General features: G+C 62.4%; 60 protein-coding genes and 2 tRNA genes (1 of these 62 cut by a window edge). 46 read left to right on the forward strand and 16 right to left on the reverse strand.

Annotated elements, in window-relative coordinates:
- Positions 1-20 precede the first annotated feature (20 nt).
- On the reverse strand, positions 21-1,109 hold the full coding sequence (locus ACM6UT_RS13870) for a hypothetical protein (protein WP_416797937.1): 1,089 nt from the start codon (positions 1,107-1,109) through the stop codon (positions 21-23).
- Positions 1,110-1,223: 114 nt separating this feature from the next.
- Positions 1,224-1,298: transfer RNA gene (locus ACM6UT_RS13875), tRNA-Thr, on the reverse strand.
- 159 nt (positions 1,299-1,457) lie between these two features.
- On the opposite strand from ACM6UT_RS13875, the gene ACM6UT_RS13880 reads away from it, so the two are divergent.
- From ACM6UT_RS13880 to ACM6UT_RS13925, 10 genes are all read left to right on the forward strand, one after another.
- Complete coding sequence (locus ACM6UT_RS13880) at positions 1,458-1,700, forward strand: hypothetical protein (protein ID WP_416797938.1); 243 nt, start codon at positions 1,458-1,460, stop codon at positions 1,698-1,700.
- Between the two features lie 128 nt (positions 1,701-1,828).
- Positions 1,829-3,121 carry a UDP-N-acetylglucosamine 1-carboxyvinyltransferase gene (gene murA, locus ACM6UT_RS13885; protein WP_416797939.1) on the forward strand — a complete coding sequence of 431 codons (1,293 nt, stop codon included), beginning with the start codon at positions 1,829-1,831 and terminating at the stop codon, positions 3,119-3,121.
- Between the two features lie 128 nt (positions 3,122-3,249).
- A complete protein-coding gene (locus tag ACM6UT_RS13890; protein ID WP_416797940.1) occupies positions 3,250-3,684 on the forward strand; it encodes a DUF2948 family protein in 435 nt (144 codons plus the stop codon).
- Between the two features lie 41 nt (positions 3,685-3,725).
- The gene (gene hisD / locus ACM6UT_RS13895; RefSeq protein ID WP_416797941.1) at positions 3,726-5,024 is read left to right on the forward strand and encodes a histidinol dehydrogenase; all 1,299 of its coding nucleotides are present in this window, start codon (positions 3,726-3,728) and stop codon (positions 5,022-5,024) included.
- 3 nt (positions 5,025-5,027) lie between these two features.
- The gene (locus ACM6UT_RS13900) at positions 5,028-5,501 is read left to right on the forward strand and encodes a UPF0262 family protein (protein WP_182305337.1); all 474 of its coding nucleotides are present in this window, start codon (positions 5,028-5,030) and stop codon (positions 5,499-5,501) included.
- A gap of 5 nt (positions 5,502-5,506) precedes the next feature.
- The gene (locus ACM6UT_RS13905) at positions 5,507-5,971 is read left to right on the forward strand and encodes an arsenate-mycothiol transferase ArsC (protein WP_416797942.1); all 465 of its coding nucleotides are present in this window, start codon (positions 5,507-5,509) and stop codon (positions 5,969-5,971) included.
- Positions 5,972-6,103: 132 nt separating this feature from the next.
- Positions 6,104-6,322, forward strand: a complete 219-nt coding sequence (gene infA / locus ACM6UT_RS13910) for a translation initiation factor IF-1 (protein ID WP_004435948.1) — start codon at positions 6,104-6,106, stop codon at positions 6,320-6,322.
- Positions 6,323-6,358: 36 nt separating this feature from the next.
- Positions 6,359-6,979 (forward strand): Maf-like protein, encoded by a 621-nt coding sequence (locus ACM6UT_RS13915; protein WP_416797943.1) that lies wholly within the window; start codon positions 6,359-6,361, stop codon positions 6,977-6,979.
- A gap of 3 nt (positions 6,980-6,982) precedes the next feature.
- Complete coding sequence (gene yacG / locus ACM6UT_RS13920; protein WP_416797944.1) at positions 6,983-7,195, forward strand: DNA gyrase inhibitor YacG; 213 nt, start codon at positions 6,983-6,985, stop codon at positions 7,193-7,195.
- A 190-nt stretch (positions 7,196-7,385) separates the two neighbouring features.
- A tRNA-Phe gene (locus ACM6UT_RS13925) sits at positions 7,386-7,461 on the forward strand.
- Between the two features lie 113 nt (positions 7,462-7,574).
- On the opposite strand, the gene ACM6UT_RS13930 is transcribed toward ACM6UT_RS13925, so the two are convergent.
- From ACM6UT_RS13930 to ACM6UT_RS13950, 5 genes are all read right to left on the reverse strand, one after another.
- Positions 7,575-8,888 (reverse strand): HlyD family type I secretion periplasmic adaptor subunit, encoded by a 1,314-nt coding sequence (locus ACM6UT_RS13930; RefSeq protein WP_416797945.1) that lies wholly within the window; start codon positions 8,886-8,888, stop codon positions 7,575-7,577.
- The gene (locus ACM6UT_RS13935) at positions 8,885-10,549 is read right to left on the reverse strand and encodes a type I secretion system permease/ATPase (RefSeq protein ID WP_416797946.1); all 1,665 of its coding nucleotides are present in this window, start codon (positions 10,547-10,549) and stop codon (positions 8,885-8,887) included. Before ACM6UT_RS13935 ends, ACM6UT_RS13930 begins: the two co-directional genes overlap by 4 nt.
- A 197-nt stretch (positions 10,550-10,746) precedes the next feature.
- A complete protein-coding gene (locus tag ACM6UT_RS13940) occupies positions 10,747-11,442 on the reverse strand; it encodes a DUF4334 domain-containing protein (RefSeq protein WP_416797947.1) in 696 nt (231 codons plus the stop codon).
- 18 nt (positions 11,443-11,460) lie between these two features.
- Positions 11,461-11,751 carry a BON domain-containing protein gene (locus tag ACM6UT_RS13945; protein ID WP_416797948.1) on the reverse strand — a complete coding sequence of 97 codons (291 nt, stop codon included), beginning with the start codon at positions 11,749-11,751 and terminating at the stop codon, positions 11,461-11,463.
- A 71-nt stretch (positions 11,752-11,822) separates the two neighbouring features.
- A complete protein-coding gene (locus ACM6UT_RS13950) occupies positions 11,823-12,800 on the reverse strand; it encodes an SDR family oxidoreductase (protein ID WP_416797949.1) in 978 nt (325 codons plus the stop codon).
- A gap of 292 nt (positions 12,801-13,092) precedes the next feature.
- On the opposite strand from ACM6UT_RS13950, the gene ACM6UT_RS13955 reads away from it, so the two are divergent.
- The gene (locus ACM6UT_RS13955; protein WP_416797950.1) at positions 13,093-14,721 is read left to right on the forward strand and encodes an HWE histidine kinase domain-containing protein; all 1,629 of its coding nucleotides are present in this window, start codon (positions 13,093-13,095) and stop codon (positions 14,719-14,721) included.
- Between the two features lie 67 nt (positions 14,722-14,788).
- Here ACM6UT_RS13955 and ACM6UT_RS13960 read toward each other — a convergent pair whose 3' ends face one another.
- Positions 14,789-15,046 carry a hypothetical protein gene (locus ACM6UT_RS13960; protein WP_416797951.1) on the reverse strand — a complete coding sequence of 86 codons (258 nt, stop codon included), beginning with the start codon at positions 15,044-15,046 and terminating at the stop codon, positions 14,789-14,791.
- Positions 15,047-15,444: 398 nt separating this feature from the next.
- Between ACM6UT_RS13960 and ku (ACM6UT_RS13965) the strand changes: the two genes are divergently transcribed.
- On the forward strand, positions 15,445-16,254 hold the full coding sequence (gene ku / locus ACM6UT_RS13965; RefSeq protein WP_416797952.1) for a non-homologous end joining protein Ku: 810 nt from the start codon (positions 15,445-15,447) through the stop codon (positions 16,252-16,254).
- A gap of 49 nt (positions 16,255-16,303) precedes the next feature.
- Here ku (ACM6UT_RS13965) and ligD read toward each other — a convergent pair whose 3' ends face one another.
- Positions 16,304-18,808, reverse strand: coding sequence for a DNA ligase D (ligD, locus tag ACM6UT_RS13970; RefSeq protein WP_416797953.1), 2,505 nt, complete (start codon positions 18,806-18,808; stop codon positions 16,304-16,306).
- 4 nt (positions 18,809-18,812) lie between these two features.
- The gene (ku, locus tag ACM6UT_RS13975; protein ID WP_416797954.1) at positions 18,813-19,655 is read right to left on the reverse strand and encodes a non-homologous end joining protein Ku; all 843 of its coding nucleotides are present in this window, start codon (positions 19,653-19,655) and stop codon (positions 18,813-18,815) included.
- A 392-nt stretch (positions 19,656-20,047) separates the two neighbouring features.
- Between ku (ACM6UT_RS13975) and ACM6UT_RS13980 the strand changes: the two genes are divergently transcribed.
- The 13 genes from ACM6UT_RS13980 to visR all read left to right on the forward strand — a co-directional run bounded on the left by ACM6UT_RS13980 (position 20,048) and on the right by visR (position 32,133).
- Entirely contained in the window at positions 20,048-21,685 is a 1,638-nt protein-coding gene (locus ACM6UT_RS13980) for a globin-coupled sensor protein (protein WP_416797955.1), read from the forward strand.
- A 136-nt stretch (positions 21,686-21,821) separates the two neighbouring features.
- On the forward strand, positions 21,822-22,121 hold the full coding sequence (locus tag ACM6UT_RS13985) for an STAS domain-containing protein (RefSeq protein WP_416797956.1): 300 nt from the start codon (positions 21,822-21,824) through the stop codon (positions 22,119-22,121).
- Positions 22,118-22,483 carry a chemotaxis response regulator CheY1 gene (cheY1, locus tag ACM6UT_RS13990; RefSeq protein WP_112688919.1) on the forward strand — a complete coding sequence of 122 codons (366 nt, stop codon included), beginning with the start codon at positions 22,118-22,120 and terminating at the stop codon, positions 22,481-22,483. Before ACM6UT_RS13985 ends, cheY1 begins: the two co-directional genes overlap by 4 nt.
- 15 nt (positions 22,484-22,498) lie before the next feature.
- Complete coding sequence (locus ACM6UT_RS13995) at positions 22,499-24,739, forward strand: chemotaxis protein CheA (protein WP_416797957.1); 2,241 nt, start codon at positions 22,499-22,501, stop codon at positions 24,737-24,739.
- Between the two features lie 4 nt (positions 24,740-24,743).
- A complete protein-coding gene (locus ACM6UT_RS14000) occupies positions 24,744-25,211 on the forward strand; it encodes a chemotaxis protein CheW (RefSeq protein WP_416797958.1) in 468 nt (155 codons plus the stop codon).
- Positions 25,208-26,116 (forward strand): protein-glutamate O-methyltransferase CheR, encoded by a 909-nt coding sequence (gene cheR / locus ACM6UT_RS14005; protein WP_416797959.1) that lies wholly within the window; start codon positions 25,208-25,210, stop codon positions 26,114-26,116. Before ACM6UT_RS14000 ends, cheR begins: the two co-directional genes overlap by 4 nt.
- Positions 26,113-27,177, forward strand: a complete 1,065-nt coding sequence (cheB, locus tag ACM6UT_RS14010) for a protein-glutamate O-methylesterase CheB (protein WP_416797960.1) — start codon at positions 26,113-26,115, stop codon at positions 27,175-27,177. The genes cheR and cheB overlap by 4 nt, the downstream gene beginning before the upstream one ends.
- Positions 27,164-27,553: a response regulator gene (locus tag ACM6UT_RS14015; protein WP_112688929.1), complete on the forward strand. Its 390-nt coding sequence runs from the start codon at positions 27,164-27,166 to the stop codon at positions 27,551-27,553. The genes cheB and ACM6UT_RS14015 overlap by 14 nt, the downstream gene beginning before the upstream one ends.
- A complete protein-coding gene (gene cheD / locus ACM6UT_RS14020) occupies positions 27,550-28,104 on the forward strand; it encodes a chemoreceptor glutamine deamidase CheD (protein ID WP_416797961.1) in 555 nt (184 codons plus the stop codon). The genes ACM6UT_RS14015 and cheD overlap by 4 nt, the downstream gene beginning before the upstream one ends.
- 42 nt (positions 28,105-28,146) lie before the next feature.
- Complete coding sequence (gene cheT, locus ACM6UT_RS14025; RefSeq protein WP_416797962.1) at positions 28,147-28,503, forward strand: chemotaxis protein CheT; 357 nt, start codon at positions 28,147-28,149, stop codon at positions 28,501-28,503.
- A 168-nt stretch (positions 28,504-28,671) separates the two neighbouring features.
- Positions 28,672-30,348: a flagellar basal-body MS-ring/collar protein FliF gene (gene fliF / locus ACM6UT_RS14030; protein ID WP_416797963.1), complete on the forward strand. Its 1,677-nt coding sequence runs from the start codon at positions 28,672-28,674 to the stop codon at positions 30,346-30,348.
- A gap of 284 nt (positions 30,349-30,632) precedes the next feature.
- On the forward strand, positions 30,633-31,379 hold the full coding sequence (visN, locus tag ACM6UT_RS14035) for a transcriptional regulator VisN (RefSeq protein WP_416797964.1): 747 nt from the start codon (positions 30,633-30,635) through the stop codon (positions 31,377-31,379).
- A gap of 10 nt (positions 31,380-31,389) precedes the next feature.
- Complete coding sequence (gene visR / locus ACM6UT_RS14040) at positions 31,390-32,133, forward strand: transcriptional regulator VisR (protein ID WP_416797965.1); 744 nt, start codon at positions 31,390-31,392, stop codon at positions 32,131-32,133.
- A gap of 35 nt (positions 32,134-32,168) precedes the next feature.
- On the opposite strand, the gene ACM6UT_RS14045 is transcribed toward visR, so the two are convergent.
- The 6 genes from ACM6UT_RS14045 to motA form a co-directional block, all read right to left on the reverse strand.
- Positions 32,169-32,609, reverse strand: a complete 441-nt coding sequence (locus ACM6UT_RS14045) for a hypothetical protein (RefSeq protein ID WP_416797966.1) — start codon at positions 32,607-32,609, stop codon at positions 32,169-32,171.
- 5 nt (positions 32,610-32,614) lie between these two features.
- Positions 32,615-33,697 (reverse strand): flagellar biosynthesis protein FlhB, encoded by a 1,083-nt coding sequence (flhB, locus tag ACM6UT_RS14050; RefSeq protein ID WP_416797967.1) that lies wholly within the window; start codon positions 33,695-33,697, stop codon positions 32,615-32,617.
- Between the two features lie 146 nt (positions 33,698-33,843).
- Positions 33,844-34,884 (reverse strand): flagellar motor switch protein FliG, encoded by a 1,041-nt coding sequence (gene fliG / locus ACM6UT_RS14055; protein ID WP_416797968.1) that lies wholly within the window; start codon positions 34,882-34,884, stop codon positions 33,844-33,846.
- A gap of 29 nt (positions 34,885-34,913) precedes the next feature.
- Positions 34,914-35,480: a flagellar motor switch protein FliN gene (gene fliN / locus ACM6UT_RS14060; RefSeq protein ID WP_416797969.1), complete on the reverse strand. Its 567-nt coding sequence runs from the start codon at positions 35,478-35,480 to the stop codon at positions 34,914-34,916.
- 57 nt (positions 35,481-35,537) lie between these two features.
- A complete protein-coding gene (locus ACM6UT_RS14065) occupies positions 35,538-36,491 on the reverse strand; it encodes a FliM/FliN family flagellar motor switch protein (protein ID WP_416797970.1) in 954 nt (317 codons plus the stop codon).
- Positions 36,488-37,363 (reverse strand): flagellar motor stator protein MotA, encoded by an 876-nt coding sequence (motA, locus tag ACM6UT_RS14070; RefSeq protein WP_416797971.1) that lies wholly within the window; start codon positions 37,361-37,363, stop codon positions 36,488-36,490. Before motA ends, ACM6UT_RS14065 begins: the two co-directional genes overlap by 4 nt.
- A 179-nt stretch (positions 37,364-37,542) precedes the next feature.
- Between motA and ACM6UT_RS14075 the strand changes: the two genes are divergently transcribed.
- From ACM6UT_RS14075 to motC, 21 genes are all read left to right on the forward strand, one after another.
- The gene (locus ACM6UT_RS14075; RefSeq protein WP_416797972.1) at positions 37,543-38,322 is read left to right on the forward strand and encodes a DUF1217 domain-containing protein; all 780 of its coding nucleotides are present in this window, start codon (positions 37,543-37,545) and stop codon (positions 38,320-38,322) included.
- On the forward strand, positions 38,323-39,057 hold the full coding sequence (flgF, locus tag ACM6UT_RS14080) for a flagellar basal-body rod protein FlgF (RefSeq protein ID WP_416797973.1): 735 nt from the start codon (positions 38,323-38,325) through the stop codon (positions 39,055-39,057).
- A 12-nt stretch (positions 39,058-39,069) separates the two neighbouring features.
- Complete coding sequence (fliI, locus tag ACM6UT_RS14085) at positions 39,070-40,470, forward strand: flagellar protein export ATPase FliI (protein ID WP_416797974.1); 1,401 nt, start codon at positions 39,070-39,072, stop codon at positions 40,468-40,470.
- Between the two features lie 2 nt (positions 40,471-40,472).
- On the forward strand, positions 40,473-41,033 hold the full coding sequence (locus ACM6UT_RS14090) for a flagellar protein (RefSeq protein WP_416797975.1): 561 nt from the start codon (positions 40,473-40,475) through the stop codon (positions 41,031-41,033).
- Between the two features lie 74 nt (positions 41,034-41,107).
- A complete protein-coding gene (flgB, locus tag ACM6UT_RS14095) occupies positions 41,108-41,494 on the forward strand; it encodes a flagellar basal body rod protein FlgB (protein ID WP_416797976.1) in 387 nt (128 codons plus the stop codon).
- A gap of 3 nt (positions 41,495-41,497) precedes the next feature.
- Positions 41,498-41,917 (forward strand): flagellar basal body rod protein FlgC, encoded by a 420-nt coding sequence (gene flgC / locus ACM6UT_RS14100; protein ID WP_416797977.1) that lies wholly within the window; start codon positions 41,498-41,500, stop codon positions 41,915-41,917.
- On the forward strand, positions 41,914-42,255 hold the full coding sequence (locus tag ACM6UT_RS14105) for a flagellar hook-basal body complex protein FliE (RefSeq protein WP_416797978.1): 342 nt from the start codon (positions 41,914-41,916) through the stop codon (positions 42,253-42,255). Before flgC ends, ACM6UT_RS14105 begins: the two co-directional genes overlap by 4 nt.
- Before the next feature lie 18 nt (positions 42,256-42,273).
- The gene (flgG, locus tag ACM6UT_RS14110; protein ID WP_416797979.1) at positions 42,274-43,062 is read left to right on the forward strand and encodes a flagellar basal-body rod protein FlgG; all 789 of its coding nucleotides are present in this window, start codon (positions 42,274-42,276) and stop codon (positions 43,060-43,062) included.
- Between the two features lie 17 nt (positions 43,063-43,079).
- Positions 43,080-43,565, forward strand: coding sequence for a flagellar basal body P-ring formation chaperone FlgA (flgA, locus tag ACM6UT_RS14115; protein WP_416797980.1), 486 nt, complete (start codon positions 43,080-43,082; stop codon positions 43,563-43,565).
- The gene (locus ACM6UT_RS14120) at positions 43,562-44,686 is read left to right on the forward strand and encodes a flagellar basal body P-ring protein FlgI (RefSeq protein ID WP_416797981.1); all 1,125 of its coding nucleotides are present in this window, start codon (positions 43,562-43,564) and stop codon (positions 44,684-44,686) included. The genes flgA and ACM6UT_RS14120 overlap by 4 nt, the downstream gene beginning before the upstream one ends.
- Positions 44,683-45,228, forward strand: a complete 546-nt coding sequence (locus tag ACM6UT_RS14125) for a MotE family protein (RefSeq protein ID WP_416797982.1) — start codon at positions 44,683-44,685, stop codon at positions 45,226-45,228. The genes ACM6UT_RS14120 and ACM6UT_RS14125 overlap by 4 nt, the downstream gene beginning before the upstream one ends.
- Positions 45,225-45,938 carry a flagellar basal body L-ring protein FlgH gene (flgH, locus tag ACM6UT_RS14130; RefSeq protein ID WP_416797983.1) on the forward strand — a complete coding sequence of 238 codons (714 nt, stop codon included), beginning with the start codon at positions 45,225-45,227 and terminating at the stop codon, positions 45,936-45,938. The genes ACM6UT_RS14125 and flgH overlap by 4 nt, the downstream gene beginning before the upstream one ends.
- Positions 45,939-45,976: 38 nt before the next feature.
- Positions 45,977-46,489, forward strand: coding sequence for a flagellar basal body-associated FliL family protein (locus ACM6UT_RS14135; RefSeq protein WP_416797984.1), 513 nt, complete (start codon positions 45,977-45,979; stop codon positions 46,487-46,489).
- Positions 46,486-47,223, forward strand: coding sequence for a flagellar type III secretion system pore protein FliP (gene fliP / locus ACM6UT_RS14140; RefSeq protein ID WP_416797985.1), 738 nt, complete (start codon positions 46,486-46,488; stop codon positions 47,221-47,223). The genes ACM6UT_RS14135 and fliP overlap by 4 nt, the downstream gene beginning before the upstream one ends.
- 235 nt (positions 47,224-47,458) lie before the next feature.
- Positions 47,459-48,364 carry a flagellin N-terminal helical domain-containing protein gene (locus tag ACM6UT_RS14145; protein ID WP_416797986.1) on the forward strand — a complete coding sequence of 302 codons (906 nt, stop codon included), beginning with the start codon at positions 47,459-47,461 and terminating at the stop codon, positions 48,362-48,364.
- Positions 48,365-48,771: 407 nt separating this feature from the next.
- A complete protein-coding gene (locus ACM6UT_RS14150; RefSeq protein ID WP_416797987.1) occupies positions 48,772-49,767 on the forward strand; it encodes a flagellin N-terminal helical domain-containing protein in 996 nt (331 codons plus the stop codon).
- A gap of 229 nt (positions 49,768-49,996) precedes the next feature.
- Complete coding sequence (locus ACM6UT_RS14155; protein WP_416797988.1) at positions 49,997-50,995, forward strand: flagellin N-terminal helical domain-containing protein; 999 nt, start codon at positions 49,997-49,999, stop codon at positions 50,993-50,995.
- Between the two features lie 308 nt (positions 50,996-51,303).
- Positions 51,304-52,269 carry a flagellin N-terminal helical domain-containing protein gene (locus ACM6UT_RS14160; RefSeq protein ID WP_416797989.1) on the forward strand — a complete coding sequence of 322 codons (966 nt, stop codon included), beginning with the start codon at positions 51,304-51,306 and terminating at the stop codon, positions 52,267-52,269.
- Positions 52,270-52,541: 272 nt separating this feature from the next.
- Entirely contained in the window at positions 52,542-53,183 is a 642-nt protein-coding gene (locus ACM6UT_RS14165) for a GTPase (protein ID WP_416797990.1), read from the forward strand.
- Positions 53,180-54,409 (forward strand): MotB family protein, encoded by a 1,230-nt coding sequence (locus tag ACM6UT_RS14170; RefSeq protein ID WP_416797991.1) that lies wholly within the window; start codon positions 53,180-53,182, stop codon positions 54,407-54,409. The genes ACM6UT_RS14165 and ACM6UT_RS14170 overlap by 4 nt, the downstream gene beginning before the upstream one ends.
- Before the next feature lie 4 nt (positions 54,410-54,413).
- Positions 54,414-55,225 carry the 5' portion of a chemotaxis protein MotC gene (gene motC, locus ACM6UT_RS14175; RefSeq protein WP_416797992.1) on the forward strand. It continues 490 nt past the right edge of the window, so 812 of the gene's 1,302 nt are visible here — the first part of the coding sequence; the start codon lies at positions 54,414-54,416; its stop codon lies beyond the right edge, outside the window.

Raw genomic sequence — 55,225 nt, forward strand, 5'->3', positions numbered from 1 at the left:
TCCAGATTGTCGCGCTGATCTCATCCAGATTGTCGCTCTACAGCGCAGATAAGCGGCGCCCATTTTTTTGCTGCACTTGTCCCAGGCTTCTCGCGTGTTTGAGGATTCTCGGACTGCGGCGGCTCATACGCCAGAGATAGCTTTAAAATCGCTGTCGCCTCGTCCACTGTGAAACCCTTTGGTCGCGTGATAGTCTTGGCGGCGACCTTTATCTTGACCTCTTTTGCCACGTTGCCCTCGAGAAGGTCGTTCGAGACAGCCCAGTTCAAAACTGCACTAACCGCGGTCAAATAGACGTCCTTCACGGTGCGTGGCGAGAGGTTCATTCGAAGTTTCTCGTCTTTCCACTCGAGCAGCACCTTCTTCGTGAGCTTGCGAGCATCTGTTGTCCTGGCAAACGTGATCAGGTCTTCGATGACAGGTCGCCAGCGTTTTTCCGCTCCTTGGCCTCGGCCACTGGCTTTCAGCTCCGCCATGTAGCGAGCGAAAATGTCGAGAAGGGGTACGGGCGGTTGAGGATCAGCAACCGGTTGAGCGTTCGCGATCAACGGATGACCAGGTGTACCCGAGAAATCGCCCTCGTCGCGTTCGGCTACGCGTTCTAGGGCCTCCAATTCGGAAATGCAGAGCGCTCGAGCAATGGCGCGCCAATCGTCGGTGCCGTAGACAGCAGTTGTGTTGCCGAGTCGGCGGTAGCGCTCGATTCTGTCGCCAACGAGGTCCTGCAGCGCCGCGTCTGTCAGCTTGCCAGCAACGCCGGCTCGAAGGTCAGCGACATACATGTCATCAATGCCCAAGTTCGCCCAGGGTGTAGCACTGTTTCTCAGGCGCTCATCGAATTGCAGCCTTTCACTATAGTTGCGCGCGGCGAGCTGTTCCGCCGAGAGTGGGTACCGACCGAGTGCGATCGGTTCGCCTCGGACTTCCTGTGCCTTACGCTCGGCGATACTGATCTGGCTTTGGAGATTGGCGACAGCGCGGTGAAGGCGAGAAAGTGCGATCCGTCGGTCCGGCCCAAGGGCCTCGCGGAGCTCGGTCTTGTTTTCAAGAAAGGGCCGAAGGGATTTCGGGATCACGAGCCGCGCGAAGTAGCGGCCGTTGCGGTCCAAGAGATATCGGGGTCGGCGAGCCATAGATCTTCCGTTTTGTAACGAACGTTGTAACGAAAGAATGTACGGAAGGCCCGGAAAATCAAGAGTATCAATGAAATCAACGGGAAGGAATGGTGCTGCTAGAGAGATTTGAACTCTCGGCCTCTCCCTTACCAAGGGAGTGCTCTACCCCTGAGCTATAGCAGCTTGCAGTGTCGGGCGCGGTGCGCCGTTCGAAGCGTGCGGGCCTATTGCCACAGGTTTTCGATGAGCGCAAGCCGCAAATTCGAACTTCCGTGCAAGATTTCCGGGCGTGCGGCGCGAACCCTTTTGGAACCCCGGGTTTTCCGCTATCAAGCGGCAATGATGAAGGAAACCACCGAGTCGAGGGCGGGGGACGAAGTGCAGGCCGCCGGCGTAGTATCGCAGGGGCATGGCGTACCAAAGGCCTCTTCCGCATTGAGGGCGGAGGAACGCAAGGCGCGTGCTGCCGAAAAGCTCAAGGAAAACCTGCGCCGTCGCAAGCAGCAACTTCGCGCCCGGCGGGCGGGTGCGGCCGACGAGACGGAAGGCTTGCCTGCCGCAAAATCGACCAAAGACGATGTTTAGTGCGTGCCGGACCGCGTCGGCTGCCCGGCCGAATTGAACGCGGTCTTCTTTTCGTCTAAAGAGCGACGCTCTCGCGCAGGCGGGATCGGGGATAACGAGAGAAAGGCGGGCGCCGCCCGTAGGATCATATGGATCGTATCAGGATTGTCGGCGGTAACGCGCTCAATGGGGTCATCCCGATTTCCGGCGCGAAGAACGCCGCACTGCCGCTGATCATTGCCTCGCTGCTGACGAGCGACACGCTGACGCTCGAAAACGTGCCCCATCTGGCCGACGTCGAGCTTCTCCTGCGTATCCTCGGCAATCACGGCGTCGATGTCTCTGTCAACGGCCGTCGTGAACACCAGAACGGCTCCTATTCCCGCACCATCCATTTCACCTGCCGCACGATCGTCGACACGACGGCTCCCTACGAGCTCGTCTCCAAGATGCGTGCGAGCTTCTGGGTCATCGGTCCGCTGCTCGCTCGCGAGGGCCGTGCGCGCGTTTCGCTGCCCGGCGGCTGTGCGATCGGCACGCGCCCCGTCGACCTCTTCATCGAGGGGCTCACGGCGCTCGGGGCGATGATCGAGATCGACGGTGGTTATGTCGAAGCGCGGGCGCCGAAGGGTGGCCTCGTCGGCGGCACCTATACCTTCCCCAAGGTGTCGGTTGGTGCGACGCACGTCATGCTGATGGCCGCATCGCTCGCCCGCGGCAAGACCGTTATCAACAACGCTGCCCGCGAGCCAGAAATCGTCGATCTCGCCGCCTGCCTGAACGCCATGGGAGCGAAGATCTCCGGCGCCGGCACCCCGACGATCGTCATCGAAGGTGTGGAGGCGCTGTCGGGCGCCCGTCACCGCGTGCTCCCCGACCGTATCGAGACCGGAACCTACGCCATGGCGGTTGCCATGACCGGCGGCGATGTCGTTCTGGAAGGCACCGACGCCGCCCTCCTCGACACGGCGCTCGAGGCCATTCGCCGGGCCGGTGCGATTGTTACGCCCGTGGAGAACGGCATCCGCGTGGTGCGCAACGGTAGCGACATCCGCCCGGTCGACATCGTCACCGAACCTTTCCCCGGCTTCCCGACAGACCTGCAGGCGCAGTTCATGGGGCTGATGACACGGGCAAACGGTGTCTCGCACGTCACCGAGACGATCTTCGAAAACCGGTTCATGCACGTCCAGGAACTCGCCCGTCTCGGCGCCAAGATCACGCTCGCCGGTCAGACCGCGAGGATCGAGGGCGTGAGCCGCCTGCGCGGCGCGCCCGTCATGGCGACCGATCTGCGTGCCTCGGTGTCGCTGGTCATCGCCGGCCTCGCCGCCGAAGGCGAGACGCTTGTCTCCCGCGTCTATCACCTCGACCGCGGCTTCGAGCGGCTGGAGGAAAAGCTCGGCCGTTGCGGTGCCATCGTCGAGCGCATCAGCGATTAATACCAAGTCTCGATGATGGACCGCTTTCCGGTGGCGCTTCCGGCGTTGCCTATTGCGTTGCGGCTCCCTATGTCGGAAGGGAAGATGGCAAGGCCGGAGCGTTTCCGGCCTAATCGGGAATCGGTGCTATGACGGACCTCAAGCTTCTCGCTCTCGACAATGACGACCTCGCCGTGATCTCGGCGCACATGCAGGATGCGGTCTTCAAGGTCGGCGATATCGCCTATCTGCCGCGCACGCGCCAGTTCACGCTGGTCGCCAATCGCTTTGTCTGGGAGCAGGCCGAGCGCAAGCGCAGGAGTTTCGAGCGCAGGCGGACGATCCTGACTTTCAAGCGGGTAGAGGCGGTGCGCTCGACCGGCATAGACCGGACGAGGACCGACGATGTCCGTTCGCTTCTTGCCGTTCGCTTCCGGCAGGAAGGCGAGGGGCCGGGCGGGGTTCTGGAGCTGGTGCTCGCCGGCGGCGGCACGATTGCCCTTGAAGTCGAATGTATCGAAGGACAGCTTGCAGATACCGGCGCGGCATGGGAAACCACCCGCATACCCGGTCATCCGGTTTGATGTCGGGCTTGAGGACGGGTCGAGGAAAGGGGTAGCAGGACGTGGCAATCTGGCTTGAACAAGGAGCCGAGGATTTCGAGGAACGCTTCGCCGCCTTCCTCACGACGAAGCGGGAAGTCTCCGCCGACGTCAACGATGTGGTGCACGCCATCATCGAGGACGTCAGGGCACGCGGCGACGCGGCACTCGCGGAATATTCGCTCCGCTTCGACGGCGTCGATTTCTCCCGCATCGGCATGCGCGTCACGGAGGACGAGATCACAGCGGCGATCGCGAAGGTCGAGCCGGAGGTGATGGACGCGCTGAAGCTTGCCGCCGAGCGCATCGAACGCCACCACGCCCGCCAGCTGCCGAAGGACGATATCTACGAGGACACGCTCGGCGTGGGGCTCGGTTCGCGCTGGACGGCGATCGACGCCGTCGGCCTCTATGTCCCGGGCGGTACCGCAAGCTACCCGAGCTCGGTTCTGATGAACGCCCTGCCGGCGAAAGTTGCCGGCGTCGAGCGCATCGTCATCACAGTGCCGGCAACCGGCGGCGACATCAACCCGACGGTGCTTGCCGCAGCACGGATCGCGGGCGTGACGGAGATTTATCGCGTCGGCGGCGCGCAGGCCGTGGCGGCACTTGCCTACGGTACCGAAACGATCGCCCCCGTCGCCAAGATCGTCGGCCCGGGCAATGCCTATGTGGCGGCGGCCAAGCGACAGGTCTTCGGGACCGTCGGCATCGACATGATCGCCGGCCCCTCCGAGGTGCTGGTGATCGCCGATGCCAACAACGATCCGGACTGGCTCGCCGCCGACCTGCTCGCCCAGGCCGAGCACGACCGCGGCGCCCAGTCGATCCTGATCACCGACGATCTGCCGCTTGCCAAGGCCGTCGAGGCGGCCGTCGGGCGGCAGCTGAAATCGCTCTCCCGCTCGGAGACGGCGGCCGCGAGCTGGGCGGATTTCGGTGCCATCATCCTCGTGCCGGACATGAAGGCCGCCCTGCCGCTCGCCAACCGCATCGCGCCGGAGCATCTCGAACTCGCCGTCGACGACCCTGACGCGCTGATGGCCGGCGTGCGCAACGCGGGGGCGATCTTCCTCGGGCGCCACACGCCGGAGGCGATCGGCGACTATGTCGGCGGTTCGAACCACGTTCTGCCGACCGCGCGCTCGGCACGGTTCTCCTCGGGTCTTTCCGTGCTCGATTTCGTCAAGCGCACCTCGATCCTCCGGCTCGGCCCGGGGCAGTTGCGCAGTCTGGCACCGGCGGCAATCGCGCTCGCCCGCAGCGAAGGGCTCGACGCGCACGCGCGATCGGTCGCAATCCGGCTCAATCTCGAAGGCTGAGCGATGGCGAAGGGCGACTACCGGCTCTGCGACGTGATTCTCGACGAAACGATCGGGCGCTCGACGCCCGATGTCGAGCACGAGCGGGCAGTCGCCATCTTCGATCTCATTGAGGAAAATTCTTTCGAGCCGGTCGGCCATCCTGGCGGCCCCTACAAGCTCTATCTATCGCTCGTCGACAGCAAGCTCGTCTTCTCCATCAAGACCGAGAAGGAGGAGGCGGTCGCGACGCACATCCTCTCGCTCACGCCGTTCCGGCGGATCATCCGGGACTACTTCATGATCTGCGAGAGCTATTACGAGGCGATCCGTTCCTCGACCCCGAGCCAGATCGAGGCGATCGACATGGGCCGCCGTGGCGTCCACAATGAGGGATCGCAGACGCTGATGGATCGGCTGTCCGGCAAAATCCGGATCGATTTCGATACGGCCCGCCGGCTCTTCACCCTGGTCTGCGTCCTCTATTGGCGCGGGTAGGCCCAATGACAGGCGCGGAGGAGACGAGCAAAGGGCGCAGGATGCCTGGCGCCATCCTCTTCATCTGCGGCATGAATGCGATCCGTTCGCCGATGGCGGAGCTGATTGCCCGCAAGCTCCTGCCGCAGGGTGTCTACGTCGCCTCCGCCGGCGTGCGGTCGGGGGAGCGTGATCCCTTCGTCGACGTTGTGCTTGAGGAAATCGGCCTATCGCTCGGGAGGCGCCAGCCGCAGACGCTCGACGATCTGGAGGATGATTTCTTCGATCTCGTCGTCACGCTCGCTCCCGAGGCGCATCACGCGGCGCTCGAGCTCACCCGCTCGTCGGCGGTCGAGGTAGTCTACTGGCCGATGCCGGATCCGACGGTTGCGACCGGCACGCGCGAGCAGATTCTCGGCGCCTATCGCGAGGTGCGCGACCGCATCGAGCGGCGAATTCGCGAGGAACTCGTGGCGACCGGATCGCGGTGAGTAAGCACCTATTGAAACAAATTGCGAAAGCGCGATCTACAAGGTTCACAAAACCGTGGTGATTGTGTAGTTTCCGCGCACATTTCAGGGTCGCAGACGGCCTGAAGCAACAGACAGAAAGACAACCCCTCAATGGCAAAAGAAGAAGTCCTCGAATTTCCCGGTGTCGTCACCGAATTGCTGCCCAACGCCACCTTCCGCGTCAAGCTCGAAAACGAGCACGAAATCATCGCCCATACGGCCGGCCGCATGCGCAAGAACCGCATCCGCGTTCTCGCCGGCGACAAGGTGCTCGTCGAGATGACCCCTTACGACCTCACCAAGGGCCGCATCACCTACCGCTTCAAGTAAGCAGTCGACTTTACGCAGGCAGACGCCCGAGGACCCATGGACCCGACACAGAAGCTGATACTGGCCTCAGGTTCCCCGCGCCGCGTCGACCTCCTGATGCAGGCCGGCATCGAGCCCGCGCGGCTGATGCCGATGGACCTCGACGAAACGCCGAAGAAGGCGGAGCACCCCCGCTCGCTGGCGCGCCGGCTGTCGACCGAGAAGGCGCGTGCCGCCCACGATGCGGTGAAGGGCGACTTCTACTGGGATGGTTCCTATATTCTCGCCGCCGATACGGTTGTCGCCGTCGGTCGCCGCATTCTCCCCAAGGCGGAATTCATCGAGGAAGCCGCCTCCTGTCTGCACCTTCTTTCGGGCCGCGGCCACTGGGTCTTCACCGGCATCTGTCTCATCACGCCGGACGGTGCCGTCCGCCACAAGGTGATCGAGACCAAGGTACGCTTCAAGCGGCTGTCGGCTGCCGAGATCGAAGCCTATCTCGCCTCCGGCGAGTGGCGCGGCAAGGCGGGGGCCTATGCCGTGCAGGGGCTCGCCGGCTGCTTCGTGCAGAAGCTTGTCGGCTCCTATACCAATGTCGTCGGCCTGCCGCTCTTCGAGGCCACCCAGCTGCTGGCGGGCGAGGGTTTCGACGTCCAGGCGGCGTGGAAGGAGGGCTGAGCGATGGCGGAAGACACCCCCGATAGCAAGGGCAAAGTCGAACCCTTGCGCAAGACCCGGCCCTGCCCGGAATGTGGCCGGCCCTCGACCCGCGAGAGCTATCCCTTCTGCTCGGAACGCTGCCGTTCGCTCGACCTCTCGCGCTGGCTCAAGGGCAGCTATGCGATCCCGGTCGCCGAGGACGAATCCCAGGCGGATGACGAAAACCGCAACTGAAGCCGCGCCCGGCGGGCAGCGAAGCCTTTAGAATTGCTTGATTTTTTGCGTTTGTAGCGAACCTGTCAAAAAAGTGCCGATTGGTGCTGGACATGGCCGAACAAGATGCTATAACCGCGCTCGCTCCGGGGGACAAAACGCCCCCGCCGATCCTGAATAAGGACCGGATGGCTTGCAAGACGAGCCTGATGCCCGGATAGCTCAGTTGGTAGAGCAGCGGATTGAAAATCCGCGTGTCGGTGGTTCAAATCCGCCTCCGGGCACCATTTTTCTCAAAACGGAAAATTTGCCTCTCCTGTCGTAAGCGCTTCGAACCGCTGTTTGTGCGACAGCGACGCGACGCTTTCATGTATCGAAGGATCAGTCGACCCGGTCGACGTCAGTCCTCCCGCATGGCGCGGGCGATCTGGTCGGCGAGCGGCTTCGTCAGATAGGAAAGTGCCGTGCGCTCGCCGGTCTCGATGAAGGCTTCGACCGGCATTCCCGATTGCAGGACGAGCTCGCCGAGCCTGGCGATTTCCTCCCGCGACATATCGATGCGCACTGTGTACCAGGTCTCGCCCGTCTCCTTGCTGGCACTCAGATTGGCGCCGATCGTCTCGACCGTCCCGAAAATCTCCGGCGTCGTGCGCTGGTTGAAGGCGGAAAAGCGCAGCACCGCCTGCTGGCCGGCATGCAACTGGTCGATGTCGGCGGGGCGCACGCGGGCCTCGACCACGAGCGCGTCGTTCACCGGCACGATCTGCATGATCGTCTCGCCGGGCGTGATCACGCCGCCGATGGTATGCACCGCAAGCTCGTGCACGAGGCCGTCTTGCGGCGCGAGGATATCCACGCGCTTCAGTTCGTCGAGGGCGGCCACCCGCTGTTCGGCGAGTTCCGCAAGCTTGTTCTCTATATCCCTGAGTTCCGTCAGCACCTCGGCGCGCCGGTCCTGGTCGAGCTGCAGGATCTGCAGCTCGGTTTCGGTGATGCGGGTTGCCGCGCGCGCGATCTCCGAGGTGAGCTGCCCGCGTTCGCCGGCAAGCTGCGCCTTCACACGCTGGAGTGCGGCGACCTGCGAGAAGGGCGTCAGCTGCTTTTCATGCAGCGTGACGACGCCTGTCAGCTCCTCTTCGATGAGCTTCAGCTCGTCATCCTTGGCAGCCCGGCGGGCGACGAGCCCTTCCGATTCCTGCCGGATCTGGTCGATGCGCTCTCGAAGCTGCGCCTTCTGCCCCTCGATCGTGCGCTTGCGGGCCTTGAAAAGCGCTTCCTCTGCCTTCACGTAGTCTGCGACCTCCGGTTCGGAAAGCCGCGCCTTCAGCTCATCGGGCACCGTGACCTCCGCCGCCTCGTCGCGTTCGGCGGCAAGTCGCATGCGGCGCGCGGTCAGCTGGTCGATCTGCTTCGTGATGACCGCCAGGTTGGCCCGCGTGATGGTGTCGTCGAGGCGGATGAGGAGGTCGCCGGCCGCGACCCGCGAGCCGTTCTTGACCCGGATCTCGCCGACAATGCCGCCGCTGCGGTGCTGCACTAGCTTGACGTTGCCTTCGACCACCACCATGCCCGGCGCGACCACGGCGCCGGCGAGCTTGCTGGTCGCGGCCCAGCCGCCGATCCCGAGGATGAGCACCGCGATCGCCGTCGCAGCGACGGTCATGGAACGGGCGATGGAGCGGGAGGCCCTGCTCTTGCGCGGACTGTCTGTCATGAATTCTCCGAAACGGCACGGACCGTCGTCTTGCGCAGGACTTCGTCGCGCGGGCCGAAGGCGACCATCCGCCCCTCATTGAGAACGAGGACATGATCGACGGCGGCAAGCGCACTCGGGCGATGGGCGATGACGATCACGACCGAGCCCGCTTTGCGGGCGGCGATGATGGCATTGGTGAGGGCGGCTTCGCCTTCGGCGTCGAGGCTGGCATTCGGCTCATCGAGGACGATGAGGAACGGCGTGCCGTACAGAGCGCGGGCAAGTCCGACGCGCTGGCGCTGGCCGGCGGAGAGGATCGCGCCGCCGGCGCCGATGCGGGTGTCGTAGCCGTCCGGCATCGACAGGATCAAGCTGTGGGCGCCCGCCATCGTCGCGGCCTCGATGATCGCCTCCGGCCTTGCCTGGGGCGAAAAGCGGGCGATGTTCTCGGCGATCGTGCCGTCGAAGAGCTCGACGTCCTGCGGCAGATAGCCGATCGAGGAGCCGAGGGCTTCGGGATCCCATTGGGCGAGTTCGGCGCCGTCGAGGCGGACCGTTCCGCGGGCCGCCGGCCAGACGCCGACGAGAATGCGCGCCAGCGTCGACTTGCCCGAGCCGCTCGGTCCGATGATCCCGAGGCCTTGGCCGGCCTTGAGCTCGAAGCCGACATCCCGGACGATGATCGCGGTCGTGCCCGGCGCGACCGCAGTGATCGCGACCGCCGCGATCGTCTGCCGGGGCGCCGGCAGGGCCATCGGCACGCTGCCGGTTCTCAGTTTCTCGAGGACTTCCTCGAGCCGCCGACGCGCCTGGCGGGCGTTCACGAAGCCGCGCCACTGGCCGATCACCAACTCGATGGGCGCCAACGCCCGGGAGGTGAGGATGGAGGCGGCGATCATCGCGCCGGGAGAGGCGAGTTGCCAGATCGCCAGCCAGGCCCCGAGCGCCAGAACGCCCGACTGGAGTGCGAGGCGGAAGATCTTGGAAGCCGCGGAGAAGCTGCTGGTGACGTCGCCGGCACGTCGCTGTTTTTCGATGAAGTCGGCGTTGGTCGCCTCCCAGCGGACGGCATAGGCTTCGCGCATGCCCATCGCCTGCAGGACCTCGGCGTTGCGCCGTCCGGCTTCCAGGTAGTCGGAGCGTCTTGCCGCAAGCAGGGAAAGGAGCCGCATCGGTTCCCGCAGCATCACTTCGCTGGTGAGGGTCAGCACGATCAGCACGACGGCACCCGCGACGGCGAGCCAGCCGAAATACGGATGGAAGAGGAAGAGGATGACGAGGTAAAGGGGCAGCCACGGCAGGTCAGCGATCGCGATCGGTCCCTGACCGCTCATGAAGCCGCGCAGCTGATCGAGATCGCGAAGCGGTTGCGGCACGCTCTCCTTCTTCGAAAGCCGAAGCGGCAGCTTGAGGACGGCGTCGAAGGCAGGTCTGCCGAGCTCTTCTTCGAGCCGCTGTCCGATCTGTGTGAGAATACGCGAACGGATGACCTCGAACAGCGCCTGAAACAGGTAAAGGGTCACGGCGAGCATCGACAGCGCCACAAGCGTCGGCACGCTGCGGCTCGCCAGAACCCGGTCGTAGACCTGCATCATGAAGAGCGGTCCGGTGAGCATCAGGATGTTGGTCACGGCACTGAGGGCGACGATGCCGGCGAAGGCGGCTCTGGTTTGCCTCAAGGCCGCGGCAACCAGGGGGCGTCGCGTCTCTTGCAATGTGGCGGTCAATTCGTCCCCCTGGCACTCTACGAAATCGCGGGCGTTCTCACCGTCCACTGCGGCAAGCTTCACCAGAATCTCGCGGAGATTGCAATGGCTTCGGGCGGCCTGCCACGGGCAATGCCGTTTCCCCCCATGCTGCCAAAATCAGGCGGAATTCAGATGGCCGGGCTCGCGTCTCCGTAACGTATCGGCGCGCCGCCGGCGTCAGCCTCCCGACGGAGAAGAAAGAAGAACGGCTGTTCCATGCCGCGCATGTCCATCAAGCCGAGGACGCGGATTGCATCGATGCGCCGGAAACAGTCGATCACCGGAAGCGAGTCATAAACCATCGCGGCACTGACGACGCCGCGGAAAGCGAGGCTCCGCAGCCGCGCAGCCGGCCGACGGGTCGAAAGGAGATAGCCGAAGCGAAGGAACAGCTGCACGGGGATCGGACCGAGCCACAGACGCGGGCTATGCTGAAGATGACGGAGCGGAATAAAGGCGGGATCGAGTGCAAAGAGCCTTCCACTCCGGCGACGGAAAAGCAGAGGGTCGACATCTTCGGACGAGCGGAACTCCTTGCCGTACCAGGAAAGTGTCTCGAGTACGCCATCGAGCGGATGACCCGTCGGCAGATCCCGACCGCGCCAGCGCCCCAGCATTCCCGCTTCCTCCACGGCCTCCAACCCATCGAAGTGGCCGAGCGCCAGCCGTGTCGAGATCGCATGATCCTCCCACTCGGCGAGCCAGGCGGGCGTCGCCGGTCCGGTTGCCGGAGCATTGGAGATCTCGGCAACGCCATAATCGCGTGTCCGCCTTCCGCTCGTCATCGCCGGGTGCCAGCCGTCAATCCGTATGTAGCCTGTCATGGCGCGTTTCCTTGACGCTCATGCGTCGTCAGGCTTGCGTGCGTATTCCGCTGCGAGATCGATCTCGACCTTCTCGACGCCGGGAACGGAAAGGGCGATTTCGACGGCGCGGTCGATTTCTTCGGGCCAGGTGACACCGCCGGAGAGAAAGACCGTACTTCCGGCGGCGGTTACCGAGATATCACTGGCGTCAACGCCTTCACTGACGGCGAGCAACTGCGCCACCGCCGTCTCCAGTGGTTCGTGATCACTGAATTCGACCTCTACCTCCGGCTTCTCTCCGAAAAAACGCTGCGGTTTGAAAACCATGTCGCGCCTCCTGTCATCCTTCCGGGCCACCTGACGGAGAACGCGCGAGGCAGGCGTTTGTTCAACCGTAGTCAGTAGCCGCCGATGACCGGGAGAATCTCTCCGGTGATGTAGCTCGAGCACTGCGGGGAGGCGAGGAAGACGTAGGCCGGTGCAAGCTCTTCCGGCTGCGCCGGACGTTTCATCGGCACTTTGGAACCAAACTGCGAGACCTCGTCGGCTTGCTTGTCGGACGGATTGAGCGGTGTCCAGACCGGGCCGGGGGCCACGGCGTTCACGCGTATGCCACGGCTTGCCAGGTTGGAGGCAAGAGCGCGCGTGAAGGAGTGGATTCCGCCCTTGGTCATGGAATAGTCGAGAAGTGCCGCACTTCCCATGAGCCCCACGACGGAGCCGGTATTGATGATCGATGAGCCTTGCTTGAGGTGGGGCACCGCCGCCTTGGCCATGTAGAAGTAGCCATAGAGGTTCGTCTTGATCGTCATGTCGAAGTGTTCGATCGAGAGGTCCTCGATCGTCTTCGAGTGCACCTGGAACGCGGCATTGTTGACGAGAACGTCGATCTTGCCGAACATTTTGACGGTCTCGTCGATCACTTGCCGGCAATAGTCCGGATCGCGGACGTCTCCGCGGCTGACGAGGCAGCGACGCCCTTCCGCCTCGACCGCGCGGCGTGTCTCATCCGCATCGCGGTCCTCGGCGAGATGTGAGATCGTCACATCGGCACCTTCGCGGGCGAAGAGAATTGCGACGGCCCGGCCGATCCCCGAGTCGCCGCCCGTGATCACCGCGACCATGCCGTCGAGTTTGCCCGAGCCCTTGTAGAAGGGAGCGTCGTACATCGGCGGCGGATCGAGACGATATTCCATGCCCGGTTTGGGCTCATGCTGCGGTGGAAACGGCGGTTCGGGATAGCGCCGTGCTCCCGCCTGGACCGCGCGGCCTCCATCTTTCGACTTGCCTTGGCTCGCGTCCGCACCTGCAACCTCCTCCTGGATTGCACGTTGTTCATCCGCTGCTCTGGTTCTGTCGCCGGAGAGTTTGTCCATTGCTCTGCCCTTCCTTGATCGTCAGGAGTTTCCGGATATCGGCGGTTCGGTCGAGCGATCGCCTTTCTGCGCGACCGAACCATGCATCGGGTGCGATTGTTCCGAAACTTGGCCGTGTAGCGGTTGGCAGTGGCAGGAACCTACGTTATCACTAATGTTTAAGGCTGGAGAAAGGGCGAGGATGTCATGGCGAGCGATGTTGCTTACGTTTCCCCGAGGAACCCTGGTACGATCTAGGGCTGCAGGCGGGTTATCCCGATTTTTCCCGACCACGTCGCTCGGCATCTATCTCATGGCGATGGCGGCGCTTACGATCCTGCCGTTCCTCGGTTTCGTGGTCTTCCTGCTGGTGCAGCTCGAGAACGGTGAGCGGGCGACATTGCGTCGTGAAACAGCTCAAGATGCCCAGGTGATTGGCCGCAGCGTCGAACGCCGGCTCCAGGAGATGGCCACCACGCTGCGATTGCTGTCGACCTCGCCCGAACTCGAGTCAGGGGACCTCGTCGCTTTTCAGGACCGGACCGCATCGAGCCTGCGGGCGAGCTCGCTCTATCTCCTGCTCGTCGACAGGCAGGGCGAACAGCTCATGAATACGCGCGTGGCGCCCGGCAAGCCCTTGCAGAGGATATCCAACATTCCCGCGCTGCAGTCCGCTCTCTCGTCCGGACAGACCGAGGTCTCGGATATCTTCTTCGGGGCGACGAGCCAGCGGTGGGTATTCAACGTCACCATGCCGCTGACGCGGGAGCAGTCACCGAATGCTGCGGCGATGATCCTCGCCCAGGATGCCGGCGACCTGTCCAGCATGACGGCGACGGACGCGCTGCCGCCCGGCTGGTCCGCAGCGATCATCGACGCAAACGGCGATGTGGTGGTGTCGAGCGGGCCGGACAATCAGCCTTCCGGAACCCCCTTTCCGAAAGAGATGGTGAACGTGATGACGGGGGGCAATGACAGCGCCGTCGTTCCGGTGTCCGATCCGCAGACACTGGTCGGCTACTACCGAATCCCCGGCTGGAGCTGGCAAACGGTCACCTGGGGACCGATCTCCTCGGCGCAAGAAACCCTCATGAGCACCTGGCGCCGCCTCTTTTTCGGCAGCTCGATTCTGTTGGTCCTCAGTCTGTTGGTGGCCTGGGCGATCGCGCAGCAGCTGCGCCGGTCGGTGAGGCAGATCACCGCGATGGCCGAGCAGATCGGTGAAGGAGAAATCGTCTCTCCGGTTGTGACGAAGATCACCGAGGCGAACCAGGTCGCCATCGCACTCTCCAACGCATCCTTCGACCGGCGCCAGGCGGAGGATCGCGTTCACCTGGTCCTCAATGAGCTGGTCCACCGCACGACGAACATCCTCACCCTGGTGCAGTCCATGATGCGTCAAATCTCCCGGAAGAGCAGCAACATGGAGGAGTTCCAGGCGGCCATCGGAGGGCGTCTCTCCGGCCTCGCGCGCTCCATCGAGGCGCTAGCGCGAGAACAATGGGTCGGCATTCCGTTGTCGCAACTCGTCAATCTTCAGCTCTCCACTGTTGCGGGCTCCTGCGACCGTGTGACCCTGGTGGGCAGCGATTTCACTCTGAATACCCAGGCCGTGCAGAATCTCGGCCTCGTGTTCTACGAACTCGGGACGAATTCGGTGAAATACGGGGCGCTTTCGACGCCGACCGGCCGGATTCTCGTAAAGTGGCACATTATCGAAGGTGACCTCGGGCCGATGCTCGAAATCTGCTGGGCGGAGAGCGGTGGGCCACCCGTGGAGGAGCCCCATCGCCGCGGTTTCGGCACGACGATCATCGAGCGCCACGCCGCCAGCGCTTTCGGCGGCAAGGTGGAGCTCCACTATCGACGCGACGGTATGACCTGGATACTGAAGGCTCCATTCCGCGCCTTCGAGATCGAGAACGGCCAGTCCGGGCACTGATGTCGCGGTGCGTCCCGGCGTCAGCCGGCAGTCCTGATCGCGGGTGGAAAATCGGGCGAGCCGGAGCTCACGATGCCACTGCGCGGGCGCGGGCGGCATCGAGCACCGCGCGCACCTCGTCGGCCATCACCGCCTCCCGGGCATACCCGGCGGACGGCGTGAGCCCCGGATCTTCCGCGCCGTCGAGCGGCATGTCGTCCTGCTCGAGATAGCGGATGATTTGCGCGCCTGCCGGCTCCTTCATCAAAAGGGAAAGGATAGTGACCAGAAGCTCGCGATGGGCGTTCAGACGCCCTTCGATATCCTGTCGTGTCAGTTCTTTCATGGCTCTTGCGGTCTCCTACACCAATTCGTTGCTTTGCCGCAGAAGGAACAAATTGCGGGGGCAATGATTTCACGTGTTGAACGGAGTATCAACGACCATGAAGAAGACGATAATTCTTGCCTTCGGACTCGTATTCCTCGCCGCCTGTAGCGACGAAAGCAAAAAGTCGACGACGACCGAGCAGGCGCCTGCGACTGAGCAGACGGCTCCGGCTACACCGGCTACACCGGCTGCCCCTGCGGCCCCTGCCGACCAGACCACTCCGCCGCCATCGACCGGAACGGAAGGCCAGACCCAGGGACAGCAAACGCCCAGCAAGTAATGTCCTTCCTGTTTCTTGGAAAGACTGACTCCCGTCGCCTCCATCAGGGCGACGGGAACCTACGGAAGGGGATCACATGCCCCAGCAACGCGCTTTCTGGAAAGGCTACCTCAAGCTTTCGTTCGTGACCTGTCGGGTGACGATGACGCCGGCGGTCACCGCCTCGGCCAAGCTGCGTTTCCGGAATGTCGACCGTCGTACCGGCCACAAGGTCGTCAGCGAATACGTCGACGCTGAAAACGGCAAGCCAGTCGAGGAGGAGGATCAGCTGAAGGGCTTTCCGCGGGATGAGGGCGACTACGTCCTGTTCGAGGACGAAGAACTCGATGACGTCGCCCTCGAGAGTACACGGACCATCGACATCGAACAGTTCGTCCCGGCCTCCTCCATCGGCTGGATCTGGTATGACAAGCCGCACTACCTCGCACCCGCCGACAAGGTGAGTGGGGAAGCATTCTCCGTCATCCGCGAGGCAATGGCGAAGACCGGAACAGCCGGGATCGCTCGCCTCGTTCTTTATAGGCGGGAGCATCCCGTGCTTCTGCTCCCGCGGGGCAAGGGCATGATCGTCTGGACGCTGCGCTTCGGCGACGAAGTGCGCGATGCGGAGAACCTGTTCTCCGCCGCCGGCAAGGAGAAGCCGTCGGGGAAAACCCTGTCGATGATGCGCAAGGTGATCGCCGAGCGGACGGAAAAGTGGAGCCCCGAGATGGTGACCGACCCCGTGGAGGCACGTCTGCACGACATCATCCGTGCGCGTCGGAAGGGAAAAAAGAAAGCGCCGCAGCCGCAGAAGAGGGAGCCGACGCCGGAGAGCAACGTCATCGACATCATGAGCGCCCTGCGCAAGAGCCTCTCGTCCGAGCGCCGCTCCCCGCGCCGCTGACGCGCACGATCACCCGGCGGCGTCTTCTCCATCCGGGGCCGACGGGACCTTAGCGCCGGCGCGCCGGCTTTACGGGTTTGAGCACGGCCTCGGCGGCGCGGAAATCCTTCCATGGATCGGCAGAAAGCTGCGAGAGGCGCGCCGATGCATTGTTGACGGTGAAATGGGCCGGGCCGATGGCCGGCGTCAGTTCCTCCCAGTCGAGCGGCATCGACACGGGGGCGCCTTCGCGGGCACGGGAAGAATAGGGGGCGACGGCCGTGGCGCCTCGTCCGTTGCGCAGGTAATCGATCAGGATCTTGCCCTTGCGCTTCGCCTTGGAGACCGTCGCGACGTAGCTTTCCGGTGAATCCGCCGCCATGGCCTCCGCGACCGCCTTCATGGCAACCTTCACGTCGGGCCACCCGGTCTTCGGTTTCAGCGGTGCGACGATATGCAAGCCCTTGCCGCCCGACGTCTTGACAAAGCCAGTGAGCCCGATGTCGGCGAAGCGCGCGCGCACCTCTCGCGCCGCCTCGATAACGCGCTCCCAGGAGACGTCCGGAGCCGGATCAAGGTCCATATTGACCATGTCCGGCGTTTCCCACGCGTCGAGCGTCGACCCCCAGGGGTGGATTTCCAGAACTCCGCCCTGTACCAGCCCGAGCAGCCCATCGATATCCTCAATCGCGACGTAGTGCTCCTCGCCGCTTTCCTTCGGATCGTCGACCTGCCTGATCTCCTTGCGCATGCCTCGCCACGCATGTTTCTGGAAGAAGCAGGAGCCGGAGATGCCTTCCGGGCATCGCAGAAGCGCCAGCGGACGATGGACGATGAAAGGCGCCATAAAGGGCCAGACTTCCAGGTAGTAGTCGGCGAGGCCGGCCTTGGTGACGCCCGCCTCCGGCCAATAGATGCGGTCGGCATGGGTGAGCGCCACGCTGCGCTTCGGCGGCGTGTCTTTCGCGTCCACGACTGTCCTTTCTTGCACCACCTCGCGCGCCGCCTTGTCTTCCCGCAGACCGCGGAAGGAAGCATGCCGCAGACGGGCATCCGCCGTCCAGCCGCGGAACTCGATTTCGGCGACGAGCTCCGGCCGCACGAAGACGACGTCGTGGCGTTCCGTCGCGGAGAGACGCGCGGCGAAAGGCGAATCCTCCTGCTGGAGGGGTTTCAAGCTGCGGTAGAGCTGCTTGGCCACGGCGGCGCTGTAGCCGGTGCCGACGCGGCCGGCATGGGAGAGACGGCCGTTCTCGTCGTAGTGCCCCATGACCAGGGATCCGATCGCCCCTCGGCTGACCGAGGAGGGGACGTAGCCGCCGATCACAAGCTCCTGGCGCGCCGAGCACTTCGATTTGACCCAGTCGCGCCCGCGTCCCGACCGATAGGGTGCATCCGCACGCTTCGAGACGATGCCCTCCAGGCTGAGCCGGCAGGCATGACGCAGCACCATCTCGCCGCTCTCGGCGAAGTCTTCGCTGTAACGCAAGGTCCTGGCATCGGTAGGAACCACCTGCCGCAGCAGCGACTTGCGGTCCGTGAGTTTTGCGCCCCGGAGGTCCACGCCGTCGAGATAGAGGAGGTCGAAGAGATAGAGGAGAAAGCGGTCGGAGCGACCTTCGCTCAGATCAGCCTGGAGCTGCGAGAAGCTGCTTGCCCCGGCCTGGCCTTCGACCACTACCTCTCCGTCCAGGATCGCGCTTTTCACGGGAAGCGCCTCGAGCTCGGCGACGAGAGCCCGTCCGAAGCGGTCAGTCCAGTCGAGGCCGCTGCGTGTCAGCAGTCGCACCTTGCCGCCTTCGAGCCTCGCCTGCAGCCGATAGCCGTCGAACTTCACCTCATGCAGCCAGTGCTTGCCCTTCGGCGCCGCCTTGACCAGGGTTGCAAGCTCGGGATCGACGAAGTCGGGTATGGGGGCCTTCCGCGATCCCTTGACCGCTGCCGGATCGATCACCGTTTCTCCGGCCGCCTGCACGTCCTTTTCCTTGCCGCGCGCCTTCGATGGTTTCCCGGGCGGGTCTCCGGCATCATCGACGTCACGGCCGGAGACCACTGACAGCGGCTGCTCCTCGAGGATGTCCGGATCGCTTTCCTGGCGCGCGGCCTCGTCCTCGCCCTTGATGAGCAACCAGTTCTCGCGCTTTTCGTCGTTGGCGGCCATGCGGACGAGGTGCCATCGGCCGCTGAGCTTCTCCCCGTCGAGCTCGAATTCGAGGTGGCCCTTGCGATAGGCCTTGTGCATGTCGCCGAGCGGATGCCATGTCCCGCGGTCCCAGATGATGACATTGCCGGCGCCGTAATGCCCCTTCGGGATGCTGCCTTCGAACCCGCCATATTCGATCGGATGATCCTCGACATGAACGGCGAGTCGCTTCTCTCCCGGCACAAGGCTCGGGCCGCGGGTGACGGCCCAGCTCTTGAGGACGCCGTCCATCTCCAGGCGGAAGTCGTAATGCAGACGCCGGGCGGCATGCTTCTGGATCACGAAGCTGTTGCCGGAAGCGGCGTGCTCGCCACCGCGCGGCTCGGGAGATCCCTGGAAATTCCGTTTCTTGCGATAGGTCTGCAGGGACACGGGATCAACCTGCCTTTCTGCGCCGCCCGGCCTCGCGTCCGGTGGCTTTCGTCTTGCCGCGTTTCTCGCCCGCACCGGCCCCTGCACTGCGCCGCAACGCCTCCATCAGGTCGGTGACCTTCCCCGTCTCGACCTTTCGGAGCTTCTTCGGCTTGCGACCGGCGAGCTTCGTCTTGACGAGTTCGGCAACCGCCTGTTCGTAACGGTCGTCGAACTCGGAGGGCTCGAACCGTCCCATCTTCGTCTTGATGATGTGGCGAGCGAGATCGAGCATTTCTCCTGAAACACGGATGTCGGAAATCTCCTCGAAGATCTCCGTGTCGCTACGAACCTCATAGTCGAAATTGAGGGTGGTTGCGATCATGCCTTCCCCATGCGGGCGAACGAGCAGCGTCCGCACCCGCCGGAAGAGGACGGTCCGCGCGAGCCCGGCTACCTTCTTCTCCTCCATGGCTTCGCGGATGAGCGCATAGGCTTCCGCGGCATCCTCGTCGGCCGGAGCCACGAAATAGGGCCTTTCGAAGAAGGTCGTGTCGACGTCGTTGCAGGCGATGAAGGTCTGCATCTCCAGCCGCTTGTCGCTCTTCGGCACCACGGCCTTGACCTCCTCCGGATCGAGGATCACGAAGTCTCCGTCCGGCATCTCGTAGCCCTTTACGATATCCTCGTCCTCGACTGGCTTGCCGTTTTCGCTGTCGACAAACCGTCGGCGCACGCGGTGGCCGGTCTCACGATTAATGATATGGAAAGATATGCGCTCTCCTTCGGATGCCGCGCCGTGGAGCGTCACCGGGCAAATCAGTTCCCCGACCGAAAGAAGGCCTCTCCAGATCGCGCGCGCCGCCAAGACAAATCCTCCGTCTCGATAGGGGCGAAATGCAGGTTTGCGACTTTTTGTTCCTGCCGGAGCCGCATCTGTCCCGGGGTCGACGGGAAGGTGGTTTCCGCCGGAAGGATTTTGTTAACCTCAGAGCAACCAATTAACCATAAAGATTGGCCTATACGTCGGAATGGGATTCCGCCGGTCGTGAATCCCTTCGAGGCATGACGCCAGCCCGTCGTACCGGTCTCGGTCCGGTATGTCCTTTTCATTGAAGCAGTTCAGGGAACAGTCTTCGGTGGCTGCCGGGCGAGAGCCCGCTCTTCCGCGACGTGGCGTGAGTCCGCAGATACGCAAGACATCCCGAGACCATTTCAGTCCGTCCGGCTCCACGCCGGACTTCAGTGAGGAACATTGTCTTGGCGCAGGTTTCGCCGGCAGATCGGGCAGCGGGAGGGCAGGGCGGCAGCCTGCGCGACAGGCTGCGCTTTGCCGGGCTTGAACAGGCCGACTGCGAGCGTCTGAGGCGGCATCGCCCGCTCCTCGACGAAAGCGTCAAGAAGGGGCTTCGCGACGTTTTCCAGCGTTACCAGACATTTCCGGATGCGGCCCGAAATTTCACCAGCGAGCGGCAGCTCGAACGCTTGCATGATCTCCTTGCTTCCCACTGGGACGTTCTGACGGATGCCCGCTTCGACGGCCTCTACGCGGAACGCGTCAAGGTCCTCTCCGACAGCGAAAGCAAGATGGGGCTCGATCCCCGCTGGCACGTCGCCGGCCACGCCGTCGTGCTCGAACATCTGATCAGCGGCATTCTCGAGGAGATCGCAGGCTCGGGTTTCCTGCCGTCCGGACGCAAGCGTGCCCGTGAGCTCGCCGAGCTCGTCGACGCGCTCGTGCGTGTCGTCACGGTCGATGTCGAGATCGCCGTCTCGCTGCGCTTCAACGAATTGCGGCTTCGTCATCATCGCGAGCTCACCGAACTGCGCGAACGCGAGCGCGCCGATGTCGATGCGATTTTCGGCCCGACGATCCGGGCTTTCGCTGATCGGGACCTCGATCAGCGTGTCTCGGGCGAGGTGCCGGAAGCCTACGAGGGCTTGGCCCGTGACCTCAATACGGCCCTGGAGCAGGTGCAGGCGACGATGATCGCTTCGGAGGAGAGGGCGCGGGCAGCCGAGAGTGCACTCGCGTCGGTCGTGTCTGCCTCGTCCGACTTCGCCGGGCGTGCGGGACAGCATTCGGACGAACTGCGGGACGCGGGAGCGGCGCTCGGGGCGCTGCTGGACGAAGCCCGCACTACCGCCGAACAGACGAAGGCGGTGGAAACGGCGGTCGCCGCGGCCCGCCGCTCCGTCGACGGCAGCGGTGAAGTCGCAGGACGCGCGATTGCCGCGATGGCGGACATCGAGACATCGGCCGAACAGATCGGCCGCATCATTGGAGCAATCGACGAGATCGCCTTCCAGACCAATCTTCTCGCGCTCAATGCCGGGATCGAGGCGGCGCGTGCCGGCGACAGCGGACGCGGCTTTGCCGTCGTCGCCCAGGAGGTGCGTGCGCTTGCGCAACGCTCGGCGGACGCTGCTCGCGAGATCAAGACACTGGTCGCCACCACCAAGGCGCAGGTCGATGCGGGCGTGAAGATCGTCGCCCATACGCAGGACGCCATCGGCAGCATCGCCGGCGAAGTCGGCGGGATCAGCGAAACGGTTGGGGAGATCGCTCGCCGGTCGGCCGCGCAGGCGGACGGTCTTCACGGCCTTGCGGGCGACGTCTCCGGTCTCGTCGGCGAGGTGGACGCCAGCGCCGAGCTCGCCCGTCGTTCGAGCGAGGGCGCGGATGATCTGCACAACTTGATCGTCGAACTCGGACGAACGGTCCGCGAATTCCACTACGAGCGTCGGCGCCGCAGCCCGGCGATCGTTTCCGAGGAGAGATGCAGGCCAACGGACGGCATTGCGTCGCGCCGCCCGGCGGCGAACAACGAAATCGAGGACGCGGACGGTGCACTCGGGCTCGATGTCCCGATGCAGATCGGCGGCTGGGGAGGTTGAGGGGATTGTTTACCACCTTCCATTACACAAGGGGAATTCGGACGGGCGAAAGGGCCTGCGGGGTGCCGTTTCCGGCACTTGTCAGCGGACCTCCCAGGCGGGACATCGTCGGCTCTGAAAGACGAGGAAAGAACTGATGGCAACACGGAAAGGCGCAAACAAGAGCTTGAAGCTGGCCGAGGTGCTGGACCTCAACGAGGCTTCGGCGCTGAAGAGCAGTCTGATGGACCTGCGCGGCAGCGGGCTCGACATCGATGCATCGCAAGTCAAGCGCGTCGGAGCGCAGTGCGTGCAGGTGCTGATGGCAGGAGCGAATGCCTGGGATGCCGACAAGAAGCCTTTCACGTTCGTGAAGGCGTCGGAGGCCTTCCTGAAGACCCTTCAACTGATTGGCGTGAATGCAGATCACCTGCTCGCTGGGGAGATTCGGCAATGAAGAAGAAAGTACTGACGGTGGATGACTCCAGGACCATCCGCAACATGCTGCTCGTGACGCTCAACAATGCCGGTTTCGAAACCGTGCAGGCGGAAGACGGCGTCGAAGGCCTCGAAATCCTGGAAGAGGCCAACCCCGACGTGATCGTCACCGATATCAACATGCCGCGCCTTGACGGCTTCGGCTTCATCGAGGGCGTCCGTCGCAATGAGAAATATCGTGCGGTGCCGATCCTGGTGCTCACGACCGAAAGCGACGCGGAGAAGAAGAACCGTGCACGTCAGGCCGGAGCTACCGGCTGGATCGTGAAGCCGTTCGATCCCACCAAGCTGATCGATGCGATTGAACGTGTAACTGCCTAAGCGGGAATTCCTCCGATGGATATGAACGAAATCAAAGAGATCTTCTTCCAGGAATGCGAGGAGCAACTCGCGGAACTGGAGTCCGGTCTTCTCAAGATGAACGACGGGGACCGCGACCCGGAAACGGTGAATGCCGTGTTCCGGGCCGTGCACTCGATCAAGGGCGGCGCGGGCGCATTCGGCCTTGACGACCTCGTGTCCTTCGCTCACGTCTTCGAGACCACTCTCGATTGCGTTCGATCCAACAGGCTCGAGCCGACGCACGACGTGCTGAAGGTGATGCTGCGGGCCGCCGACGTGCTTGCCGATCTCACCAACGCAGCCCGCGACGGCGGCAGCGTTGACGGTGCGCGTAGCGCCGGCCTCGTCCGCGAACTCGAAGCCCTGGCCAATGGCGAAGCACCGCCTGCTGCGGCCCCGGTCGCCGCGCCGGCAGCAACTCCGGCACCTGCTGCCGTGGCGTCGACCGACGACAGCGGATTCCAGCCGATCCCGTTCTCCTTCGACGCCTTCGACGACGAACCGGCAGTCCCGCGCTTCGCCATCACGTTCAAACCGCGGCGCGGTCTCTACTCCAAGGGCAACGACGCGGCCTTGTTGTTGCGCGATCTCTCTCGCCTCGGCGAAATGAGCATTCGTTGCGACATGGATGCCCTTCCGTCACTCGATGAAATGGATCCGGAAGAGGCCTATTTCAGCTGGAACATCGAGCTGTCGACCGACAAGGGCGAGGACGCGATCCGGACCGTCTTCGAATTTGCCGAATGGGACTGCGATCTCGAGGTGAAGGCCCTGACAGAAGAGGCTGCCCCGACGGGTGAAGAGCCCCCGATGGTTCCGGTTCCCTTCGATCTCTCGCTGCTGGACGAAGGCGGCGCCTCGGAGACGAACGCTCCCGGGGGGGATGCGGGCGCGGCCGTTGCCGCAGCAGAAACCGCCTCCAACGTCATGCGATTGGCAGGCGCTGCGGCCCGGCAGGAGAAGAAGGAAACCGCGGCCGCCGCACCCGCCGCAGCCGCGGCTGCGAACGCGGCGCAGAATGCTGCAGCAGGGCAGACGATCCGCGTCGACCTCGACCGCGTCGACCGCCTCATCAACCTGGTCGGCGAGCTCGTCATCAACCAGGCCATGCTCTCGCAGAGCGTGATCGAGAACGATGCCAACGGCAACTCCACCATCAACATGGGTCTCGAAGAGCTGCAGCAGCTCACCCGTGAGATCCAGGACTCGGTCATGGCGATCCGCGCGCAGCCGGTAAAACCGGTCTTCCAGCGGATGTCGCGTATCGTCCGCGAAGTCGCCGACATGGTCGGCAAACAGATCCGCCTGATCACCGAAGGGGAGAACACCGAGGTCGACAAGACGGTCATCGACAAGCTTGCCGAGCCCCTGACCCACATGATCCGCAATGCCGTCGACCACGGCATCGAGACGCCGGAAAAGCGCATTGCCGCCGGCAAGAATGCGGAAGGTACGGTCAAGCTGACCGCGAAGCATCGTTCCGGCCGTATCGTCATCGAACTGGTGGACGACGGCGCCGGCATCAACCGCGAGCGCGTTCGCCAGAAGGCCATCGACAACGATCTGATCGCCGCCGATGCCAACCTCTCCGACGAGGAAATCGACAACCTGATCTTCATGCCGGGCTTCTCGACCGCGGACAAGATCTCCGACATTTCCGGCCGCGGCGTCGGCATGGACGTCGTGAAGCGCTCGATCCAGGCTCTCGGAGGCCGTATCTCCATCAGCTCGAAGCCGGGCCATGGATCCACCTTCACCATGAGTCTGCCGCTGACGCTGGCCGTCCTCGACGGCATGGTCGTAACGGTTGCCGGTCAGACGCTGGTGGTGCCGCTGACGGCGATCGTCGAGACGCTGCAGCCAGAGGCGCAGAACATTCATTCCTTCGGCTCCAACCAGCGCCTCATTTCCATCCGCAACAGCTTCTGCCCTTTGGTGGACGTCGGTCGCATCCTGAACTTCCGTGCCACACAGGCCAATCCGGTCGAAGGCGTTGCCCTTCTGGTGGAATCGGAAGGCGGCGGTCAGCGCGCACTGATGGTCGATGCCATCCAGGGACAGCGTCAGGTCGTCATCAAGTCTCTCGAGGCGAACTACACGCACGTTCCGGGCATCGCCGCAGCCACCATCCTCGGTGACGGCCGGGTCGCACTCATCCTTGACGTCGACGCCGTCGTCGCCGCTTCCCGCGGCCAATCCCTCAAGCCGGAAATGTCTTTAGCAGTCGCGGGTTAGTTTCATGTCGCATGCGATCAAGAATCTCGTCCAGGGTAGCCGGGAGCTCATTGCCTTCCGCATCGGGGATCAGGAATTTTGCGTAGACATCATGTCGGTTCGGGAGATCCGTGGCTGGACGCAGGCCACGTCGCTCCCGCATGCGCCGCCCTTCGTCATGGGCGTCATCAACCTGCGCGGCGCTGTGCTGCCGATCGTCGATCTTTCATTCCGGCTCGGCCTCGGGCAGGCGGAACCGACGGCACGGCATGTCATCATCGTCGCCCAGGTCCGCGATAAAACGGTCGGGCTGCTGGTCGAAGCCGTCTCCGACATCCTGACCGTCACGGACGAGAACATTCAGCCGACGCCGGAGATCTCGACCGATCAAGAGAAGCAGTACGCTCGCGGAATTCTCGCGATCGAGAAGCGCATGATCTGCCTGATCGAGCTGGAAGGCCTCTTCCCGGAAACCGAAAGCGAGGCTGCATGATTCCCGCGAGTGCCGCATTCCACAGACCGTCCGACGACGAGATTCTCGCCAGCGGAGAGTATCCGTTGACCCGGCGTGACCTGAACGAGATCGCTGCGATGATCTATGCCGATGCCGGGATCGCGCTCAACGATTCGAAGGCATCGCTCGTCTACTCGCGTCTGTCGAAGCACATCCGCAATCTCGGTCTTGGTGGCTTCCGCGAGTATTGCACGTTGGTGTCCTCTCCCGAGGGCGCGCACGAGCGGCGGGAGATGCTGTCGCACCTGACGACCAACTTCACCCGGTTCTTCCGCGAGAACCACCATTTCGAGCATCTGCGTGACGAGGTTCTGCCGGGCCTGATAGCGCGCGCCAAGGCGGGCGGCCGCGTCCGCATCTGGTCGGCTGCGAGCTCGGACGGCCAGGAGCCCTATTCGATCGCCCTCACAGTGTTTCAGGCCTTCCCGAACGTGCTCGACTACGACTTCAAGATCCTCGCGACCGATATCGATCCGAAGATCCTCGCGATCGCCCGTCAGGGCGCCTACGACGAGCAGGCTTTGGAGACCGTTTCGCCGAACATACGCAAGCAGTGGTTCAAGGAGGTTGAAGTCGGCGGACGTCGCAAGTTCCAGGTGGACGAGCGCCTGAAGCGCCTGATCACCTACAACGAACTAAACCTGATGTCCCAGTGGCCTTTCAAGGGCAAGTTCGACGTCATCTTCTGCCGCAACGTTGTGATCTATTTCGACGAACCGACGCAGATGCGCATATGGTCGCGCTTCGCCGATCTCCTGCCGGAGGGAGGATATCTCTATATCGGCCACTCCGAACGCGTTTCCGGCGATGCCAAGGCCTATTTCGACAATACCGGCATCACCACCTATCGCTTCATCGGAAAGACGGGAGGGCGCAAGCTGTGAGTGCACCCGCGCGCGTTCTCGTCGTCGACGACAGCCCGACCATGCGGGGGCTGATCAGCGCGATCCTCAATTCCGATCCGGATGTCGATGTTGTCGGCCAGGCCGGGGACGCCATGGAGGCGCGCGCCGCCATCAAGCAACTCAATCCGGACGTGGTCACGCTCGACATCGAGATGCCGAACATGAACGGCCTCGAATTCCTGGAAAAGATCATGACGCTCCGGCCGATGCCGGTGATCATGGTTTCGACCATGACCCACCGGGGCGCGGAAGCCACTCTTGCCGCTCTGGAGATCGGGGCCTTCGATTGCGTCGGCAAGCCGATGCCGGGTGAGGCCAATCCCTTTGGCGACCTGGCGGAGAAGGTGAAGGCCGCCGCCCGTTCGCAGCATCGCTACAATCGGGCGCCGCGGAGCGAACCGCCTGCGAGCCGTTCGGTTCCGACGACGGATTTCCGGGTCGGCCGCAAGATCGTCGCGATCGGTTCGTCGACCGGCGGCGTCGAGGCGCTGATCACCGTCCTCCAGAAGTTTCCGCGCAATTGTCCGCCGACCGTCATCACGCAGCACATGCCGCCGAGCTTCACCAAGAGCTTCGCCGAGCGGCTGAATCGTCTCTGCGAGCCCGTGGTCGAAGAGGCGACGGATGGCGCCCGGCTCGAGATCGGCAAGGTTTATCTCGCTCCGGGCGGCGAACGCCACCTGCAGGTGGCCAATGTCGCCGCCCCCTGCTGCCGCCTGGTGGAGCGGCCGCCGGTCAACGGTCATCGGCCCTCCGTCGACGTCCTGTTCGATTCGGTCGCCGAGCTCGCCGGCCGCAGTGCGGTCGGCGTCATCCTGACCGGAATGGGCCGTGACGGAGCCGCGGGCCTCCTCAAGATGCGCCATGCGGGCGCACGCACGATCGGGCAGGACGAAAAATCCTGCGTCGTCTACGGCATGCCGAGGGTCGCCCACGAACTCGGTGCCGTCGAACGCCAACTGCCGCTTGCGGCCATCGGCGAAGAAATTCTCAAACTTACTGCTGCCCGGAAAGAAGGTATCGAACATGTCACTAGCTGAGAAAATCAAAGTTCTGATCGTCGACGATCAGGTAACGAGCCGCTTGCTGTTGAGCGATGCCCTGACGCAGCTCGGTTTCAAGCAGATCACGGCCGCCGGCGACGGTGAACAGGGAATGAAGATCATGGAGCAGCAGCCCCATCATCTCGTCATTTCCGACTTCAACATGCCGAAGATGGATGGCCTTGGCCTGCTGCACGCGGTGCGCAGCAATCCGAATACCAAGAAGGCGGCGTTCATCATCCTGACGGCCCAGGGCGACCGTGCGCTTGTTCAGAAGGCTGCTCAACTCGGCGCGAACAACGTTCTCGCCAAGCCTTTTACCATCGAGAAGATGAAGGCTGCGATCGAGGCGGTCTTCGGAGCCCTGAAATGACAGACGACAGTGCAGCTAGGCGCGTTCACATTATTCAAGGCGAATACAAGGTCGTATCCGAGCCGAATATCGTGCTCTCTACCATTCTTGGTTCGTGCGTAGCTGCATGTCTGCGGGATCCGTTTGCAGGCGTTGGGGGAATGAACCACTTCCTGCTGCCGGGTTCGGCGACACCGGGGGCGGGAGGCGGTGATGCCACCCGTTATGGTGTTCATCTGATGGAACTTCTCATCAACGGTCTGCTGAAACAGGGCGCGCGGCGCGATCGCATCGAGGCAAAGGTCTTCGGGGGTGCGAAGACCATTGCGACGTTTTCGAATGTCGGCGAACAGAACGCGGCCTTTGCCATGCAGTTCCTGAAGGACGAAGGTATCAAGGTCGTCGGCTCCTCTACGGGCGGGGAGCACGGCCGCAAGCTCGAATTCTGGCCGTTAAGCGGAAGAGCCAGGCAGTATCCGCTGACCGGCGCCGAGACCCAGAGGACCGTCGCTCTCGAGCAGAAGCCGGTCTTCACGCCGAAGGCCGTGGAGAGCTCTATCGAATTTTTCTGAATATCACTGACACGAAAAAAGGAATACAGGGGGATAAAGATCGTGGAAGAAGCACTGCCGCAAGTCCTGATGCGGGTCGTTACCGAACTGCACGACGTGGCGTATCTCATCGAACGCATAGAACCGCAGCTTCTGGAACTCGGCGGCGCACAGGTGCTCGAGCATCCGGACGCGCTCAAGGTCTTGCAGGGGATTGATCTCGCGGTTCAAAAGACCCGCGGGCTCGCCGAGTTCATCGACACGATCACGGGTTCGATTCCTGACGGGTGGGTCATCGACATGACGACGGCGCTCAGTCTGGTGAAGCTCGCCGAAATGCAGAAGGCGCTCGGAGCGGGCATTCGTCACGGTCACTCGCAGCCTCTCGGCAAGGCGGCGGGGGACTTCGACTTTTTCTGAGGTCCACGCGGCGATTGGTCGCCGCCCGACATGTCGGCGATCTGGCAGGCCGCTCCTTTGTGAGCGGCCTTTTCGTAGCAGCGCGAAATGCTCGCACAAGTTTCAGTTCCTAATGTCTCGCAAGAGGGCAATGCGTCCCAGTTCCTTCAGTTGATGGCGCGAGACAGAATGAATCTGTTAAATCAATCACTTCAGATATTTAAGAATCTGGCGTCGCTTGGCCAGACCAAGCTCCTGACCCTTGCCGGGGTCGGTGCCGTTTCGATCGCAATCATCATCGCTGCCGCACTTTTCGTGAACAAGCCGGCGTACGAGACGCTCTACACCGGGCTTGAGGCCACCGATCTCAATCAGGTGAGCATCGCACTTGCGGAAGCCGGTATCGATTTCGAGGTCGGTACCGACGGCCAGTCGATCAAGGTCCCCGCCGGCATGACCAGCAAGGCGCGGTTGCTGCTCGCAGAGCACGGCCTGCCCAACAGCGCCAATGCCGGTTACGAGCTGTTCGACAATGTCGGTTCTCTCGGCCTCACGTCCTTCATGCAGGAAGTGACCCGCGTGCGGGCGCTGGAGGGTGAAGTTGCCCGCACCATTCAGCAGATCAACGGCATCGCTGCAGCGCGGGTTCACATCGTGCTTCCGGACGTCGGCAATTTCCGGCGCGGGGAGCAGAAGCCCACGGCGTCGGTGATGATCCGAGCCGGCAACGAGGCCGGCCGCAAGGCCGCTGCCTCGATCCGCCACCTCGTCGCCTCTGCCGTGCCCGGCCTCGACGTCGAGGACGTGACGATTCTCGATTCGACCGGCCAGCTTCTCGCTTCGGGTGACGAAACGGGCGGTCCGGCCAACCGTTCCATCGGCGTCGTGCAGACGGTCCAGCAGGAGATCGAATCGAACATCGACAAGGCGCTTGCGCCCTTCCTCGGCATGGACAACTTCCGTTCGAGCGTTACCGCCCAGATCAATACCGACACACAGCAGATCCAGGAGACGATCTACGACCCGGAATCCCGCGTCGAGCGGTCTGTACGGGTCGTCAAGGAGAACCAGAAGTCGCAGCAGCGCCAGCCGGACAGCGCCGCGACCGTGGAACAGAATTTGCCGCAGGCCGATGTCCAGGGCAAAGCCGGCGGGCCTGAATCGTCCGATCAGCAGGACAAGAAGGAAGAGCAGACCAACTACGAGATCAACAGCAAGACCGTGGCGACTGTCCGCAACAGCTACACGATCGAGAAGGTGTCGGTGGCTGTGGTCGTCAACAAGGGACGTGTCGCCAAAATGATCGGCGAACCGGCCGACCAGGCGAAGATCGACGCCTACCTCGCAGAGATGCATAAGATCGTCAGTTCCGCGGCCGGTCTGGATACCGCTCGCGGCGACGTGGTCACTCTGACGGCCATGGACTTCCTGGAAAACCAGCTCCTGGAAGAATCGGCCACCGGCCCCGGCATCATGGAAATGCTGAGCCGCAACATCGGCGGCATCATCAACTCGCTCGCCTTCGTTGCCGTAGCCTTCCTGATCGTCTGGATGGGCATTCGTCCGATGATACGCTCCGTCGGTGGTGGCGCTACGGCCATCGCGGGCGCCAGCGAGGAGGCTGCAGGTCTCGAACTGCCAGACTTCTCGCCGGCGGTCGGCGGCGGCGCCCTCATGGATGGTTTCGGCGCGGACTTCGGCTTCGACAGCACCGACGACCTGCTCACCATGGGTGATGATCCGAACGGCGGCTTCAACCGCCGCGTCAAGGAAGGACCCGAGCGTCGTCTCTCCCGCATGGTCGAGATCAGCGAAGAACGCGTCGCCAAGATTCTTCGCAAGTGGGCAGTCGACAAGGCCGCCTGACGACGCGACGAAGTGGGAAGAACGCAGCCGCGCCGGCACCCGGCGCGGCTTTGCCGTACCATCTTCCGCCGAAGGCGCGCATTCCGTGAAGGTCTGTATATGCGATCGTCGTTAAGTTGGGGAATCGCTGCGCGAGCGTTTGGGTCTGGCGGGATTTATCTTCTATCATTGCCATGATTCGTCGGCTTGACGAATCGTCTATGCGAATCACCGGGAGAGGGCGGCCTTCCGGAGATGGAGGGGCGTACATCGAGGCCGTTTCATCCCGGAAAGGGGGAAACACAATGGACACCGAGTTGGTTAGGGAGGTTCGGAAGGAGCAAGACCGAACCATGTCCGCCATGGACGACCCGACCAGACCTCAAACCAGGGAGCAGCTTCTTCGGAAGCTGATGTCGGTTGCGCAAGGCGGCAGCATCGGGCGCAGTCTGCATCTCCTGGCAGATTACGTCGGGGCGAACCATTTCCTGCTCGCTCGCTTTGATCTCGTCCAGGAGCAAGGTCTCGATTTCGTCGTCTGCGCCAACTGGCCATTCGATCTGGTGCGCCGCCTGGAGCGCGAGTTCGCTTTAAGCTATTCCCGTACCACCGAACTCGAGAAATGCCTTTCGTTGCTGCAGCCGCGATTTGCGCTTCTTCCCGACGACGCCGACGCTCCGCGTGGGTTGAGCCGCGAATACTGTGCGCTGACCTTCAATGTGGGCCGCACGCGGTTGTCGCTGATGTTCCTCTACGAGGACACGATCGTGCTGTCGCCGGAGCGGCTGCGAGAGGTCGGCCTGCTGTGCGGCTATTGCGTAAGTCTCTCCGCCGGAAAAGGACAGCGGGCGGATCGTGAATTCGAGCTGACGGAACGGGAAATCGAATGCCTCTTCTGGATAGCGGAAGGCAAGACCAGCGACGAGATCGCCACCATTCTCGGGATCTCGCGCAATACGATCAACAATTACATCACCAGTGTGATGCGCAAGACGGCGACCAAGACCCGGTCCGAGGCGATCGCCTATGCCGTGCGCAACAATCTCGTATAGGGGCGAGCCGATGAAATACCCTCAAGGCCCGCTTCCCGCCGGCAAGGTCCAGACCGGACACGCGCGACAGATCAACGTGCGCGCGGAAATATTCCCGAAGCTCGTGGCGCTGCAGAAGAGCCTCGGCGCCAACGGTTTCGCCGTCCTCAAGATCGCGGGTTCCGGTGTACCCGGCAAGCGCAAGCTTGTCGCCCAGATCGACAATTGGTCGACCATGATCCCAGCGGGTCTCGACGTTTTCCTCGCACATTACGGCGAGACCCTGCTTTCGCACCTCGAAAGCTCCCTGCTGCCGCTCAGCTGGAGCGCTGCCGATGAGTCGAGCTTTGCCGACACGTCGGATTTTTCCGTCTTTGTGGAGCAATTGCAGCCGCGCGTGCTGTCTTATTCGGGCATCGCCTTCCCCGTGCGGCTAGGCGCTTCGGGCAACGGCTACGTTCTTTTTGCGATTGCCGGAGGCGTCGATATCGCGGGGGAGCGGATCATCGACGTTCATTCCCGCACCTGCAAGATCATGACCGACCTTCTGTCACTGGACGAGCGGCGCACGCAGCCTGCCGAGACGCTGAGCGATCGCGAGATCGCCTGCCTGCAGCTCGCGGGCGACGGTCGCATCAGCGAAGAGATCGCCGATGCGCTCCGCCTCTCCGTGCACACGGTCAACGCCTATCTCGGTTCGGCGACCATAAAGCTCGATTCGGTCAATCGCATCCAGGCGATCGCAAAGGCGATTCGGCTCGGTTACATCACCTAGCAGCGCGCCCCGGGCTGGTCCGTTCGCGCGACGGCTCAGCTGTAGAGTGGCGAGACACCGGTGTGGCTGAAACGGGCCTCCTGCAGACTGTCGCGCAGCAGGCGCGTGTTGTCCTCCGGAGTGGCGAGAGGGTTGTGGAATGCCACGTGGCAAATTTCCAGGCCAGCGTGCTCACGTGTCAGGGTCAACTGCGCGTATACGGTGACGTCGCGCGGTTTTATCTCCAGGTCGAGGACTACTTCCGGCGGTCCGCCCCATTCCAGCCGATACTCCCCGCCGGCGCCGAAATTCACGGTTCCCGGGTGAAAATAGAGTTCGGCCGCCGAGGAGACCAGGTCGGCGATGTTGCCATAGAGCTCGAAGCGCAGCAGTGAGATCAGATCGGCAGCATCGAGCAGCCGAAGTTCCGATGCAACGGGGCTGATCGCCTCTGCGACGATTCGTTCACGCTGGCTGGTATAGGGGCATTTCTTCATCGCGATTAGCGGACCCGCTTTTTCCTGGCCTGCGCGGCGTAGACCCGGTGAACGAGCTCCGCGACGGCCTTGTAGAATATCGACGGAATGACACTATCGATCGAGACTTGCGCAAACATGGAGCGCGCAAGCGGCGGGTCCTCGAAAATCGGGATATCGTTCGCCTGGGCGATCTCGCGAATCTTGAGGGCGACGAGGTCTTGGCCCTTGGCGATGACGACCGGAGCGTCGTTTTCCTCGCGCACATATCGCAAGGCCACCGCATAGTGAGTCGGGTTTGTGATCACGAGCGTCGCGCGCGGCACGTTGGCGATCATGCGACGGCGCGCACGGTCGCGGGCAATCGAGCGCTGCCGCGATTTCACGATCGGGTCGCCCTGCGATTGCTTCAGTTCGTCCTTGACCTCCTGCTTGGTCATCTTGAGCTGGGTGAACCAGTGATAGCGTGTCCAGGCATAGTCGCTGATCGCCAGGATCGCCGTGGCAAGCACGATGACGATCATCATCTTTTTCAGGATCGCCGCGAACTTCACCAGAATTACCTGCGGATCGGAGAACATCGCGTCGAGGGCGCCGAAATATTCGGAGCGCAGCGCCATTACCATGATCGCCGAGACGATGACGATTTTGAAGACGGATTTCCCGAATTCAACGAAGCCGCGCAGGCTGAACAGGCGCTCCCATCCCTTGGCCGGCGAGATTCGTGACATCTGCGGACGAATCCGTTCGAGCACGAACGAGGGCATGTTCTGAATGACGTTCGACGTGATGCCGAAAACCATGAAGAGCGCCATCGCCGGGAAGAGCAGGGCACCGGCTTCCCAGCCGAGATGGACGAAGAGCGAGACGACGTCGGTTGCCGTGAAGACGCGCCACTGGTCCGGCTGCTCGAAAAGGTCGCGCAGTGTCTCACCGAGCCGACCAATGGCCTGCGGCAGGAAGAAAACCGAATAAAGATAGAAGGCGAGAGCCGACGCGAAAATCGGAATTTCGCGTGAGGAAGGCACATTGCCTTTTTCCGCGGCGTCCCGCCGCTTTTTCTCGGTGGGGGCTTCTGTCTTGCTGTCTTTGTCCTGTTCGTCAGACAAGCCCGGTGTCCTTGTTCGTCATTGCCTGTCGAAGCGGCATCGGGTTACCGAAGCGCGCTGATCAGGATAGACGACGCTAGCTGCCCGCCCGATCCCGTTCAATCGGGCGGGGGCGGGCAGCTCGGCTTTTCAACAGCAAGGCCGCGTCAGGCGGCCTGCGGGGCATCGCCTTCGGCTTCCTTGAGCCGGATCTGACCGGAATTGGCGAGCCGGATGGCTTCCTGTGCCACTGCACGCCGGGCGATTGCGATTTCCCGCGGATTGATGCCGGTGGTACCCGTCGCCAGATCGGATTCGATCATGCGGCGTTGACGCGGGCTGATCGCGGAAAGGACGCATTCGCGGATTTCCATCGAGGCGCCGCGCAGCGCCATGGTGAGCACGTCTCCCGAGACGTCGTTGAGAAGGAGGACGCGGCTGCGCTGCGGCATGGCGAGCAGATCCTCGAACAGGAAGATCTTCGGCCGTACCTTCTCGACTGCCGACTTGCTGATTGTCTCCAGCGAGTTCAGCAGCGTGTCGACCTGCGGCTTGTCGAGCTCGTTCATCAGGTCCGCGACCTTCGCCGAGCCCACCGAATTGCGCTCCGCCTCGATCTCGGCGATCAGCTCGTGCACGCGGTTCTCGATGATCTGCGCTGCCTTGTGGCTGACGTTCTTCAGGTTGACGGTGCGGTTCATGACGTCGGCGCGACGGCTCTCCGGCAACTTCAGGAGCACCTTGGCACCGAAGGACGACGGCAGCATCGACAGGATGTAGGCGACCGTCTGCGGATGTTCCCGCATCAGGAACTTGGCGATGAAATCGGGATCGGCATCCTGCAGCTGGTCCCAGATCGATTCCTCGTAGGTCTGGAACGCCGTGCGCCGTCCGAGCAGGCCATCCACCTCTTCGGGGGTCAGTCCCTCCTCCAGGATGCTCTCGATGGCCTTCGCGTTGTCCATCAGGCCGGCACCTTCGGTGAAAAGGTCCTCGAACTCGTTGACCAGCTGGTTGAGTTCGTCCGGTGGAATGGAGCGCAGCGTCTGGGCGGATGCGATGATGGTCTGCAGTTCGGCCTGGGTGAAGTATTTCAGCAATTTGCCGGCGACGCCCTTACCCATCGCCAGCAGGACGGCCGCAGCCTTGTCCGACTGGGAAAGGGGTGTTCCAGGTAGGTTGCTGCCGAAGTCGTCAAAGTCCATCATGGTCTTTTTCCTCTCTGGCCCGTCATGGGTCAGGTCGTCTTGCTGCCCATTACTTCGATCAGCTTGACGCCGAAGCGGGTGTCGTCGTTTTCGAGCACGGTGATTTCGCCGCGTGCGATGCGCCGACCGTTCACCGTGATGTCCACCGGTTCACCAATCTTCCTGTCGAGGGTGATGATCGCCCCTTCCTCGAGATTCATGAGGCCGGCCACAGGCATCTTGCTCGCGCCCAGGATGACCTCGACATCAATGGGGATGTCCATGATGAGGTTGAGGTTGCCCGTCAGGGCGCTGCCGGGTTGCGGCTGGGTTGTGAGCGGAGCGTCGTCGAAGTCGCCGCCGAAGGTATCGGTGCCGAAGTCGCTCACCGCGGCCGGCATGGCGGCAGGATAGCCGCCGAGGTCCGGCTCGAAGGCGGAAAGATCGGCCGTGTCCATCGGCGAGGCGGAGAAGTCGCTGCCGAAATCGGGCAGAGTGCCTTCCGAATCGCTTTTCAGGACGCCGCGCAGATCGTCGACCGCCTGGTCGAAGGCGGCATCGGACGTCACCATGGACAGCGCGTCTTCATCGGGTACGGGTGTTTTCTTAGTAGCCATGCCGTCATAATTCCTGTCGAAACTTGCCTCAGCCTGCCTTGGTGAAGCGTTGATGTGCTAGCCCATGAGATGTCTCAGGATTTCGTCTTCGCTGCTGACGTTGTCCTTGACGCGTACCGTGTAGTGTTCTCCCGCCCGCCCGAATTCGCAGCGATAGAGATTCTTGCCGTTGGCACTGACGTCGACCATGACGTCGCCACGATCGCGAAAGGCGATCACGTCGCCCGCCGCCAGGCGGGAGATCGTGTCGAGTGTCAGCGACTGCAACTGAATTCGCGCCTGCAGTTTCACCTGAGAGCGGCGAACCTGCTCTGCCATCTGTTCGGCCCATTCCTTGCGGCTCTGGCCCGCCTGGCTTCTGGATTTCGGCACCGTGACCACGGTCTTCAGCAGGGTCTTCTGCGGGATCACCACGTAGAATTCGGAGGCGACGGGGCCGAGTTCGACGCCCATCTTGATGACGGCGCCGTACTCGTCGACGTGATCTTCCTCCGGCTTCGGACGGTCTTCGGCGTTGTGCGGGCGTCCGAGTTGCGGCTCGAAGGAGCCGGGCACGTCGATGCCTGAGCGCAGTACGCTGGCGATCTTGCTGGTCACCATGACGGAGAGGTCGAGCTCTATGCGCGAAAGAGGACGCCGGATCGGCTCCTCGATCGTTTCGGGAAGCGCCCCCAGAAGGTTCTCCATCAGCGTGATGACGAAGGCGTTGCCGCAGCCGATGACGAAGTTGGGGCTCCAGTTGCGCAGTGATCCGTCGGCCAGCGCAACGTTGTCTCCGAGTTCGGCGATGAGTTCGCTCATCAGGCCGGCCTCGTGACCATTGTAATGGACCTCGACCTGCAGACCGGTTTCGCTATGGAAGACGTCCGGCAGGAATTCGGTGAAGAGGTGGCCAAAATCGCTGCAGAGTTTTTCGACGGTCTTCCTGTCGCCCAGTCCTCCAGTGAGGCGCGCGAGCAGAGCCTTATCCATTGCCGACTGCGGCTTGTTCTCGGTCATCGCCATCGTCATGCCGCTGCCTTGTTCTCGCCGCCGGGGTTCATCATTTCCTGCTCGACGGCATCGATGGACGGACGCTCATGCGAGGAGATGGTCTTGCGGCCGTATTCCAGTGCGACCTGCGGCACGGAACCGTTCATGTAGGCGAGCAGCGTCTGCTTGACGATGATGTAGAGGCGGTGCTGCTTGGTGCGCACCGACTTGATCTGTGCAGCCAGCGGGCCGCAGACGCAGTAGGAGAGGATGATCCCGAGCATGGTGCCGACGAGCGCGGCGCCGATCAGCCCGCCGAGGACTTCCGGCGATTCGTTGATCTTCCCCATCGCCTTGATGACACCGAGAACCGCCGCGACGATACCGATGGCCGGGAAGCTGTCACCCATGACCGAGATGGAGTTGTAGGGCTTCATCTTGTCGGTGAGGATCGTGTTGATTTCCTCGTCCATCAGCGCTTCGATCTCATGGGAGCGGGCGTTCCCGATGATGATGAGGCGGACGTAGTCGCAGACGAAGGCGGTGAGTTCCTTGTTCTTCAGCACCGAGGGCGCCGCCTGGAAGATCGACGATTCGTCGGGATTGTCGATATGGGCTTCGATCTCGTTGCGAGACTTGGTTCTCAGGTCGCGCATCAGGGAATAGAGGACCCCGAGCACGTCGAGATAGTCCCTTTCTTTCGGAACAGAGTTCTTCAGAACTTCGGCAACGGCTTTTCCGGAGTCCTTCACCACCTTGATGGGGTTGGCCATGATGAAACCGCCGAGACCCGCGCCGCCGATGATCATGAGTTCGAAGGGCTGCATGAGGACGTCGACATGCCCGCCCATAGCCATGTAGCCGCCGAGGATACAGCCTAAACTGATAACAAGTCCGATTATGATGCTCATGTCGCGCCCGCGGTGACAGTTATTTTCAGGTCTAGCGATACGGACCTTGCCTTGCGTGAGGCTGAATGCCGCGGGGTTCATGGTTTGTGAACCGAGAGAAAGCTTCGCACAAGCCTTTTGCCGCAAGAAGGGCGATAACGGACGCCTGACCCGATTGTCCACCAGAGGCGGAAAAGACCGTGACGACGACTTATGCGAGCTACCAGCTGATCACCCGTGACCTTACGGGTTCCCTTGAACGCGTGGCGAAGGCCCCTGACGTCTCCAGGGAGACGGAATACTATCTTTCGAAGATCGGCGACGTTAAGTCCATCGACGACTTCATGGCCGACAGCCGTCTCTACAATTATGCCCTGAAGGCGCACGGCCTCGAAGACATGGCCTACGCCAAGGCTTTCATCCGCAAGGTCCTGACCGAGGGTATCGCCGACAAGGAAGCCTTTGCCAACCAGCTTGCCGACGGCCGCTATTCGGAGCTTGTGAAATCGCTGAACTTTGCCGAGCAGGGCGAGGCTGCGACCGCGTTCACCAGGGCCCAGAAAGGCGTTGTCGACAAGTACATGCGCCAGACGCTCGAAGAGCAGGCCGGCGCCGACAACACGGGCGTGCGGCTCGCTCTCTATTTCGAGCGGACTGCGCCGAACATCACCTCGGTGATGGACATTCTCGCCGACGACGCACTGTCGCAGGTTGTCCGCACGGCTCTGGGCCTGCCCGAGGAGTTTGCTGGCTCGAACATCGACCAGCAAGCCGCCGCCATCGGTCGCATGATCGACGTCAAGGATTTCCAGGATCCGGAAAAGACGGGCCTATTCCTCGAGCGGTTTACCGCAATGTGGGAACTGCAGCACCCGTCCGAAAACTATGATCCGCTCGCGGTGTTCGGTTCCTCTTCAGGATACGGCATCTCGCCCGATCTTCTCATTTCAATCAACTCTCTCAAGCTCGGAGGCAGCTAAGTGCAATCGGGACTCTATGTTGCCCTGTCGTCTCAGGTCGCCCTCGAACGGCGCCTTACGACTATTGCCGACAACATCGCCAACGTGAACACGGTCGGTTTTCGTGGCACCGAGGTCAAATTCGACGAAGTCCTCAGCCGGACCCACAACGATCTCAACGCCAAGATTGCCTTCGTCTCGCAGGGTAACGACTATCTCTCGACGCGAGCCGGCGAATTGCAGCACACAGGCAACGAGCTGGACTTCGCCATCAAGGGCGATGCCTGGTTTGCGATCGACACGCCGGCAGGGCAGGTCCTGACGCGCGACGGGCGGTTTACCATCAAGGAGACGGGGGAACTCGTATCCCTGCGCGGCTATCCGGTGCTCGACGCAGGCGGCGCCCCGATCCAGCTCAACCGCGCCGGCGGTCCCCCGACAGTCGGCCAGGACGGCAAGATTTTGCAGGACGATCGTCAGGTCGCAGTCCTCGGTGTCTTCTCCGCCGATATCACCAAGGGGTTCGTCCGTTATGAAAACAGCGGCGTTACCACCGTCGACCAGCCGAGACCGGTCGTCGACAACAGCCAGATTTCCGTGGTGCAGGGCTATCTGGAAAATTCCAACGTCAACGGCATCAGCGAGATCACCCAGCTCATCCAGGTAAACAGGGCCTTCGAGAGCATCAGCTCCTTGATGCGCGACAGCGAGGGCTCGCTGAACGATGCGATCAAGACGCTCGGCGGATCGAGCTGAGGTCGCTGAGCCATGTCTGATTCCGCCTCCGCCGAGTTCGCCCTTTCCGGCAAACTGACCCAGCTCGCAGGGCTGGCCGCCCGCTACGCAGATCCCGCATTCTCCGTGACCCACGGAGGCCGCGTCCGCACAATCGCCGCCGGCCATTACACGGTGGCGGGACTTTCGCGGCACGTCAGGCTCGGAGAATTCGTCGCCCATCGTAGCCCGACGGGTATCCATCTCGGAGAAGTGGTGCGGGTGGAGCCCGATGTCGCCTATGTCTGCCCGATCGAGCCGGGCGAACCGATCGGCATCCATGACCTCGTCATTCGCAAGGGCGCCTTCCGGATTGCCCCCGATGATAGTTGGTGCGGCCGCACGATCAACGCGCTTGGCGAGCCGATCGACGGTCGCGGGCCGCTCACTCCCGGTCTGCTGCGCCGCCCGGTCTCCAACGGCGCTCCGCCGTCCATGGCGCGGCGGCGCGTGGAGCAGGGCTTTCGCACGGGCGTGCGGGCGATCGACATCTTCTCGCCGTTGTGCTTCGGCCAGCGCCTCGGGATCTTCGCAGGCTCCGGCGTCGGCAAGTCGACGCTTCTGTCGATGCTGGCGCGGGCCGATGCTTTCGACAAGGTGGTCATCGCACTCGTCGGCGAGCGTGGACGCGAAGTGCGCGAGTTCATCGAGGATACGCTCGGTCCGAACATGAAGAAGTCGGTCGCGGTCGTTGCCACCAGCGACGAAAGCCCGATGCTGCGCAAGATGGCGCCGCTCGCCGCCATGACGATTGCCGAACACTTCCGCGACCGTGGTGAGAATGTCCTCTTTATCGTCGACAGCGTTACCCGATTCGCCCACGCGATCCGCGAGGTGGCGATGGCGGCCGGTGAACCACCTGTGGCGCGCGGCTATCCCGCCTCTGTCTTTACCGAGCTGCCGCGCCTCCTCGAGCGCGCGGGGCCTGGCACCGAAGGTTCCGGGACGATCACCGCCATCATTTCGATCCTCGTCGACGGTGACAATCACAACGATCCGATCGCCGACTCGACGCGCGGTATTCTCGACGGTCACGTCGTGCTCGATCGTTCGCTCGCAGAAGAGGGACGCTATCCGCCGATCAACCCGCTCTCCTCGATTTCGCGCCTTGCGCGCAGGGCCTGGAGCGAAGATCAGGAGAAGCTGGTCTCCCGCCTGAAGACGCTCATCCACCGGTTCGAGGAAACCCGCGACCTGCGCCTGATCGGGGGATATCGCGCAGGTAGCGATCCTGATCTCGATATGGCGATCAAGCAGGTACCGGTGATCTACGAGGTGCTGAAGCAGGCCCCCGGGGAAAGGCCGACGATCGACGCCTACGCCGATCTTGCCAGTGCATTGAAGCAGGCCGCGACGCAGCCGTTGCCGGCCGTAGTCGGAAAACTGAGGGGATAACCGTGACCGAATTCGATACCGACGAGCGGGTAGGGTCCCCGAAGCCGCAGACTCCGCGCGCAATGTCGACAACCGACCGCGTTCTCGCGGTCTCGGGGGTTGTACTCGCCTGTGCGGCTGCATTCTTCCCCTGGTACGTCTTCTTCAACGAAGAGAAATTCGGTATTCGCGTCGCGGAGATGGATCATACACGTGATCTGCCGGAAACGCCCGGGCGCAACGTCTTCAGTGTCTCGCCGCTTGCAATGGTGGACAAGGACGACGGCGGTCCGAAGGTCGCCTGGCCGAAGACCGATCCGCTGGTGACGGCGACGGTTTCCAAGATCGGCAAGGAAAATGCGGCCGGCAAGGAACTGAAAGAGCAGCAACCGTTCCCCGGCAAGAGTGGTTTCCGCCTGCTGCATGTCGCCAACGGCCGCGCCCTGATCGAGGACAATTCCGGCATGTACATCGTGCGCGTCGGCTCGATTCTCCCTGACAACAGCCGTGTCGCGACGCTGGAACAGCGCGATGGAAAGTGGGTGATCGTCAGCTCCACGGGCGCCGTCTACGAGCCCGATTGACGCTCGTCTACCCGTAAGTCCCACGCAAGATTACGTGCGTAGGTTCACATCCAGAAGATGACGGAGTGAAGCCTATGCAGCCTATCCAGTTGTTCGCTCTGGCCTCCAGGCAAGCCGAATGGCTTTCCATTCGCCAAGAGGTCGTGGCCAGCAACATTGCCAACGCAAACACCCCCGAATTCCGCGCCAAGGAGGTTACCCCCTTCAGTGCGGTGCTCGACGAGACGGTGCCGCGCATGGCGAGGACCCATCCCGCCCATCTCGCAGCGAGCGCGTATGGCGACGACGTGGAAGTTCGTGAAGCTGACCTCAACGAGGAGATCGGCGTCCTCGAATCCGGCAACAGCGTCGCGCTGGCGGACGAGCTCAGCAAAGCGGGCGAAATCGGTCGCCAGCATCAGCTCAACACGGCTCTGGTCACATCCTTTCATCGCATGATGCTGATGACTGTTAAGAGGTAAGTCATGGATCCGCTGTCAGCTGCCCTCAAGATCGCCGGCAGTGGACTGGAGGCCCAGTCCACTCGCCTGCGCGTCGTCTCCGAGAACATCGCCAACGCACGCTCGACCGGCGACACGCCCGGTGCGGAGCCCTACCGGCGCAAGACGGTCACCTTCGGAGCCGAGCTCGACAAGGTGACTGGCGCTGATCTCGTGGGAGTGAAAAGACTCGGCGAAGACGATTCCGATTTCATCGAGGAATTCGATCCCGGCAACCCGGCGGCGGACGAGCGCGGCTACGTCAAGATGCCGAACGTCAATGTCCTGATCGAAATGGCCGACATGCGTGAGGCCAACCGCACCTACGAGGCGAACCTGCAGACGGTCAAGCAGACGCGTGACCTGATCTCCTCGACCATCAACCTCCTGAAAGCTTCGCAATGATTGAGAAGACTGAAGACGTAACCTCCCTTTCGCGCTCCTCTGGACTTGGTTTCTTTTCGGGCGAGTCCGTTACCACGTCCACAGGGCAGGCGGACGGCGTCACCCCGGGTGCCGCGACGGGACAGAGTTTTGCCGGCGTGCTGGGGAGCTTGGCTACCGATGCAGTCAACAACCTGAAGCAGGCGGAAGTGACTTCGTTCGAAGGCATCAAAGGCACGGCCAACACCCGCGAGGTCGTCGATGCCGTGCTGGCCGCGGAACAGTCGCTGCAGACGGCGATCGCGCTGCGCGACAAGATCGTCACGGCCTATCTCGAAATCACCAAGATGCAGATCTAGCGGACCAAGGACGGACACATGAGAGCGCTCGCAATCGCGGCCACCGGCATGGATGCCCAGCAGACCAATCTCGAGGTCATCGCCAACAACATCGCCAACATCAACACGACCGGTTACAAGCGTGCGCGTGCCGAGTTCGCCGACCTGCTGTACCAGACGGAGCGCACTCAGGGCGTCGCTAACCGCGCCAACCAGGCCATCGTGCCGGAGGGCGCGAACATCGGCCTCGGCGTGCAGACGGCCGCGGTTCGCAATATCCATACCCAGGGCGAGCTCGCGCAGACCTCGAACGAACTGGACGTGGCGCTGGTCGGCCGCGGCTGGTTCCAGATCGAGTCGCCCGACGGCACGATCCTCTACAGTCGTTCGGGCGCCTTCAATACCAATGCCGATGGCCAGCTGGTCACCATCGACGGTTATGCCGTTTCGCCGGCGATCACCGTTCCGGAAAATGCCAGCGAAGTGGTTATCAGCCGTACCGGCATGGTTTCCGCGCGCGTCGGCAACAGTAGCGACTTTACGGAGCTCGGACAGCTCACGATTGCCAACTTCGTCAACGAAGCGGGCCTAAAGCCGCTCGGCGACAACCTTTTCGCGCAGACCGCGGCCTCCGGCGAACCGATCGTCGCTGCGCCCGAAGACCCTGGCTTCGCCTATCTGAAGCAGGGCTATCTCGAATCCTCAAACGTCGATTCGGTCAGGGAGATCACCGACATGATCTCCGCCCAGCGCGCCTATGAAATGAACTCGAAGGTCATCCAGACCGCCGACGAAATGGCCCAAATCGTCAGCAAGAACCTGAAGTAGGCGGGAGGCAGGCAAACATGAGGTTTCGCCGGATCACCAGATACGCAAGCGCGATGGCGCAGTCGGTGCTTGCAGCGTCCTTCGTGCTCGGCCAGACCCCGCCGGCCGCGGCGAAGGACGGCTATGCGGTGGTGCCGATGCAGACCATCTATCCCGGCGAGACGATCTCCGTTTCGCAGGTCGAGGAAGTGAAGGTCACGAATCCCAACCTGGCCGGGGGCTATGCGAGCTCGGTCGACGAGGTGGTTGGCATGGTGACCAAGCGAACCCTGTTGCAGGGCCGGACGATCCCCTTGTCGGGGCTGCGCGAAGCCTATGCGATCAAGCGCGGCAGCAGTGTTCGCCTGACCTTCGCGCTCGGCAACATGGTGATTTCGGCCTCCGGAACGCCACTGACGGATGCCGGAGTCGGCGATGTCATCAAGGTTCGCAACATCGATTCCGGTGCGATCGTCAGCGGCACGGTAATGGCAGACGGTACGGTACAGGTGATGGCGAAATGAACTTGCTACGGAAAGGCGTGCTGGCCCTGTTCAGCTTGTTTCTCGGCTTGGCCTGCGTCTCCGGCGCCGACGCGGCGACCGCCTCGCGCATAAAAGACATCGCCTCCCTGCAGTCGGGACGTGACAACCAGCTGATCGGTTATGGTCTCGTGGTCGGGCTGCAGGGGACCGGCGACAGCCTGCGGTCCTCGCCGTTTACCGAACAGTCGCTGCGGGCCATGCTGCAGAACCTCGGCATCTCGACGCAGGGCGGCCAGTCGAACGCCAAGAACATTGCAGCGGTCATGGTGACGGCCACGCTTCCGCCCTTTGCAAGCCCCGGAAGCCGGATCGACGCGACCGTAAGCTCGCTCGGCGACGCGTCTTCGCTGCGAGGCGGCACACTCGTGATGACTTCGCTCACCGGCGCGGACGGCCAGATCTACGCCGTCTCGCAAGGTTCGGTCATCGTGTCGGGTTTCAACGCGCAGGGGCAGGCGGCAAGCGTCACAGAAGGTGTTACCACCTCCGGCCGCGTGCCGAATGGCGCGATCATCGAGCGTGAGCTGCCGTCCAAGTTCAAGGATTCGGTCAATCTCGTCCTGCAGCTGAGAAATCCCGACTTCACCACCGCGATCCGGATTTCCGAGACGGTGAATGCCTATGCGGGATCGCGCTACGGCGGCCCCATCGCCGAAGCACGCGATTCCCAGGAGGTCGTCGTCCAGAAGCCGCGTCAGGCCGATCTCGCGCGATTGATGGCAGAGATCGAGAACCTCGTCGTCGAAACGGATTCACCCGCCAAGGTCGTCATCAACGAGCGAACGGGTACGATCGTGATCGGCGCCGAGGTCCGTGTCTCGAAGGTCGCCGTAAGCTACGGCACGCTCACCGTCCAGGTTACGGAAACGCCGCAGATCGTTCAGCCGCTGCCGTTCTCGCGTGGCCAGACGGCGGTGCAGCCGCAGACGGATATCCTTGCCCAGAAGGACGGAGGCCCGATTGCCATCGTCGACGGCCCGGACCTGCGGACCCTCGTCAGCGGATTGAACAATATCGGCGTCAAGCCCGACGGCATCATCGCGATCCTCCAGGGGATCAAGTCGGCCGGCGCCCTTCAGGCGGAGCTCGTCCTGCAATGATGGAAAGCATCGATCGTAAGAACCGTTACTCGCTGACCGGAACTGTTGCGCTGGCGGCCTTCCTGACTGTGGCGCCGCAAGGCGTCGTTCTTGCCGAGGATGTCGCCGTACTCTCGCCGCCGGCCGGTGGCGCGACGCAGCAGGAAATCCAGCAGTTCTGCACCAGCATCGCCGACCCGGCGCGCGATCAGCGCTATCTGCTCCAGAAGCAGGAGCTCGAGAAGCTGCAGGCCGATGTCGACCGGCGGATCGGCATCCTCGAACAGCGCAAGGCCGAATACGAAGACTGGCTGAAGCGCCGAAATGATTTCATGAAGCAGGCTGAGGTCAATCTCATCGAGATCTACAAGAACATGAAGGCGGACGCGGCAGCGCCTCAGCTGGAACAGATCGACCCGGTTCTCGCCGCCGCGATCGTCATGAAACTGCCGGCGCGTCAGTCGAGCCAGATCCTGAGCGAGATGAATGCCGAGAAGGCTGCCATCGTTGCGGGGGTCATGTCGAGCGCAGCCGATCCTACCACTTCGAGGGACCCCTCATGACGAAGCGTTTTTCGGCCGTTCTGGCTGTTTTGTTCCTGGCCGGTTGCCAGAGCCAGACGTTGAAAGAGATCGGCAACGCGCCGTCGATGAGCCCGATCGGCAGTGGCCTGCGCTACAGCCAGACGCCGCAGATGGCGCTCTATCCGAAGCAGCCGCGTCAGGTGGCGAGCGGCTATTCGCTCTGGAGCGATTCCCAGGCGGCGCTCTTCAAGGATTCGCGCGCGATCAACGTCGGCGACATCCTGACGGTGAACATCCAGATCAACGATCGGGCCTCGTTCAAGAACGAGACGGACCGCAGCCGCACGAATTCGAGCGGGATGAAGTGGGCGACGCAGGCTGACCTGTTCGGCTGGACGCCACCGGTCACGACCGGCGATCTCTCCTCGGGTTCCGATACCAGCACCGCGGGCAAGGGCTCGACCGCACGGTCGGAGAAGCTGACGCTCCTTGTTGCCGCCGTCGTCACCGGGATCCTCGAAAACGGAAACCTGTTGATCAGCGGCTCGCAGGAGGTGCGCGTCAACCACGAGATCCGTATCCTCAACGTCGCCGGTATCGTCCGGCCGCAGGATGTCGATGCGGACAACACCATTTCCTACGACCGCATCGCCGAAGCCCGGATCTCCTATGGCGGACGTGGTCGCCTGACCGAGGTACAGCAGCCGCCGGTCGGCCAGCAGGTCGTCGATCTGTTCTCGCCGATCTGAGGTCGGCGAGGCAGCGAACTGGAGCGGACGCGGAGACAATGGAAGAAGCGGAAGAAACCGGAGCGAAGAAGAAGTCGCCGCTCGTGCTGATGCTTGCCGCGGTCGCGGCACTGACGGTTGTCGGCGGCGGCGGCGGCTGGCTGGTCGGCACCATGATCGCTCCGAACATCAAGGCCGCGCAGGAGGCCGAGGCGGGGACGGAGGATGCGAAGGCGGGCGCCCACGGAGGCAAGGCCGAGGAGGGCCTCGCCCGCATCGCGACGGAGGCGAACGGAGTCGTCCAGCTCGAGCCGATCACCACCAACCTCGCCTATCCATCCGAAAGCTGGATCCGCCTCGAAGTCGCGCTGATGTTCAAGGGAGTGCCCGATGCTGCGCTCGCCGAGCAGATCCATCAGGACATCCTCGCCTATGTGCGCACGGTCTCGCTGCAGCAGGTGGAAGGCCCGCGCGGTTTTCAGTATCTGCGGGATGACATCGAGGAGCGTGTTGACCTTCGCTCCGAAGGGCGGGTATCGAAAGTGATGTTCAGGACCTTTGTTATCGAATGATTCGATTCGTCTTCTTGCTCGCCGTCATGATGACGGTGCCGGAACTTGCACACGCCCAGCAGTTTCCGACCAACCTGCTGAACGCGCCGATCGACGGATCTGTCGCGGCGTGGATCATCCGCACCTTCGGACTGCTGACGGTCCTTTCCGTCGCCCCAGGCATCCTGATCATGGTCACGAGCTTCCCCCGCTTCGTGATCGCCTTCTCGATCCTGCGCTCCGGAATGGGGCTCGCGACGACCCCCTCCAACATGATCCTGACGAGCATGGCGCTGTTTATGACCTTCTACGTCATGGCGCCGACGATGGACCGTTCCTGGCGGGACGGGGTCCAGCCGCTGCTCGACAACCAGGTGACCGAGGCTGAAGCCGTCCAGCGCATCGCCGAACCGTTTCGCACGTTCATGGCCGCGAACACGCGCGACAAGGACCTGAAGCTCTTCGTCGACATTGCCAACGAGCGGGGCCAGACGGCGATCACCGGCGACAAGGTCGATTACCGCGTCCTCGTTCCCGCCTTCATGCTGTCGGAGATCCGTCGCGGTTTCGAGATCGGTTTCCTGATCGTGCTGCCGTTCCTCGTCATCGACATGATTGTTGCCACCATCACGATGGCGATGGGCATGATGATGCTGCCGCCGACCTCGATTTCGCTACCGTTCAAGATCCTCTTCTTCGTTCTGATCGACGGCTGGAATCTCCTCGTAGGCAGCTTGGTCCGGTCGTTTGTTTAACGAACGCGACGGTATTTTGTTAACCATTATGTGGTTGTTTACCATAGATTTTTTGTGCCTGTAGTCCTCCCTCCGGATTAAGAGGTTGGCAAGGATTGGCTGCGAGTTTGGTTCTCGCAGGACGGCTCTGGTAACGAAGAAAATACCAAATGGCATGATGCCGCACCGTCGCTGACCGGTAGTTTTTGAAGCCCGGTATGTCCCCGTTAGTATCTTGTCAAAAGGGACAATTATTATGGCCAGCATTCTGACCAACGCCAGCGCTATGGCGGCTCTTTCCACTCTCCGTTCGATCTCCTCCAACATGGAGCAGACCCAGAACAACATCTCCACCGGCATGCGCGTTTCCAAGGCGTCGGACAACGCCGCCTACTGGTCGATTGCGACCACGATGCGCTCGGACAACATGGCTCTGTCGGCTGTCGAGGATGCCCTCGGTCTCGGCGCTGCCAAGGTCGACACTGCCTATGCCGGCATGAACGCGGCGATCGACGTCGTCAAGGAAATCAAGAGCAAACTCGTCGCGGCCCAGGAACAGGGTGTCGACAAAACCAAGATCCAGGAAGAAATCACCCAGCTCCAGCAACAGCTGAAGTCTGTTGCTGAATCTGCTTCGTTCAACGGCCAGAACTGGCTCGCCAACGCAGGTGGTACGGTAAGCGTTATCACGGGCTTCGTTCGCGCTTCCGACAATACCGTTTCGGTCAAGACGAGCGATTTGACGCTTGACGCGACGAACCTGCTGTTCACCACGGACGCTTCCGGCGTGATCGATACGACAACCGGCGTTCTGGGGGCGAACGGGGCGGCGAGCAGTGCAAGCGTTTTCGGCTTCACGATCAACAACAGCACGACAACTACGGCGCTCGGAAACCTGCTCACCGACGTCGAAACTGCACTGACGTCAATGACGAGCGCCGCCGCGAAACTCGGCTCGATTTCCTCGCGTATCGACCTCCAGTCCGATTTCGCAGCCAAGCTGTCCGATGCCATTGAATCGGGCATAGGCCGTCTGGTCGATGCCGATATGAATGAAGAGTCGACCCGCCTGAAGGCTCTGCAGACCCAGCAGCAGCTGGCTATCCAGGCTCTGTCGATCGCCAACAACGACTCGCAGAGCATCCTTACGCTCTTCCGTTAATCGGAAGCGTGATCCCGGCACCTCGACGCCGGTTCGCCTTTCCATCACCGATCGACATTGGTGGCTGACCAGTGGTCTGTGTGGATGGAAGAGCTTGACCTCCCGGAGGCTGAACCGGGACGGAAGCTACAACGAAGGCCGCGTTCGGAAAACGAACGCGGCCTTTGCGTTTTATTAATCATGATCTGGCACGCGCGTGCACGCGCGAAGGTTGCATATTTTTCTCCAAAACGCCGATTTTCCGTCTCTGCTTAGGTCTTCATTAACCTTGATGGTTTTATCTAAGCCCATCGAAACGGCGAGCTAACTATTAAAAATCAGCCAGTTAGCAGGCATGATGCTGTGCGCCGTTACCGGTGAGACCGGAATGTCCCTTCCTAGTCAGCCATTAAAGGGGCGCTACTACTATGACGAGCATTCTTACCAATATCGCCGCTATGTCGGCACTCCAGACGCTGCGTTCCATCGGCTCCAGCATGGAGGACACCCAGGGACGCGTTTCGTCCGGTCTGCGTGTCGGCCAAGCTTCCGATAACGCCGCTTACTGGTCGATCGCAACGACGATGCGCTCTGATAACATGGCCCTGTCTGCTGTCAGCGACGCTCTCGGCCTCGGCGCGTCGAAGGTCGATACCGCCTACGCCGGCATGGAATCCGCCATCGACGTCGTGAAGGAAATCAAGGCCAAGCTGGTCACCGCCACAGAAGAAGGCGTCGACAAGAAGAAAGTTCAGGAAGAAATCACGCAGCTTCAGGGACAGCTGAAGTCGATCGCCGAATCCGCCTCCTTCAGCGGTGAAAACTGGATCGCCGGTGGCGTTACTACCTCGACCACGCCGGTAGACGTTACCGTCGTTTCCGGCTTTGTCCGCGACGCCAACAACAACGTCGCCGTCAAGACCACAAGCTATAATCTCGACGCGTCGACCGCAGGCAGCTTGACGCTCCTGTTCGGTGGAGACGCTACCGGTGCAATCGACACTGCAACGGGTATTCTCGGCCTGACGGCTGCGGCCTACACGACCACCGACTTCGACGCCTCCGACGCCGCCGTCACAACCGCTGCCACCGCGGTTGCGGGTATGTCCGTCTACACCCTCGACATCACCGGTCTCGACAACGCCGGTATGGCTGAAGCCGTGACCCTCGTCGATGCAGCCTTGGCCGCAATGACGAGCGCCGGTGCTGACCTCGGTTCGATCTCGATGCGCATCGATCTGCAGGAAGACTTCGTCAACAAGCTGTCTGACTCGCTCGACTCCGGTATCGGCCGCCTGGTCGACGCCGACATGAACGAAGAATCGACCCGCCTCAAGGCGCTGCAGACCCAGCAGCAGTTGGCCGTCCAGTCGCTGTCGATCGCAAACTCCTCTTCGGAAGTCATTCTGTCGCTCTTCCGTTAAGATCAGGGTTATCACGCATGAAAGCCGCTCCCCCCCGGGGGCGGCTTTTTTCGTCATTAACGACTTTTTCAGCTTCACTTAACCAAGCGTTAACCATCCGGCGTTTACATGGCCTCACGTTACGATGAGTTAACCAAGACGAAGAACTGGTTAAGGGCATTAGGCCATATCATCGTCCCCGGACGAACCGGGATGTCCCCCGAAAACTAGCCATTCAAGGGACACGACCGTGACCAGCATATTGACCAATAACGCAGCAATGGCTGCACTCCAGACCCTACGCACCATTGATGCCAGCATGCAGGACACGCAGTCACGTGTCTCCTCGGGTCTGCGTGTCGGCGGAGCTTCCGACAACGCGGCCTACTGGTCGATCGCGACCACCATGCGCTCCGACAACATGGCGCTCTCCGCCGTGCAGGATGCACTCGGTCTCGGCGCCGCCAAGATCGATACCGCCTACGCCGCGATGGAAAGCGCCATCGAAGTCGTAAAGGAAATCAAGGCGAAGGTCGTTGCCGCGACCGAAGAAGGCGTCGACAAAACCAAGATCCAGGAAGAAATCGACCAGCTGCAGGAACAGCTTCGTTCCATATCGGAATCGGCGAGCTTCAGTGGCCAGAACTGGGTCGCCACCGGCGCCAACACCGTGGCAGCACCCGAAAATGTCACCGTCGTTTCGGGGTTCATCCGCGACTCTAATGGCAACGTTTCTGTGTCCACCACCTCCTACTCACTCGATGCCACCACTGCGGACGGCATGACGGTACTCTTTGGTGGCGATGCGTCCGGCATTATCGATTACAACTCCGGTATCCTCGGTAGCCTTTCCGGGACCTTTGACGCTTTTGTCGACTGGGACAATGACGGAACTAAGGGCGTTGCAGCGACCGAGATCGGAACGATGTCGATCGACAACCTGAATATCACTGGTCTTACAACCGCCGGCATGCAGGAGGCGCTCGCTCTCGTTGAATACGGCCTTCAGTCCATGACAAGCGCCGGTGCAGCACTTGGTTCCATATCGATGCGCATCGGCATGCAGGAGGACTTTGTTGCGGCACTAACCGACTCCATCGATTCCGGTGTCGGTCGCCTCGTCGATGCCGACATGAACGAAGAGTCGACGCGCCTCAAGGCTCTGCAGACCCAGCAGCAGCTCGCCATCCAAGCGCTGTCGATTGCCAACACAGCTTCCGAAAACATCCTGACTCTCTTCCGTCAGTAAGCGGCGTCCTGGCTAGGGGCGACTTCGTCCCGCGCTGACGTGTCAGATGCGTTCGGTATAGATCCGCGTCCCCGCCAAGGGGCGCGGATTTGCCTTTCGACCTTGTGCGAGGCTTGCCGCCTTTTCGTTTTTGTCGCCGTGAGACGTGGCAAGCCTTGCCAACGACATTAAGTCTTTGTTAAATGATCCTGTTAACGGTCTGTTAACAGGTGACGGAGCGGCCCCGGGTCAGGAGCCGCCAGCATGATGCCCGCCTGTCGCCGCCGGATTTGCGCCGGATGTCTCATGATGCGAACAGGGCACCCTCAATGACCAGTATTCTGACCAATGCTGCCGCCATGGCGGCACTCCAGACTCTCCGTGCGATCGACAACAACATGGAGACCACGCAACGCCGTGTGTCTTCAGGCTATCGTGTGGAGACGGCCGCCGACAATGCCGCCTACTGGTCCATCGCCACGACGATGCGTTCGGACAATTCCTCGCTCTCGACGGTGTCGGACGCGCTCGGGCTCGGTGCAGCGACCGTGGATACGGCCTATACGGCGCTCGACAACGTCATTGACGTCCTGAGCGACATCAAGGCGAAGCTTGTTGCTGCCAGGGAGCCAGGTGTCGACCGGACCAAGATCAATGCCGAGATGACCCAGCTCAAGAACCAGCTGGTCTCGACAACGCAATCCGCATCCTTCTCGGGCCAGAACTGGCTCTACAACACCGAACCCTCGGCACTTGGCGTCAAGCAGGTCGTCTCCTCCTTTGTTCGTGCGACGGACGGAACCGTTCAGGTGACGACGCTCGATTTTGACACCAGCCAGTCGGTATTGGTCGACACGGTCGACGCGACACGTGGCATCCTGACCCGGGATGTTGATGCCGATGTTCTCACGGCGAGCCCGTCCGGTACCCCGCGCAATTACTATCTTCTCGATGTCGGCTCAACGACGCCGGCCACCGGCACGGAGATCAAGATCGACGGAACGACCACCGATTCTGAGATGGACGACATGATCAGCGTCGTCTCGGATCTGCTCGAGCAGCTGACCAATTCCGCCTCCACGCTCGGTGCGATCACCAAGCGCATCGACATGCAGGAACAGTTCGTTTCCAACCTGATGCACGTGATCGACAAAGGCGTCGGGCGCCTCGTCGACGCCGACATGAACGAGGAGTCGACACGCCTCAAGGCGCTGCAGACGCAGCAGCAGCTTGGCATCCAGGCTCTTTCGATCGCCAACACCAACGCCGAGAACATCCTGACCCTCTTCAAGTGAGGACGCTTCGCGCCGGCTAAAGGTGAGAGTCCCGCTGTTCGTCCGCGGCTGGGCGGCAGTGCCCCGCGCCATTCATCCTCGCACAAGTTTGGACGCTTAGCGTCGAGGCGAATACGTCAAACTCCGGGAGCGTCTGTCTGTAAGGGACTGGTCGGCGGCCCGGCGGCTGAAACCGCGGTGAAAGTCAGGATGAAACCCAGTCAGTTTTTGTTCGCCGAGCACGGCACTCCGGAAGCAAGGCTGCGAACGCAGGTCGCCGGAGCGTGCCGCGCATGAGCCTGCCACTAGCTCGTTATCTCAAGGACTTTTCCCAGCCCGCGGGGACACCCGCGTCGAAGGGCATGGCTTTCCCGGAACAGGAGCCGACATTCGACATCGATTTTGCCGCGCCGGAGCCGGAGCCTGTCGACATCGACGCGGAACGGCGCGCGGCCTATGCCGAGGGTTACGAGGTCGCAGAGCGGGAGCTGCGCCAGACGTTCGAGGCCGAGCGCCAGGCGCTTGTCGACGAACATGCCCATGCCCTGGACGCCATTCGGCAGAAATTCGAAGCGGAGACCGCCAGGGCGCTTGCCGATGGCCTGCATCGCACGGCGGGGCAGATCGCGCTCGCGGTCAGCGAACAGGCGGCGGCGGCGGTCGCCCCCTTCCTTTCCGAACAGGTGGTGGCGCGTGCCGTCGGCGATCTTGCCGGACAGCTGTCGGCCGCAATCCTCTCCGGGGAGGCCGGCATCATTTCCGTCAGCGGCCCGGCTCCTCTCTTCGAGATGCTGAAGGAGGCTCTCGGAGACGACGCGCACGTGCTGCACCACATCGAGGCGGACGATCTCGACCTCACCGTCGATATCGGCGGCACAGCGCTGGTTACGCGTATATCGGCCTGGACGGCTAGCCTGAAGAAAGTGCTGGTATGAGCGACAGCGAAAATCATCACCACGGCAAGAATGAAATCGTGATCATCAAGCGCCACGGTGGCGGCGATCACGACGGCCATCACGGCGGCGCCTGGAAGATCGCCTATGCCGACTTCATGACCGCGATGATGGCGTTCTTTCTCGTGATGTGGCTCGTCAATGCTGCCAACGAGGAGACCAAGGCCTCCGTCGCGAGCTACTTCAATCCGATCAAGCTTGCCGACGAAAAGCCGACCGAAAAGGGCGTGAAAAAGCCGGTCGACCAAGCCGATGGGGAAAAGAAGAAGGAGCGCTCGCAGGTCGAGGACGAGCAGAACACCGTGGGCTCGGCGGCGGCGACCGGCGAGGACCAGACGGCGACGGCAGGCGACCAGCAGAACTATTCCGAGGCCGATTTCTTCGAGAATCCCTATTCTGTCCTTGCCGAGATCGCGCAGGAAGTGGGGCAACAGGCGAATGTCAGCGCCAAGGGCGAAGGCGGGGCAAGCGACTCCGGTCCGTCGACCGGCGCCTCGGGTGGGGAAGCCTACCGCGACCCCTTCGATCCTGATTTTTGGAGCCAGCAGGTTCAGGCGGCCAAGCAGACGAATCAGCTGGCCTCTTCCGACACCGTGCAAGCGACCGAACCGCCGCGGGATCCGGCGAGCGAGCAGATTGCGGCTCTCGACCACAAGGAGACACGACCGGAGAGCGCCACGACGGAGACGAAATCTGCCGAGGTGGAGGGTAAGAAGGCGGACGAGAAGACAGGCGCTGCCCCGGAAAAAGCGGCAACCGAACTCAGGGACCAGATCGAGAAAGCCATCGGCGGCGCGAGCGGCAAGCTCGCAGAGGGTCTTGTCGTCAAGCCATCCGAAGGTGGCTTGCTGGTGACCATCTCGGACCAGCTCGACACCCCCATGTTCAATGTCGGCTCCGCCGTACCGCGCAAGGAAATGGTCGTCGCCATGGAGAGGATCGGCAAGCTCCTGCAGCAGCGGTCTGGCTCGATCGTCATACGCGGTCATACCGACGGTCGCCAGTTCAAGGGGGCCGAGAACGACAACTGGCGGCTCTCGATGGCGCGTGCCCACAGCGCCTACTACATGCTGCTGCGCGGTGGCCTCCCGGAAGGGCGGGTCCAGCAGGTTTCCGGCTTTGCGGACCGGCGTCTTCAGGTGCCGGACGATCCGCTCGCCGATGCCAACCGTCGCATCGAGATTCTGATTCAAGCGGACCAGGGATAGTCGAATGGCAAGCCTGAGGCGCCTTCTTCTCGGATCTGCACTCGCCGTCCTGGGTCTCTCCGGCCCGGGACAGGCGCGTTCGGAGGACCTGGAGACGGTCGCGCCCTACAAGATGCTGCGTTCGCTGCAGTTCGTGCAGGATTCGGTCGTGCTCGGAGACCATTCCGCCGGCGAGATGCAGCGCTTCATGCTCGAGACGATCGACAAGCGCTTGCGGCAGGCGGATGCTTCCACCTTCGAAAGCACCGACAATGTCGATGCGGCGCTGATCTACGCGATGAGCGGCGGCAATCCTCAGACGCTGGAATATCTCGTCGCGCGGGATGTCGACGGCAATTTCGACAACCGCGTGACCGATGCGCTCCGCAAGTATCTCGCCGGGAAGGGCACGCTGATCGCCAAATCTCTCGGTGAATTGGTGACGGAGTACAAGGACAGCAAGATCGGCCCCTATCTTGCGCTGGTCGCCGGCAACGTGACCATCAGCACCAATCCCAAGGGTGCGTTGAAGTTCTATGACTGGGCGCGCCTCACTGCGCCCGGCACGATCGTGGAAGAAGCAGCGCTTCGCCGCTCCGTCGCCATCGCCGTCGAGACCGGCGACGTCGCCAAGGCCTCGGCGTATTCGAACCGTTATGCGCGTCGATTCCTCCATTCGCCCTATGCAAGCCAGTTCGCCGATTTCTTCGTGCGGCTCGTCGTCGAACGGTACGAAGCTCTCAAGGCCGAGGACGTTAGCGCCATACTCGGTTACATGGACAAGGAACGTGCCCGCGAGATCTATCTGAGGATCGCCAGGGCGGCCGCGGTTCGCGG

This window comes from Ciceribacter azotifigens (genome assembly GCF_048159625.1).
GTDB classification, from domain to species: domain Bacteria; phylum Pseudomonadota; class Alphaproteobacteria; order Rhizobiales; family Rhizobiaceae; genus Allorhizobium; species Allorhizobium azotifigens.

What these genes read in the sequence shown, in the direction of transcription:
- ACM6UT_RS13880 (WP_416797938.1), top strand. Translation starts at nt 1,458, where the DNA reads ATGAAGGAAACCACCGAGTCGAGGGCGGGGGACGAAGTGCAGGCCGCC.
- murA (WP_416797939.1), top strand. Translation starts at nt 1,829, where the DNA reads ATGGATCGTATCAGGATTGTCGGCGGTAACGCGCTCAATGGGGTCATC.
- ACM6UT_RS13890 (WP_416797940.1), top strand. Translation starts at nt 3,250, where the DNA reads ATGACGGACCTCAAGCTTCTCGCTCTCGACAATGACGACCTCGCCGTG.
- ACM6UT_RS13900 (WP_182305337.1), top strand. Translation starts at nt 5,028, where the DNA reads ATGGCGAAGGGCGACTACCGGCTCTGCGACGTGATTCTCGACGAAACG.
- ACM6UT_RS13905 (WP_416797942.1), top strand. Translation starts at nt 5,507, where the DNA reads ATGACAGGCGCGGAGGAGACGAGCAAAGGGCGCAGGATGCCTGGCGCC.
- infA (WP_004435948.1), top strand. Translation starts at nt 6,104, where the DNA reads ATGGCAAAAGAAGAAGTCCTCGAATTTCCCGGTGTCGTCACCGAATTG.
- ACM6UT_RS13915 (WP_416797943.1), top strand. Translation starts at nt 6,359, where the DNA reads ATGGACCCGACACAGAAGCTGATACTGGCCTCAGGTTCCCCGCGCCGC.
- yacG (WP_416797944.1), top strand. Translation starts at nt 6,983, where the DNA reads ATGGCGGAAGACACCCCCGATAGCAAGGGCAAAGTCGAACCCTTGCGC.
- ACM6UT_RS13930 (WP_416797945.1), bottom strand. Translation starts at nt 8,888, where the DNA reads ATGACAGACAGTCCGCGCAAGAGCAGGGCCTCCCGCTCCATCGCCCGT.
- ACM6UT_RS13940 (WP_416797947.1), bottom strand. Translation starts at nt 11,442, where the DNA reads ATGACAGGCTACATACGGATTGACGGCTGGCACCCGGCGATGACGAGC.
- ACM6UT_RS13945 (WP_416797948.1), bottom strand. Translation starts at nt 11,751, where the DNA reads ATGGTTTTCAAACCGCAGCGTTTTTTCGGAGAGAAGCCGGAGGTAGAG.
- ACM6UT_RS13950 (WP_416797949.1), bottom strand. Translation starts at nt 12,800, where the DNA reads ATGGACAAACTCTCCGGCGACAGAACCAGAGCAGCGGATGAACAACGT.
- ACM6UT_RS13955 (WP_416797950.1), top strand. Translation starts at nt 13,093, where the DNA reads ATGGCGATGGCGGCGCTTACGATCCTGCCGTTCCTCGGTTTCGTGGTC.
- ACM6UT_RS13960 (WP_416797951.1), bottom strand. Translation starts at nt 15,046, where the DNA reads ATGAAAGAACTGACACGACAGGATATCGAAGGGCGTCTGAACGCCCAT.
- ku (WP_416797952.1), top strand. Translation starts at nt 15,445, where the DNA reads ATGCCCCAGCAACGCGCTTTCTGGAAAGGCTACCTCAAGCTTTCGTTC.
- ACM6UT_RS13985 (WP_416797956.1), top strand. Translation starts at nt 21,822, where the DNA reads ATGGCAACACGGAAAGGCGCAAACAAGAGCTTGAAGCTGGCCGAGGTG.
- cheY1 (WP_112688919.1), top strand. Translation starts at nt 22,118, where the DNA reads ATGAAGAAGAAAGTACTGACGGTGGATGACTCCAGGACCATCCGCAAC.
- ACM6UT_RS13995 (WP_416797957.1), top strand. Translation starts at nt 22,499, where the DNA reads ATGGATATGAACGAAATCAAAGAGATCTTCTTCCAGGAATGCGAGGAG.
- ACM6UT_RS14000 (WP_416797958.1), top strand. Translation starts at nt 24,744, where the DNA reads ATGTCGCATGCGATCAAGAATCTCGTCCAGGGTAGCCGGGAGCTCATT.
- cheR (WP_416797959.1), top strand. Translation starts at nt 25,208, where the DNA reads ATGATTCCCGCGAGTGCCGCATTCCACAGACCGTCCGACGACGAGATT.
- ACM6UT_RS14015 (WP_112688929.1), top strand. Translation starts at nt 27,164, where the DNA reads ATGTCACTAGCTGAGAAAATCAAAGTTCTGATCGTCGACGATCAGGTA.
- cheD (WP_416797961.1), top strand. Translation starts at nt 27,550, where the DNA reads ATGACAGACGACAGTGCAGCTAGGCGCGTTCACATTATTCAAGGCGAA.
- fliF (WP_416797963.1), top strand. Translation starts at nt 28,672, where the DNA reads ATGAATCTGTTAAATCAATCACTTCAGATATTTAAGAATCTGGCGTCG.
- visN (WP_416797964.1), top strand. Translation starts at nt 30,633, where the DNA reads ATGGACACCGAGTTGGTTAGGGAGGTTCGGAAGGAGCAAGACCGAACC.
- visR (WP_416797965.1), top strand. Translation starts at nt 31,390, where the DNA reads ATGAAATACCCTCAAGGCCCGCTTCCCGCCGGCAAGGTCCAGACCGGA.
- ACM6UT_RS14045 (WP_416797966.1), bottom strand. Translation starts at nt 32,609, where the DNA reads ATGAAGAAATGCCCCTATACCAGCCAGCGTGAACGAATCGTCGCAGAG.
- fliG (WP_416797968.1), bottom strand. Translation starts at nt 34,884, where the DNA reads ATGATGGACTTTGACGACTTCGGCAGCAACCTACCTGGAACACCCCTT.
- fliN (WP_416797969.1), bottom strand. Translation starts at nt 35,480, where the DNA reads ATGGCTACTAAGAAAACACCCGTACCCGATGAAGACGCGCTGTCCATG.
- ACM6UT_RS14065 (WP_416797970.1), bottom strand. Translation starts at nt 36,491, where the DNA reads ATGACGATGGCGATGACCGAGAACAAGCCGCAGTCGGCAATGGATAAG.
- motA (WP_416797971.1), bottom strand. Translation starts at nt 37,363, where the DNA reads ATGAGCATCATAATCGGACTTGTTATCAGTTTAGGCTGTATCCTCGGC.
- fliI (WP_416797974.1), top strand. Translation starts at nt 39,070, where the DNA reads ATGTCTGATTCCGCCTCCGCCGAGTTCGCCCTTTCCGGCAAACTGACC.
- flgB (WP_416797976.1), top strand. Translation starts at nt 41,108, where the DNA reads ATGCAGCCTATCCAGTTGTTCGCTCTGGCCTCCAGGCAAGCCGAATGG.
- flgC (WP_416797977.1), top strand. Translation starts at nt 41,498, where the DNA reads ATGGATCCGCTGTCAGCTGCCCTCAAGATCGCCGGCAGTGGACTGGAG.
- ACM6UT_RS14105 (WP_416797978.1), top strand. Translation starts at nt 41,914, where the DNA reads ATGATTGAGAAGACTGAAGACGTAACCTCCCTTTCGCGCTCCTCTGGA.
- flgG (WP_416797979.1), top strand. Translation starts at nt 42,274, where the DNA reads ATGAGAGCGCTCGCAATCGCGGCCACCGGCATGGATGCCCAGCAGACC.
- flgA (WP_416797980.1), top strand. Translation starts at nt 43,080, where the DNA reads ATGAGGTTTCGCCGGATCACCAGATACGCAAGCGCGATGGCGCAGTCG.
- ACM6UT_RS14120 (WP_416797981.1), top strand. Translation starts at nt 43,562, where the DNA reads ATGAACTTGCTACGGAAAGGCGTGCTGGCCCTGTTCAGCTTGTTTCTC.
- ACM6UT_RS14125 (WP_416797982.1), top strand. Translation starts at nt 44,683, where the DNA reads ATGATGGAAAGCATCGATCGTAAGAACCGTTACTCGCTGACCGGAACT.
- flgH (WP_416797983.1), top strand. Translation starts at nt 45,225, where the DNA reads ATGACGAAGCGTTTTTCGGCCGTTCTGGCTGTTTTGTTCCTGGCCGGT.
- ACM6UT_RS14135 (WP_416797984.1), top strand. Translation starts at nt 45,977, where the DNA reads ATGGAAGAAGCGGAAGAAACCGGAGCGAAGAAGAAGTCGCCGCTCGTG.
- fliP (WP_416797985.1), top strand. Translation starts at nt 46,486, where the DNA reads ATGATTCGATTCGTCTTCTTGCTCGCCGTCATGATGACGGTGCCGGAA.
- ACM6UT_RS14145 (WP_416797986.1), top strand. Translation starts at nt 47,459, where the DNA reads ATGGCCAGCATTCTGACCAACGCCAGCGCTATGGCGGCTCTTTCCACT.
- ACM6UT_RS14150 (WP_416797987.1), top strand. Translation starts at nt 48,772, where the DNA reads ATGACGAGCATTCTTACCAATATCGCCGCTATGTCGGCACTCCAGACG.
- ACM6UT_RS14160 (WP_416797989.1), top strand. Translation starts at nt 51,304, where the DNA reads ATGACCAGTATTCTGACCAATGCTGCCGCCATGGCGGCACTCCAGACT.
- ACM6UT_RS14165 (WP_416797990.1), top strand. Translation starts at nt 52,542, where the DNA reads ATGAGCCTGCCACTAGCTCGTTATCTCAAGGACTTTTCCCAGCCCGCG.
- ACM6UT_RS14170 (WP_416797991.1), top strand. Translation starts at nt 53,180, where the DNA reads ATGAGCGACAGCGAAAATCATCACCACGGCAAGAATGAAATCGTGATC.